48 protein-coding genes and 2 tRNA genes (2 of these 50 cut by a window edge) are annotated in these 57,671 nt (G+C 71.6%); 11 read left to right on the plus strand and 39 right to left on the minus strand.

Translation table 11 applies throughout. The features are described from left to right. Positions 1–332, plus strand: partial view of an MFS transporter gene (locus ACZ601_RS07470; protein WP_440578978.1) — the 3' end only. Its footprint begins 1,018 nt before the window's first position; only the last 332 of its 1,350 coding nucleotides appear in the window; its start codon lies off the left edge, out of view; the stop codon is at positions 330–332. Here ACZ601_RS07470 and ACZ601_RS07475 read toward each other — a convergent pair. From ACZ601_RS07475 to hrcA, 9 genes are all read right to left on the minus strand, one after another. Then, the gene (locus ACZ601_RS07475) at positions 296–1,288 is read right to left on the minus strand and encodes an adenosine deaminase (protein ID WP_469534240.1); all 993 of its coding nucleotides are present in this window, start codon (positions 1,286–1,288) and stop codon (positions 296–298) included. The genes ACZ601_RS07470 and ACZ601_RS07475 overlap by 37 nt on opposite strands. A gap of 33 nt (positions 1,289–1,321) precedes the next feature. Further along, entirely contained in the window at positions 1,322–2,230 is a 909-nt protein-coding gene (locus tag ACZ601_RS07480) for a ribonuclease Z (RefSeq protein ID WP_469534243.1), read from the minus strand. Between the two features lie 18 nt (positions 2,231–2,248). Further along, positions 2,249–2,608, minus strand: a complete 360-nt coding sequence (locus tag ACZ601_RS07485) for a histidine triad nucleotide-binding protein (protein ID WP_440578975.1) — start codon at positions 2,606–2,608, stop codon at positions 2,249–2,251. A 403-nt stretch (positions 2,609–3,011) separates the two neighbouring features. Then, positions 3,012–6,245 (minus strand): S41 family peptidase, encoded by a 3,234-nt coding sequence (locus tag ACZ601_RS07490; RefSeq protein ID WP_469534246.1) that lies wholly within the window; start codon positions 6,243–6,245, stop codon positions 3,012–3,014. Between the two features lie 77 nt (positions 6,246–6,322). Continuing rightward, on the minus strand, positions 6,323–6,829 hold the full coding sequence (locus ACZ601_RS07495; RefSeq protein WP_469534249.1) for a hypothetical protein: 507 nt from the start codon (positions 6,827–6,829) through the stop codon (positions 6,323–6,325). 133 nt (positions 6,830–6,962) lie between these two features. Next, positions 6,963–7,709, minus strand: a complete 747-nt coding sequence (locus ACZ601_RS07500; RefSeq protein WP_469534252.1) for a 16S rRNA (uracil(1498)-N(3))-methyltransferase — start codon at positions 7,707–7,709, stop codon at positions 6,963–6,965. Then, on the minus strand, positions 7,706–8,779 hold the full coding sequence (locus ACZ601_RS07505; RefSeq protein WP_469534254.1) for a nitronate monooxygenase: 1,074 nt from the start codon (positions 8,777–8,779) through the stop codon (positions 7,706–7,708). Before ACZ601_RS07505 ends, ACZ601_RS07500 begins: the two co-directional genes overlap by 4 nt. A 114-nt stretch (positions 8,780–8,893) precedes the next feature. Next, entirely contained in the window at positions 8,894–10,030 is a 1,137-nt protein-coding gene (dnaJ, locus tag ACZ601_RS07510; RefSeq protein WP_440575524.1) for a molecular chaperone DnaJ, read from the minus strand. Next, positions 10,031–11,047 (minus strand): heat-inducible transcriptional repressor HrcA, encoded by a 1,017-nt coding sequence (gene hrcA, locus ACZ601_RS07515; protein ID WP_440575525.1) that lies wholly within the window; start codon positions 11,045–11,047, stop codon positions 10,031–10,033. A gap of 186 nt (positions 11,048–11,233) precedes the next feature. On the opposite strand from hrcA, the gene ACZ601_RS07520 reads away from it, so the two are divergent. The 3 genes from ACZ601_RS07520 to ACZ601_RS07530 all read left to right on the plus strand — a co-directional run bounded on the left by ACZ601_RS07520 (position 11,234) and on the right by ACZ601_RS07530 (position 15,782). Then, a complete protein-coding gene (locus ACZ601_RS07520) occupies positions 11,234–11,956 on the plus strand; it encodes an MBL fold metallo-hydrolase (protein WP_469534257.1) in 723 nt (240 codons plus the stop codon). A 25-nt stretch (positions 11,957–11,981) separates the two neighbouring features. Continuing rightward, on the plus strand, positions 11,982–12,800 hold the full coding sequence (locus ACZ601_RS07525; protein WP_469534260.1) for a DUF3097 domain-containing protein: 819 nt from the start codon (positions 11,982–11,984) through the stop codon (positions 12,798–12,800). Positions 12,801–12,917: 117 nt separating this feature from the next. Beyond that, complete coding sequence (locus ACZ601_RS07530) at positions 12,918–15,782, plus strand: type 1 periplasmic-binding domain-containing protein (RefSeq protein ID WP_469534263.1); 2,865 nt, start codon at positions 12,918–12,920, stop codon at positions 15,780–15,782. Positions 15,783–15,845: 63 nt separating this feature from the next. Here ACZ601_RS07530 and hemW read toward each other — a convergent pair whose 3' ends face one another. From hemW to lepA, 4 genes are all read right to left on the minus strand, one after another. Then, the gene (hemW, locus tag ACZ601_RS07535; protein ID WP_469534266.1) at positions 15,846–17,078 is read right to left on the minus strand and encodes a radical SAM family heme chaperone HemW; all 1,233 of its coding nucleotides are present in this window, start codon (positions 17,076–17,078) and stop codon (positions 15,846–15,848) included. A 93-nt stretch (positions 17,079–17,171) separates the two neighbouring features. Further along, on the minus strand, positions 17,172–19,079 hold the full coding sequence (locus ACZ601_RS07540; protein WP_469535258.1) for a SpoIIE family protein phosphatase: 1,908 nt from the start codon (positions 19,077–19,079) through the stop codon (positions 17,172–17,174). Between the two features lie 272 nt (positions 19,080–19,351). Then, complete coding sequence (locus tag ACZ601_RS07545) at positions 19,352–21,241, minus strand: AMP-dependent synthetase/ligase (protein WP_469534269.1); 1,890 nt, start codon at positions 21,239–21,241, stop codon at positions 19,352–19,354. A 337-nt stretch (positions 21,242–21,578) separates the two neighbouring features. Further along, a complete protein-coding gene (gene lepA, locus ACZ601_RS07550) occupies positions 21,579–23,453 on the minus strand; it encodes a translation elongation factor 4 (protein WP_469534272.1) in 1,875 nt (624 codons plus the stop codon). Positions 23,454–23,678: 225 nt separating this feature from the next. Here lepA and rpsT point away from each other — a divergent pair, with 225 nt between their 5' ends. After that, entirely contained in the window at positions 23,679–23,945 is a 267-nt protein-coding gene (gene rpsT / locus ACZ601_RS07555) for a 30S ribosomal protein S20 (protein WP_024490123.1), read from the plus strand. Positions 23,946–24,267: 322 nt separating this feature from the next. Here the strand turns inward: rpsT and holA are convergent, their stop codons facing one another. Then, complete coding sequence (gene holA / locus ACZ601_RS07560) at positions 24,268–25,254, minus strand: DNA polymerase III subunit delta (RefSeq protein WP_469534276.1); 987 nt, start codon at positions 25,252–25,254, stop codon at positions 24,268–24,270. A 113-nt stretch (positions 25,255–25,367) separates the two neighbouring features. On the opposite strand from holA, the gene ACZ601_RS07565 reads away from it, so the two are divergent. Then, positions 25,368–25,613, plus strand: coding sequence for a hypothetical protein (locus ACZ601_RS07565; protein ID WP_440578103.1), 246 nt, complete (start codon positions 25,368–25,370; stop codon positions 25,611–25,613). 68 nt (positions 25,614–25,681) lie between these two features. On the opposite strand, the gene ACZ601_RS07570 is transcribed toward ACZ601_RS07565, so the two are convergent. Both ACZ601_RS07570 and ACZ601_RS07575 read right to left on the minus strand, forming a co-directional pair. Then, positions 25,682–26,566 (minus strand): YceI family protein, encoded by an 885-nt coding sequence (locus tag ACZ601_RS07570; RefSeq protein ID WP_440578102.1) that lies wholly within the window; start codon positions 26,564–26,566, stop codon positions 25,682–25,684. A 187-nt stretch (positions 26,567–26,753) separates the two neighbouring features. Beyond that, a complete protein-coding gene (locus tag ACZ601_RS07575; protein ID WP_469534280.1) occupies positions 26,754–27,584 on the minus strand; it encodes an arylamine N-acetyltransferase family protein in 831 nt (276 codons plus the stop codon). 101 nt (positions 27,585–27,685) lie between these two features. Here ACZ601_RS07575 and ACZ601_RS07580 point away from each other — a divergent pair, with 101 nt between their 5' ends. Beyond that, positions 27,686–28,141, plus strand: a complete 456-nt coding sequence (locus ACZ601_RS07580) for a pyridoxamine 5'-phosphate oxidase family protein (protein WP_469534283.1) — start codon at positions 27,686–27,688, stop codon at positions 28,139–28,141. A gap of 53 nt (positions 28,142–28,194) precedes the next feature. Here ACZ601_RS07580 and ACZ601_RS07585 read toward each other — a convergent pair whose 3' ends face one another. From ACZ601_RS07585 to ACZ601_RS07620, 8 genes are all read right to left on the minus strand, one after another. Continuing rightward, entirely contained in the window at positions 28,195–30,837 is a 2,643-nt protein-coding gene (locus ACZ601_RS07585; protein ID WP_469534286.1) for a ComEC/Rec2 family competence protein, read from the minus strand. Beyond that, positions 30,834–32,015 (minus strand): ComEA family DNA-binding protein, encoded by a 1,182-nt coding sequence (locus ACZ601_RS07590; protein WP_469534289.1) that lies wholly within the window; start codon positions 32,013–32,015, stop codon positions 30,834–30,836. The genes ACZ601_RS07585 and ACZ601_RS07590 overlap by 4 nt, the downstream gene beginning before the upstream one ends. 102 nt (positions 32,016–32,117) lie before the next feature. Next, positions 32,118–32,963 carry a DegV family protein gene (locus ACZ601_RS07595; RefSeq protein WP_469534292.1) on the minus strand — a complete coding sequence of 282 codons (846 nt, stop codon included), beginning with the start codon at positions 32,961–32,963 and terminating at the stop codon, positions 32,118–32,120. Between the two features lie 171 nt (positions 32,964–33,134). After that, complete coding sequence (locus tag ACZ601_RS07600) at positions 33,135–33,908, minus strand: hypothetical protein (protein WP_469534295.1); 774 nt, start codon at positions 33,906–33,908, stop codon at positions 33,135–33,137. A 182-nt stretch (positions 33,909–34,090) separates the two neighbouring features. Continuing rightward, the gene (gene leuS, locus ACZ601_RS07605; RefSeq protein ID WP_469534298.1) at positions 34,091–36,964 is read right to left on the minus strand and encodes a leucine--tRNA ligase; all 2,874 of its coding nucleotides are present in this window, start codon (positions 36,962–36,964) and stop codon (positions 34,091–34,093) included. 317 nt (positions 36,965–37,281) lie between these two features. After that, positions 37,282–37,354, minus strand: a tRNA-Ala gene (locus tag ACZ601_RS07610). A 111-nt stretch (positions 37,355–37,465) separates the two neighbouring features. After that, positions 37,466–37,699 (minus strand): hypothetical protein, encoded by a 234-nt coding sequence (locus tag ACZ601_RS07615; protein WP_024494568.1) that lies wholly within the window; start codon positions 37,697–37,699, stop codon positions 37,466–37,468. A gap of 166 nt (positions 37,700–37,865) precedes the next feature. Next, entirely contained in the window at positions 37,866–39,254 is a 1,389-nt protein-coding gene (locus ACZ601_RS07620; RefSeq protein WP_469535261.1) for an MFS transporter, read from the minus strand. Positions 39,255–39,453: 199 nt separating this feature from the next. On the opposite strand from ACZ601_RS07620, the gene ACZ601_RS07625 reads away from it, so the two are divergent. Next, positions 39,454–40,347 carry a helix-turn-helix transcriptional regulator gene (locus tag ACZ601_RS07625; protein ID WP_469534301.1) on the plus strand — a complete coding sequence of 298 codons (894 nt, stop codon included), beginning with the start codon at positions 39,454–39,456 and terminating at the stop codon, positions 40,345–40,347. A gap of 33 nt (positions 40,348–40,380) precedes the next feature. Here ACZ601_RS07625 and ACZ601_RS07630 read toward each other — a convergent pair. The 7 genes from ACZ601_RS07630 to ACZ601_RS07660 form a co-directional block, all read right to left on the minus strand. After that, positions 40,381–40,453: transfer RNA gene (locus tag ACZ601_RS07630), tRNA-Ala, on the minus strand. Between the two features lie 128 nt (positions 40,454–40,581). Next, the gene (locus ACZ601_RS07635) at positions 40,582–41,235 is read right to left on the minus strand and encodes a histidine phosphatase family protein (RefSeq protein WP_390092425.1); all 654 of its coding nucleotides are present in this window, start codon (positions 41,233–41,235) and stop codon (positions 40,582–40,584) included. Next, positions 41,232–41,663: a ribosome silencing factor gene (gene rsfS, locus ACZ601_RS07640; RefSeq protein WP_311305738.1), complete on the minus strand. Its 432-nt coding sequence runs from the start codon at positions 41,661–41,663 to the stop codon at positions 41,232–41,234. The genes ACZ601_RS07635 and rsfS overlap by 4 nt, the downstream gene beginning before the upstream one ends. Positions 41,664–41,849: 186 nt before the next feature. Further along, positions 41,850–43,598: an LCP family protein gene (locus ACZ601_RS07645; protein ID WP_469534304.1), complete on the minus strand. Its 1,749-nt coding sequence runs from the start codon at positions 43,596–43,598 to the stop codon at positions 41,850–41,852. 19 nt (positions 43,599–43,617) lie between these two features. Next, positions 43,618–44,235 carry a nicotinate-nucleotide adenylyltransferase gene (nadD, locus tag ACZ601_RS07650; RefSeq protein ID WP_073739060.1) on the minus strand — a complete coding sequence of 206 codons (618 nt, stop codon included), beginning with the start codon at positions 44,233–44,235 and terminating at the stop codon, positions 43,618–43,620. 38 nt (positions 44,236–44,273) lie between these two features. Beyond that, complete coding sequence (locus ACZ601_RS07655) at positions 44,274–44,438, minus strand: hypothetical protein (protein ID WP_024494263.1); 165 nt, start codon at positions 44,436–44,438, stop codon at positions 44,274–44,276. Positions 44,439–44,522: 84 nt separating this feature from the next. Beyond that, positions 44,523–44,684 carry a hypothetical protein gene (locus ACZ601_RS07660; protein WP_311305735.1) on the minus strand — a complete coding sequence of 54 codons (162 nt, stop codon included), beginning with the start codon at positions 44,682–44,684 and terminating at the stop codon, positions 44,523–44,525. A 110-nt stretch (positions 44,685–44,794) separates the two neighbouring features. Between ACZ601_RS07660 and ACZ601_RS07665 the strand changes: the two genes are divergently transcribed. Next, the gene (locus tag ACZ601_RS07665; RefSeq protein ID WP_469534309.1) at positions 44,795–45,937 is read left to right on the plus strand and encodes a M48 family metallopeptidase; all 1,143 of its coding nucleotides are present in this window, start codon (positions 44,795–44,797) and stop codon (positions 45,935–45,937) included. Here ACZ601_RS07665 and ACZ601_RS07670 read toward each other — a convergent pair. The 5 genes from ACZ601_RS07670 to proB all read right to left on the minus strand — a co-directional run bounded on the left by ACZ601_RS07670 (position 45,858) and on the right by proB (position 51,168). Further along, positions 45,858–46,988: an SCO2583 family membrane protein gene (locus tag ACZ601_RS07670; protein ID WP_469534311.1), complete on the minus strand. Its 1,131-nt coding sequence runs from the start codon at positions 46,986–46,988 to the stop codon at positions 45,858–45,860. The genes ACZ601_RS07665 and ACZ601_RS07670 overlap by 80 nt on opposite strands. A gap of 351 nt (positions 46,989–47,339) precedes the next feature. Beyond that, positions 47,340–47,963, minus strand: a complete 624-nt coding sequence (locus ACZ601_RS07675) for an SCO2584 family spore wall biosynthesis protein (RefSeq protein WP_469534314.1) — start codon at positions 47,961–47,963, stop codon at positions 47,340–47,342. A 65-nt stretch (positions 47,964–48,028) separates the two neighbouring features. Beyond that, on the minus strand, positions 48,029–49,312 hold the full coding sequence (locus tag ACZ601_RS07680; protein WP_469534317.1) for a glutamate-5-semialdehyde dehydrogenase: 1,284 nt from the start codon (positions 49,310–49,312) through the stop codon (positions 48,029–48,031). A gap of 83 nt (positions 49,313–49,395) precedes the next feature. Continuing rightward, positions 49,396–49,896: a hypothetical protein gene (locus ACZ601_RS07685; protein WP_440578093.1), complete on the minus strand. Its 501-nt coding sequence runs from the start codon at positions 49,894–49,896 to the stop codon at positions 49,396–49,398. Positions 49,897–50,040: 144 nt separating this feature from the next. Continuing rightward, entirely contained in the window at positions 50,041–51,168 is a 1,128-nt protein-coding gene (gene proB, locus ACZ601_RS07690) for a glutamate 5-kinase (protein ID WP_440578092.1), read from the minus strand. A 256-nt stretch (positions 51,169–51,424) separates the two neighbouring features. Between proB and rfbC the strand changes: the two genes are divergently transcribed. Next, positions 51,425–52,081 carry a dTDP-4-dehydrorhamnose 3,5-epimerase gene (gene rfbC / locus ACZ601_RS07695; RefSeq protein ID WP_469534322.1) on the plus strand — a complete coding sequence of 219 codons (657 nt, stop codon included), beginning with the start codon at positions 51,425–51,427 and terminating at the stop codon, positions 52,079–52,081. A 35-nt stretch (positions 52,082–52,116) separates the two neighbouring features. On the opposite strand, the gene rfbD is transcribed toward rfbC, so the two are convergent. Genes rfbD through ACZ601_RS07710 form a run of 3 tightly spaced genes read right to left on the minus strand, consistent with a single transcriptional unit; the run spans position 52,117 to position 55,075 of the window. Continuing rightward, positions 52,117–53,001, minus strand: a complete 885-nt coding sequence (rfbD, locus tag ACZ601_RS07700) for a dTDP-4-dehydrorhamnose reductase (protein WP_469534324.1) — start codon at positions 52,999–53,001, stop codon at positions 52,117–52,119. Then, a complete protein-coding gene (gene rfbB, locus ACZ601_RS07705; protein ID WP_469534327.1) occupies positions 52,998–54,008 on the minus strand; it encodes a dTDP-glucose 4,6-dehydratase in 1,011 nt (336 codons plus the stop codon). Before rfbB ends, rfbD begins: the two co-directional genes overlap by 4 nt. Next, on the minus strand, positions 54,005–55,075 hold the full coding sequence (locus ACZ601_RS07710) for a glucose-1-phosphate thymidylyltransferase (protein WP_440574004.1): 1,071 nt from the start codon (positions 55,073–55,075) through the stop codon (positions 54,005–54,007). The genes rfbB and ACZ601_RS07710 overlap by 4 nt, the downstream gene beginning before the upstream one ends. 532 nt (positions 55,076–55,607) lie before the next feature. Here ACZ601_RS07710 and ACZ601_RS07715 point away from each other — a divergent pair. Continuing rightward, on the plus strand, positions 55,608–57,671 hold the 5' portion of the coding sequence (locus ACZ601_RS07715) for a hypothetical protein (RefSeq protein WP_469534329.1). It continues 57 nt past the right edge of the window; the window shows 2,064 of its 2,121 coding nt (coding positions 1–2,064); its start codon is at positions 55,608–55,610; its stop codon lies beyond the right edge, outside the window.

Below are 57,671 nucleotides of genomic sequence, written 5' to 3' on the forward strand. Positions count from 1 at the left end.
TGTCCGAGGCATCCGGCTATCCGGTGATGGGGCTGGTCCTGGGGGCCGTGACCCTGCTGGTCGCGGTCCCGGTGACGGCCGTCGCCCTGCACACCGGTGGCCGTCCGCTGGTACCGGGTTCCGTGCGCCGCAGGGGCGGTGCTCCGGCGGCCCTGCTCGCCGTCACCACCGGCGCGGTGCCGGGCGCCGTGCCCAGGCTCGGCGCGCCCGAGCAGGCCATCACGGAACTCAACCTGCCCGAGCTGCGCCGCAGGCGACTGGTCAGGAGTGCGTTCCGGACGGCCGGCCCGGCCGGTCAGTCGAACGCGTACGCCTCGACCTCGGACAGGTAGCGCGCCCGGCGCTCCTCGTCGTGGTCGAGGAAGGCCGCCTCGAAGGAGTTGCGTGCCAGGGTGCGCAGTTGTTCGCGGTCCAGGCCCAGCGCCTCGTGGACGGCGTGGAAGGTGTCCCCGACGTACCCGCCGAAGTAGGCGGGGTCGTCGGAGTTCACCGTGCAGAGCAGCCCGGCGTCCATCATGGCCCGCAGCGGGTGCTCCTCCAGGGTGTCGATGGCCCGCAGCCGTACGTTGGACAGCGGGCAGAGGGTGAGCGGTACCCGGTCCGCGACCAGCCGCTCCACCAGCTCCGGGTCCTCCATGCAGCGCAGCCCGTGGTCGATGCGCTCCACGCCGAGTACGTCGAGCGCCTCCCGGATGTAGGCGGGCGGCCCCTCCTCGCCGGCGTGCGCGACCTTGCGCAGCCCGAGCGCCTCCGCGGCGGCGTACACCTCGCGGAACTTGGCGGGCGGGTGGCCGACCTCCGCGGAGTCCAGGCCGATCGCGCTGATGCGGTGCAGGTGCGGCTTCGCGGCCTCCAGGGTCTCCAGCGCCGACTCGGCGGACCGGTCGCGCAGGAAGCACATGATCAGCTGGGTGGAGATGCCGTGCTTCTCCTCGCCGTGCTCCAGCGCCCGGCCGAGTCCCTCGACGACCGCGCCGATCGGGACGCCGCGGGCGGTGTGCGCCTGCGGGTCGAAGAAGATCTCCGCGTGCCGCACACCCTGCGCCGCGGCGCGGGCGAGGTAGGCGTCGGCGAGCCGGGTGAAGTCGTCCTCGGTCCGCAACACCGCCATCAGCGCGTAGTACAGGTCGAGGAAGCTCTGCAGATCGTCGAAGAGGTAGGCGGTGCGCAGCGCTTCGGTGTCCGCGTACGGGAGGTGCACGCCGTTGCGGGCGGCGAGCTCGAAGGCCAGCTCGGGTTCGAGGGTTCCTTCGATGTGGAGGTGGAGTTCTGCTTTGGGGAGGTGCACGGTTTCTCGCTAACGCAGGTGGTACTGGTGTTGTTACTGGTGACGCGTGGGGACCGGGACCGTGATCAGGTCCCGGGCGACGGTGAGTTCGCCCTCGAATCCGGTGGCGCGGGCCTGGGTCTCGAAGACCCCTGGGTCCGGGTAGCGCTGCGAGAAGTGGGTGAGCACGAGGTGCCGTACGCCCGCTTCCCGCGCCACCCGGGCCGCCTGGGCGGCGGTGAGGTGGCCGTGGTCGGTGGCCAGCCGTTCGTCCTCGTCGAGGAAGGTCGACTCGATGACCAGCATGTCGCATCCCTGGGCGAGCGCGTACACGCCGTCGCAGAGCCTGGTGTCCATGATGAACGCGAACCGCTGTCCGCGCCTGTGCTCGGAGACGTCGTCGAGGGTGACTCCGCCGAGGGCGCCCTCGCGCTGGATCCGGCCGACGTCGGGTCCGGCGATGGAGTGTTCCGCGAGCCGGGCGGGCAGCATGCGGCGCCTGTCGGGCTCGACGAGACGGTAGCCGTACGACTCGACGGGGTGGGACAGCTTGTGGGCGCTGAGCGTGTACGCGTCCGTGGTGGCCAGCGGTCCGTCGGCGGCGACCGGGGCCTGGTCCAGCTCGACGGACTCGCGGTAGGCGGTCGCGTACCGCAGCCGGTCGAAGAAGTGCTGTCCGCTCGCCGGGTAGTGGGCGGCGACGGGGTGCGGGACCTGGTCGAGGTTGATCCGCTGGATCACCCCGGCCAGGCCGAGCGAGTGGTCGCCGTGGAAGTGCGTGACGCAGATCCGGTTGATGTCGTGCGCGGCGACACCGGCCCGCAGCATCTGGCGCTGGGTGCCCTCGCCGGGATCGAAGAGGAGGCCCTCGCCGTCCCAGCGCAGCAGGTAGCCGTTGTGGTTGCGGTGCCGGGTCGGGACCTGGCTGGCGGTACCCAGGACGACGAGTTCACGTGCGGACACGGTGTGCGGTGGTCCGTTCTAGCCGGGGGGCCACTGGAGGCCGCGGCCTCCCAGGACGTGGGCGTGCGCGTGGAAGACGGTCTGCCCGGCGCCCGCTCCGGTGTTGAACACGACCCGGTAGCCGGTGTCCGTGATCTTCTCGTCGGCGGCGACCTGCCCGGCCTCGCGCACCACGTCCGCGAGGACCTGCGGTTCCGCCGCGGCCAGGGAGGCGGCGTCGGGGTGGTGGAGGCGCGGGATGACGAGCACGTGGGTGGGGGCCTGGGGGTTGATGTCGCGGAAGGCGACGGTGGTGTCGGTCTCCCGGATGATGGTGGCCGGGATCTCGCCCGAGACGATCTTGCAGAACAGGCAGTCGGGCTGCGGTTCTCCCGCCATGTGGTGCTCCTTGGGTCTCGGTGATCCGTTGGGAGCAGCCTAGCGGGGCCGCCGGGTGGTTTCGGGGGCGCTGCCCCCGGACCCCCGCTCCTCAATCGCCGGAGAGGCTTGAATTCGGACCTCGCCGCTCGAAAGCGGACGGGGGCCGGACCGGCGCGACCGGCACAACACCCAGCCCCGCCGGCGTTTGAGGCGCGGGGCCCGGGGCGGAGCCCCGACACCCAGCCTCGCCGGCGTTTGAGGCGCGGGGCCCGGGGCGGAGCCCCGACACCCAGCCCCGCCGGCGTTTGAGGCGCGGGGAGCGGGGCGGAGCCCCGGTTACGGGAAGGGGCGGGGTGGGGAACAAGCCCGCCGCAGGCGCCCCGGCGCCCCAGGGACCCGCCCCGCCCCTGCCCCCCACACGTCACGACGGCAGCCGCGGCGCCGTCTTCGCCGGGGTGACGGCCAGCGACTCCAGCGCGATCCGGATCGCCTCGTCCAGCTGCGGGTCCCGCCCCGCCGCCCGGTCCTGCGGCGTCATGACGACCTCGACGTCCGGATCGACGCCGTGGTTCTCGACACCCCAGCCGTACCCCTCCATCCAGAAGGCGTACTTGGGCTGGGTGACCAGCGTGCCGTCCACCAGCCGGTACCGGCTGTCGATGCCGACCACGCCGCCCCAGGTGCGGGTGCCGACCACCGGGCCGATGCCCATCAGTTTGATCGCCGCGTTCACGATGTCCCCGTCGGAACCGGAGAACTCGTCCGCCACCGCGACGACCGGCCCGCGCGGCGCGTCGCCCGGGTAGCTGTGGGCCTGCCTGCCGCGGGGCAGGTCCCAGCCGACGATGCGGCGGCCCAGCTTCTCCACGATCAGCTGCGAGATGTGGCCGCCCCGGTTCTCCCGGACGTCCACCACCAGCCCTTCGCGGGCGACCTCTGTGCGCAGGTCGCGGTGGATCTGGGCCCAGCCGGGGCCGGCCATGTCGGGGACGTGGACGTAGCCGAGGCGCCCGCCGGAGTGCTCGTGGACGTATGCGCGCCGGTCGGCGACCCACGCGTGGTAACGCAGCGGCTCCTCGTCCGCGATCGGTACGACGACGACATGGCGCGGGTCGCCGCCGCCGGCCGGGGAGACGGTCAGCTCGACCGGGTGGCCGGCCGAGCCGGTGAGCAGCGGCCCGGGGCCGGTGACGCGGTCCACGGGGTGGCCGTCGACCGCGAGGATGGCGTCCCCCGCGCGGACGGCGACGCCCGGTGCGGCGAGCGGTGCGCGGGCGGCCGGGTCGGAGGTCTCTGAGGGCAGGATCCGGTCGATGCGCCAGCTCCCGTCCTCGGCGCGGGAGAGGTCGGCGCCGAGCAGTCCCTGGCGCGCCGAGTCGTCGTGCCAGCCGCCGATCGGCCGCACATAGGCGTGGGAGGTGCCGAGTTCGCCCTGTACCTCCCACAGCAGGTCGATGAGGTCGTCGTGGGTGGCGACGCGCTCCAGCACCGGCCGGTAGCGGTCCAGGACGCCGGTCCAGTCGACGCCGCCCATGTCGGGGCGCCAGAAGTTGTCCCGCATGATGCGGCCGGCCTCTTCGTACATCTGCCGCCATTCGGCGGCCGGGTCCAGGGTGCGGCGGATCCGGGAGAGGTCGACGGTGACGCTGCCGTCGCCGTCGTGGTCGTCGTCGGAGCCCGCCGCGACCCGGCTGTCGGACGGTACGACGCGCAGGGTGCCGCGGCTGTGCAGCACCAGCCGCCTGCCGTCGCCGCTGACCGCGAACCGGTTGACGTCGGAGGCGAGTTCCTCGCAGCGCAGCTTCTCCAGGTCGTACCGCTCCAGCACGGTCTCGGGGCGGCGGGCGTCGGGCGTGGCCGCGCTCGTGCCGAGGACCCCGACGACCGGGTGGCGCAGCCAGAGCAGTCCGTCCTTCGCGGCCCGCAGCGAGGAGTAGCTGGCCGCCTCGACGGGCAGGGCGAGGATCCGGTCCGCGAGGCCGTCCAGGTCGATGCGGGTGACCGGGAGCGCGGTGGGGTTGTCGTCGCCCTCGCCGCTCTTCTCCCGCTCGGTCGGGCGGCCGTGCAGCTGCGGCCCGAACGGGGAGGGGGTGGTCGCGGCGAGCGTCAGCAGGTGCGGCCGGCAGCCGCCGATGAAGGCCAGGTCGAAGACGTGTGAGTCGTAGACCGGGTCGAAGGCCCGCTCGGAGAGGAAGGCCAGGTGCTTTCCGTCGGGGGTGAAGGCGGGTGCGAAGTCCCGGAACCGCAGCGGGGTCGCCTCCGCGACCGTCAGGTCTGCCAGGTGGGCGAGCTTGAGCTGGCTCAGCGGCTCTGGACCGGGGTGCGACCAGGCGAGCCAGGAGGAGTCGGGTGAGAAGACGAGTCCGGAGGCGTCGCCGTGCTCGCTGCGGTCGACCTCGTGGACCTCGCCGCTCTCCCGCTCGACGATCAGTACCCGTCCGTCGTGGGCGGCGACGGCGAACCGGCTGCCGTCGGGGGCGGGCGCCAGGTCGAGGACCCGGCCGATCCGGCCTGCGGCGAGGCGGCGCGGTACGGCGTCGGGCGAGGTGCCGGTGGCGGGTGCGCACTCCAGCGCGTCGTCGCCCTCCGCGTCGGTGACCCAGACGACGTGCTGGTCGCCGTCGGCCTGGAAGGTGCGGGGCAGCCTGGCCCGTACGCCGGGTTCGACGGCGAGTGCGCGGGCCGGGCCCTCGCGGTGGGTGACCCAGTGGACGGCTCCGCGGGACCCGACCGCGCTGCCCCGCCCTGTGCGGTCGGGGGACGCGGCGCTCAGGTGGCTGCCGGCGTGCACGGGGTGCGGCTGGAGGTCGGCGCGCTGGCCGCCCAGCCGGATGTCGAGGCGGCGGGGGGCGTCGCCCTCCAGGCTGTCCAGGAGCCAGAGTTCACCGGCGGAGGCGTAGGCGATCCGGGTGCCGTCGGTGGCGGCGTGCCGGGCGTAGAAGCCCTCGATGCCGGTGTGCCGGCGCGGATCGCTGCCGTCGGGCAGGGAGGAGTAGAGGGCGCCGACGCCTTCGTGGTCGGAGAGGAAGGCGATGCGTCCGCCCACCCACATCGGGCACTCGATGTTGCCGTCGAGCTCCTCGTTGACCCGGACGAACTCCTGCGGCTCCCCTTCGCCCGGCGCCTCCTGCGCGGCGATCCACAGCTTGCCGGCCGTGCCGCCCCGGTAGCGCTTCCACTTGGCGGCCTCGCGCCCCATGGTGGCCGAAAGCAGCAGGATCCGTCCGCCGGGTCCGTAGGCGAGGGAGCCGACCGGTCCGTACGGCAGGGTCCGGGCGGGCCCGCCGTCGACCGGTACGGCGCGGGCCCAGGTGCGGCGCAGCGAGACCTGGCCCTGGGTGCTGAGGACCAGCACCTCGCCCTCCGGGGTCCAGCCGTGCACGGCTGTCTGCGCGTCGCCCCAGTAGGTCAGCCGCTTGGAGGGGCCGCCGTCGACGGGGGCCAGGTGCACCTCCGGCGCCCCGTCCCGGGTGGACGTCCAGGCGACGAGAGTGCCGTCGGGAGATATCCGCGGCTGGGCCACGGGGCGGTTGTCCGCGCTGACCCGCCAGGCGCGGCCGCCGTCGAGCGGCGCGAGCCAGACGTCGTCCTCTGCGGTGAAGGCGATCAGCTCGCCCTGGACATGGGGATACCGGAGGTAGGAAGGCTGTGTCACAGCGATCACCCTAGGCCGAGGCCGCGGCCGGGGAAACGGAGTTGGCCGGAGTCCGACGCGGTCGGTGTCCCGCGCACTCACTTGCCCTGCGGCGATTCGGTCACCGTCACCGTGACCGTCACGGTCGGCCGGGCCCCTCCCCCGCTGCCGCCCGCGCTGCCGCCCGCCGGGGGCCGGGGCGGCGCGGACGAGGAGGGCGCGGCGTCGCAGTTGCCGAGCATCGTGGCGCGGAAGACGGTCTTCCCGGCCGCCTTCGCGGTCATGTCACCGCTGACGCACCGGCCTTCGACCTCGCGGTCGACCTTGCCGTCGAGGCTGATGTCCTTGCCCTCCTTGGTGCGGCCGTTGCAGTCCACGTCCGCGATCCGGCTGGTGGCGGGGGCGGACGAACCCGTCCGGGAGCCGGCGCTCGCGCCGCCGCCGGTCCGTGCCGTGCAGCTCAGCCACTGCACGTGCACCCCTTCGTGCTCCAGCGCGCGGGTGGCGGTCTGATCGGTCGTCACCGCGATGGACGCGGAGTCGAGTCCGTTGACCGGGTCGCAGGCCGAGAGTCCGGCGACGACCGTGCCGGTGAGGCAGATCACGGCCGGAAAGCGTCGGATCCGTCGATTGCGCCATGCCCTTGATGTCCCCATACGGGCAGCTTCCCACCGCTCCTGACGGTGCGGTAGACCGCTTGCGGCCAGAACCGGCCAAGGTTCGGGGAAACGGCCCGATTCATGACCAGCGGCCGGTGCGGCCGAGCAGCAGGGCGGTTGCCGCCGTGCCCGCCGTGGACGTACGCAGCACGGTCGGCCCGAGCCGGCAGGTCCGGGCCCCGGCGGCGGTGAACGCGGCCAGTTCCTCGGGCGATACGCCGCCCTCCGGGCCGACGACCAGCACGATCTCGCCCGCTTCCGGCAGCTCCGCGGTGGCCAGCGGTTCGCCGGGGTACCCGCGGTCCTCGTGCAGCACGGCCGCGAAGTCTGCGGTGGCCAGAAACGCGGCGACCTGCTTGGTCGTCATCGCGTCCGCCACCTCGGGGAACCGCACCCGGCGCGACTGCTTGCCGGCCTCGCGGGCGGTGCCACGCCACTTCGCCAGCGCCTTGAGGCCCCGGTCGCCCCTCCACTGGGTGATGCAGCGCCCGGCCTGCCAGGGAACGATCGCGTCGACGCCGGTCTCCGTCATCGTCTCGACGGCGAGCTCGCCCCGGTCGCCCTTGGGCAGGGCCTGGACGACGGTGATACGGAGGCCGGGCCGGGGTTCCTCGTGGACCGGCTCCAGGCCGCCGAGCACCAGCCGGTCCTTACCCTCGGCGGCGGAGACCACGCCTTGCGTCCAGCGGCCCCGGCCGTCCGTCAGGACGACCTCCTCCCCGGCGTGCAGGCGCCGGACCGAGACGGCGTGCCGTCCCTCCGGGCCGTCCAGGACGAACCCGGGCCCGGTGGGCAGCTCCTCGACGACGAAGACGGGTGCCGTCACTGCGTGCTCCTTGTGCTCACTGCCGCCCGTGCGGCGTCCAGTTCCCCGACGAGCAGGGCGACGAGCCGGCCGGCCGTCAGCTCGCGTGCCATCCGGTGCCCCTGGCCGGCCCACAGCGCCATGCCCTGCGCGTCCCCGGCCTTGGCCGCCGCCTTGCGCAGCGGTGCGGTCAGCTGGTGGATCTGCGGGTAGGCGGCCGGGGCGTACGGCCCGTGCTCGCGGACGAAGCGGTTGACCAGACCGCGGGCCGGGCGCCCGGAGAAGGCCCGGGTCAGGGTGGTGCGGACGAACAGCGGGTTGGTCAGGGCCTGCTTGTGCAGCAGGTGGGCGCCGGACTCCGGGCAGATCAGGAAGGCGGTGCCGAGCTGCGCGGCATCGGCCCCGGCCGCGAGCACCGCCGCGATCTGGGAGCCGCGCATCAGCCCGCCGGCCGCGATGACCGGGATCTGCACGGTCTCGCGGACCTGGGCCACCAGGCTGAGCAGCCCGGTGCCGATCCCGTCGGCCTGCGGGTCGTCGCGGTGGGTGGACTGGTGGCCGCCCGCCTCGACGCCCTGGGCGCAGACCGCGTCGACGCCTGCCCACTGCGCGGCCTGGGCCTCCTCGGGCGTGGTGACCGTCACGACGGTGTACGTGCCCACGGCGGCGAACGCGTCGAGGGTGTCGCGGGTCGGGCAGCCGAAGGTGAAGGAGACGACCGGGACCGGGTCGTCGAGCAGGATGGCGAGCTTGGCCTCGTAGCCGTCGTCCCCGTCGGACTCGGTCTCGCCGAGCGGGGTCTCGTACCAGGTGGCCTCGCCCGCGAGCTGGTGCCGGTAGACGTCGACGGCGCTCGGGTCGGCGAGGTTGGGCTGCGGCATGAAGAGGTTGACGCCGAAGGGCTGGCCGGTCAGTCCGCGGACCTGCTTGACGTCGTTGTACATGCCGTCCGCCGTCTTGTACCCGGCGGCCAGGAAGCCGAGCCCGCCGGCCTCGGCCACGGCTCCGACGAGCTGCGGGCAGGAGACTCCGCCCGCCATCGGGGCCTGCACGATCGGATACCGGCAGAGATCGGTCAACGCGGATGGCATGACGGCATCGTGTCATGCCCGTCCTGTCCCGTGATGCGCACCCCGTGGCCGCGATATGTCCGCAATGCCGTACGGGCCCGGAAATCCGGGCCCGTACGGTGGTGACGCGTGGGATCAGCGCCCGTTGAACGCGTCCTTGAGACGGGAGAACAGGCCCTGCTGGCCGGGCTGGAACTGGCCGGTGGGCCGCTCCTCGCCACGCAGTTTCGCCAGCTCCCGCAGGAGGCGTTCCTGCTCGGGGTCCATCTTCGTCGGGGTCATCACCTCGACGTGCACGATCAGGTCGCCGCGACCGCCGCCCCGCAGGTGTGTGATGCCGCGCCCGTGCAGCGGGACCGACTGGCCGGACTGGGTGCCCGGCCTGATGTCGACCTCCTCCAGGCCGTCGAGCGTCTCCAGCGGCACCTTGGTGCCGATGGCGCCCGCCGTCATCGGGATGGTGACCGTGCAGTGCAGATCGTCGCCGCGCCGCTGGAACACCGCGTGCGGCAGCTCGTGGATCTCGACGTAGAGGTCACCGGCCGGGCCGCCGCCGGGGCCGACCTCGCCCTCGCCCGCGAGCTGGATACGGGTGCCGTTGTCGACCCCTGCGGGGATCTTCACGGTGAGGGTGCGCCGCGAGCGGATGCGGCCGTCTCCGGCGCACTCCGGGCAGGGGGTCGGCACGACCGTGCCGAAGCCCTGGCACTGCGGGCAGGGCCGTGAGGTCATGACCTGGCCGAGGAACGACCGGGTGACCTGGGAGACCTCGCCGCGGCCCCGGCACATGTCACAGGTCTGGGCCGAGGTGCCGGGCGCGGCACCCTCTCCGCTACAGGTCGTACAGACGACGGCCGTGTCGACCTGGATGTCCTTGGTCGTGCCGAAGGCCGCCTCCGAGAGGTCGATCTCCAGCCGGATCATGGCGTCCTGGCCGCGCCGGGTGCGCGAACGGGGTCCGCGCTGCGACGCCGTGCCGAAGAACGCGTCCATGATGTCGGAGAAGTTGCCGAAGCCGCCCTGTCCGAATCCGCCCGCGCCACCTCCGCCCTGGGCGGACAGCGGGTCGCCGCCGAGGTCGTACACCTGCTTCTTCTGCGCGTCCGAGAGGACCTCGTAAGCGGCGTTGATCTCCTTGAACCGCTCCTGGGTCTTCGGATCGGGGTTCACATCCGGATGCAGCTCGCGTGCGAGCCGCCGGAATGCCTTCTTGATCTCGTCCTGCGAAGCGTCGCGGCGCACGCCGAGTACGGCGTAGTAGTCCGTGGCCACTTACGACTCCGCCAGGATCTGTCCGACGTAACGTGCCACTGCGCGTACCGCTCCCATCGTTCCGGGGTAGTCCATGCGGGTCGGTCCGACCACGCCGAGTTTGGCGACTGCCTCGTCGCCCGAACCGTAGCCGACCGCGACGACGGACGTGGAGTTGAGTCCCTCGTGGGCGTTCTCGTGCCCGATTCGTACGGTCATGCCCGAGTCCTTGGCCTCGCCGAGCAGCTTCAGCAGCACGACCTGCTCCTCCAATGCCTCCAGCACCGGCCGGATCATCACGGGGAAGTCGTGCCCGAAGCGGGTGAGGTTGGAGGTGCCGCCGATCATCAGCCGCTCCTCCGTCTCCTCGACGAGGGTTTCGAGCAGGATCGAGAGCACGGTGGACACGGTCGCCCGGTCCTCGCTCTCGAAGGATTCCGGCAGGTCCTGCACCAGCTGCGGGACGTCCGCGAAGCGGCGTCCCACCACCCGGCTGTTGAGCCGGGCCCGCAGATCGGCGAGAGAGGTCTCACCGAACGGCGTCTGGCAGTCGACCAGCCGCTGTTCGACCCGGCCGGTGTCCGTGATCAGCACGAGCATCAGCCGGGCGGGGGCCAGGAGCAGCAGTTCCACGTGCCGCACCGTCGAGCGGGTCAGCGAGGGGTACTGCACGACGGCGACCTGCCGGGTCAGCTGCGCGAGCAGCCGTACGGTACGTCCCACGACATCGTCGAGGTCGACCGCGCCGTCGAGGAAATTCTGAATGGCCCTGCGCTCCGGCGACGACAGGGGCTTGACGCCCGCGAGCCGGTCGACGAAGAGCCGGTAGCCCTTGTCCGTCGGGATGCGCCCCGCACTGGTGTGGGGCTGGGCGATGAAGCCCTCGTCCTCCAGCACCGCCATGTCGTTGCGGACGGTGGCCGGGGAGACCCCCAGCGCGTGCCGCTCCGTGAGCGCCTTGGAGCCGACGGGCTCCTCGGTGCCGACATAGTCCTGGACGATGGCGCGCAGCACTTCGAGTCTGCGTTCGCTGAGCATCGCGCACACCTCCAGCTGTCTACCTCGGTCGATCTCGGGTCGTTCCCGGGACACCTCCTGGCACTCTGTCCATTCGAGTGCCAGCAATCTCCCCGGTCAGTGTACGGCGACGGGGTGGGCCCCTAGCAAGGGCGACCGGCCACGCTACCGCGAGACCGCGCAGGTCGTTGCCGATAGCGTCGCCGTATGGACGTCGCTTGGGAAGAGTTCGGCTGGGAGCGGTTGGGTGACGGAATGGGCCGGCGGCGGCTGCCGGGCTGGGACGCGACGGCCGCGCTGGTGGCCGGAGCGGACGGGGTACTGCTCTGCGACACCGGCTCGACGCTCCGGGAGGGCGCCGAACTGCGTGACCAGATCAGCCGGCTGACCGGCCGGAGCGTGACACATGTCGCACTGAGTCATCCGCATTTCGACCATGTACTGGGCACGGCCGCCTTCGCCGGGGCACGGGTGTACGGGGCGGCCGGACTGCCGGAGCTGCTGCGGACGGAGGCGGAGGAACTGCGCCGGTCCGCCGTCGCGCACGGAGTTCCCGAGCGGGAGGCGGCACGGGCCGTGGATGCCCTGGCGGTCCCGCGGCACCAGGTGCGCGGGGAGCGGACGCTCGACCTCGGCGGCGGCCGCCGGGTGCTGCTGGCCGAGGTGGGCCCCGCGCACAGCGGGCACGATCTGGCGGTGCTGGTGCCCGGCTCGCCCCCGGTCGTCCTCTGCGGCGACCTGGTCGAGGAGTCCGGCGAGCCGCAGGCCGGTCCGGACGCGATGGTCTCCCGCTGGCCGGCCGCGCTGGACCGGCTGCTGGCGCTGGGGGGTGAGGACGCGCTGTACGTGCCGGGTCACGGAGCGGTGGTGGACGCCGCGTTCGTCCGGTCACAGCGCGACGCGTTGGCGCACCGCTTCGGCGTGTCGTGAGGCCGTCGCGTCCTATCGTCGTGCGATGCGCAGCTATCAGCCGGACCTGACCCCGCCGTGGAAGAAGTCCGCCCCCGCCCCCGAGGTGCCCGCAGAGCCGGATCTGGTCGTGGAGGAGGCCGTCACCGGATTCTGCGGTGCGGTGATCCGCTGCGAGAAGACGGCCGAGGGGCCGGTGGTGACCCTGGAGGACCGGTTCGGCAAGCACCGGGTCTTCCCCATGGCGCCGCGCGGCTTCCTGCTGGAGGGCCGGGTGGTGACACTCGTACGTCCGTCGGCCGGCGGCCCCGTCCGCCCCGCCCGCACGGCTTCCGGCTCGGTGGCGGTCCCCGGGGCGCGGGCACGGGTGGCGCGGGCCGGGCGGATCTACGTGGAGGGGCGGCACGACGCGGAGCTGGTCGAGCGGGTCTGGGGCGACGACCTCCGCATCGAGGGCGTGGTCGTCGAGTACCTGGAGGGCATCGACGACCTCCCGGCGATCGTGCGCGAGTTCTCCCCGGGGCCGGACGCGCGCCTGGGCGTGCTGGTCGACCATCTGGTGCCGGGTTCCAAGGAGTCCCGCATCGCGGCGCAGGTCACCGACGGGAACGTCCTGGTGGTCGGCCATCCGTACATCGACGTGTGGGAGGCGGTGAAGCCGTCGTCCGTGGGGATCGGCGGCTGGCCGGTGGTGCCGCGCGGCCAGGACTGGAAGACCGGGGTGTGCCGTTCGCTGGGGTGGCCGGAAAACACCGGTGCGGCCTGGCAGCGGATTCTGTCCTCGGTCCGCTCCTACCGGGACCTGGAGCCCGAACTCCTGGGCCGGGTCGAGGAATTGATTGATTTCGTCACGCTTCCCGCCTGATATCCGGCGGGTCTTCCCGCCAATCCCGGGCTGATCCCTACAATTCCCTGCGCCTCGCACGCATCATCGGTTATTGAGTGTTTCCTGGCTCTCTTCGCGAGGGAAGGCACGGGGGCGATGGCGCGCGAGGTATGGCGGGACAGTGCGGACAACGAGGCGGCCTCGGCCGTCTTCCACTTCGTGCAGCAGCTGATCGACCGGTACCGGGACAACCGGCCGGTGATGCCGCTGGTGGTCCTCCAGGCCGCCGACGCCGACGTCCCGTCCGCCGTGGATGCCAGGGTCGAGCAGATCGTGCGCCAGATCCACCACGCCAACCAGCTGCGCCGGGTGCCGCTGAAGCTGCTCGACGGCCGTGGCGGGACGCCGTACGAGGCGGCCCTGGACATGGTCCGCACGCTGACCGAGAAGCCGTGGGAGACCCGGAGCAGCTCGCAGTTCAAGCCCTTCGCCTTTCCCCGCTCGCGGCTGCTCGGCGCCATCGAGCAGGCCACCGCCGCCGTGGTGCGGGAGCCGGACCGGGGCGGCTCGCCCGAGGAGCGCGACGAACGCATTCTGGAGCAGCTGAGCACCCTGCGCTGGCGGGTCGGCCGGCACGGTCCGCGCAACTGGCTGGGCGCGTTCCGGGAGTCGGTGCGGCCGGAGACGTTCCTCGGGGCCGTCGTGATCGCGGTGCTCGGGGTGCTGCTCGGCGAGATCGGCTGGGTGCCCACCGCCCTGGTGGCCGTGGGCGCGGTGCTGGGGCTCGCCGTCGTGCGGCTGGTGACGACGTCGGCGCCGCCGCTGCTGTGGCTGCGGCGGGCCAGCAGGTGGTTCGCCACCACCTCCTCGCTGGCCGCTGCCAGTACCGGGTACCCGTCCGACGGCTGGTCCCGGTTCTCGCCCAGCGGATCGTGGCGGGTCATCCGGGTCCGGGCCGCTGTGGTCGCGGGGCGGGTGGCCGACGCGGCGGCGGGCGACGAGCAGTCCCGCCAGTTCCACCTGGAGCTGCGGGTCCAGGCACTGTTGGAGGACCTGCGGAACAACTACCGCCCCCACGCGCTGGACTGGCGGCGCGGGAAGCGCACCGTACCGCCCGTGGTGTTCCTGCCCACCGCCTGCCAGAGCAACGGCGGCATCCAGCTGATCAACGCCATCAACAACGTCCGCTCCCGGCGCAGCGAGGTGGACCCGCTGCTGCTCCTGGCCTCGTTGCCGGCCGCCGAGATACTGCGGCACACCCCGCCGCTGCCCGCTGATCCGCTGCCCACCCACACCGGTGCCGCGCGGGCCCGTTACGACGACTGGATCAGCCATCTCAGCATCGGGCAGTCTCCGACGGCCGCCGCCACCCTCGCCTGGGTGCTGCGGCTGCCGCTCTCGACCGAGCAGCTGACCCATGAGCACGCGCACGCGCAGCTGGTCACGGAGCGCGTGCGCCGGACGTGGGTCTGGTGGGTGATGTCGCGTACCACCCTGGCGTGCCTCCTGGTCGGCGCCCTGCTGGCCACCTTCCTGGTGAGCGGTGAGCTGGCGGACCGGTACTGCCACGGTCCGCTCACCGACGTGAACACGGACTCGGTGAAGCTCGCGGGGCCCGGCGGCGGGGCGAAGGAGTGCATAGGCGTCTCGACGACGACGCGGGTGCGGTTCGCGGCGGGCAACGATCTGTCACTGGACGGCTCCGGCAAGGGCGTCACGTTCGACCGGATCGAGCGGGCGGTGGAGGAGGAGAACGCCGCCATCGTGCCCGGGGACGACTACGTCACCGTCATCTACGCGGGCCCGTTCACCGCCACGTCCCCGGAGGGCACCCGTAAGGCCCTGGAGGAGCTGACGGGGGTGTATCTGTACCAGCACCACACCAACAAGCTGGACTTCTCCGTCAAGCTCAAGGTGCTGACCGCCAACGGCGGGCAGGACATGCTCCAGCAGATACCGGCGGTGAAGAAGATCATCGAGGTGGCCGAGGAGGACCCCAGCGTCGTCGGTGTGGTCGGGCTCGGGCGCGACACGACCGACAGTCCGCAGGCCACCGGGCTGCTTCAGGAGGCCGGTCTCCCGGTGGTGGACACGACCAACTCCGGCGGCTATCTGGCCAAGGGCTACTCGAACTACTTCGGGATCGCGGCGACCGACGAGGAGCAGGCCGACGCGATGGCCCTGGTGGCCCGGCAGGTGGCCGGGAAGTCCGCGCACCCTCGGGCCCTCGTGCTCTCCCGGCGCCTCGGCAACAACGACAAGGACCGCTACACGGTCGAGCAGCGCAAGGTGGGCGGCGCGATGCTGAAGAAGGCCGGGTTCAAGCTGTCGGCGCTGGCGGAGTACAGCCTCGGCCGCCGCAACAGCGCCGATCTCGACAAGCCGGTCCAGAAGATCTGCGAGGCGGACCCGGCACCGGACGCCCTGTACTTCGCCGGCCGGGTCGAGGACGTCAACAATCTGATGGGCAGGCTCGCCCAGGGCTGCGCGGGAAAGCCGATCACGGTCTTCACCGGCGACGACCTGACCAAGGCCCGGTTCGCGGACAGCACGGATCTCGCGGAGGACGTCACGCTCTACCACACGGCCCTCGCCCCGATGGGCCGAGGCCGGGCCGACGGTTTCTACCCGGAGGCACACCGGACCCTGGAGGGCCTGCTGCCCGAGGGCCGGACCCTGCCCCGGCTGCCCGCCGCCAGGCCGTACGAGGACGGCCTGTTCGCCAGCGGGCAGTCGGTGATCTCGTACAACGCGACGGCCGCCCTGTACGACGCCGCCAGCCACAACGACAAGGTGAACAGCGCCGCCGAGACGTGGGCGAACCTGTACGCGGTGAACCTGCGGTCGATGCCCACCGGCACCGTCACGTTCCGCGGCTTCATCCCGTACGAGGCACAGGCCGGCCACGGTCTCGACGTCGTCGAGATCACCTATCCGGACGGCCGGATCCACAGCAGGGTGATCTGCGGCCGGCCGGCCGGGGCCGACAAGCTCACCCCGGCCGGCTGCCCGGTGGGGTGAGGCGGCCCCGTCCTGGAAGGCCGCCCCGCGCCTGTGCACAGTCCACCAGGCCCGCGCTCCTGCTCAGTCCACCAGGTCCCGCACCACCGCGTCGGCCAGCAGCCGCCCCCGCAGGGTCAGCACGGCCAGGCCGTCCGCGAACGGTCCGGGCTCCAGCAGACCCTCGTCCACGGCGCGCCGGGCCGCCGCGAGCCCGGCCGGGGCGAGCAGGGACAGCGGGCAGCCGTCGGAGAGCCGCAGTTCCAGCAGGATGCGCTCGACGCGGCGGTCCTCCGCGGAGAGGATCTCGCGTCCCGCTCCGGGCGACCGCCCCTCGGCCAGCGCCTGCGCGTACGCCCCCGGGTGCTTCACGTTCCACCAGCGCACGCCGCCGACGTGGCTGTGTGCCCCGGGCCCGGCGCCCCACCAGTCGGCGCCGCGCCAGTACAGCTCGTTGTGCAGACAGCGGCCCTCCGGCGTCCGGGACCAGTTCGACACCTCGTACCAGGAGAAGCCGGCTGCGGCCATCGCCTCGTCCGCGATGAGATAGCGGTCGGCGTGCGCGTCGTCGTCCGTCATCGGGATCTCGCCCCGCTTGATCCGGCGGGCCAGCTGGGTGCCCTCCTCGACGATCAGGGCGTACGCGGAGACGTGGTCGGGCCCCGCGCCGATCGCCGCGTCCAGCGAGGCCCGCCAGTCGTCGTCGGACTCGCCGGGGGTGCCGTAGATCAGGTCGAGGTTGACGTGCTCGAAGCCGGCCGCCCGCGCCTCCGCGACACAGGCCTCGGGGCGGCCCGGGGTGTGCGTGCGGTCGAGGATCTTCAGCACGTGCTGCCGGGCGCTCTGCATCCCGAAGGAGATCCGGTTGAAGCCGCCCTCGCGCAGCTCGGCCAGGTACGCCGGGCCGACCGACTCCGGATTGGCCTCCGTGGTGATCTCGGCGTCCTCCGCGAGCCCGAACTCCTCCCGGATCGCGCCCAGCATCGAGACCAGATCGGCGGCGGCCAGCAGGGTCGGCGTACCGCCGCCGACGAAGACCGTACGGACCGGCCGGGGGTCGTCACCGAGGACCTTGCGTGCCTGGCGGACCTCACCGGTCAGATGGGAGGCGTAGTTGTCCCGGGAGGCCAGGGCGCCTCCGGAGCCGCGCAGCTCGGTGGCGGTGTAGGTGTTGAAGTCGCAGTAGCCGCAGCGGGTCGCGCAGTACGGCACATGCAGGTAGAAGCCGAGCGGCCGGTCTGCGGCGCCTTCCAGGGCATGGCGGGGCAGCGCCCCGTCGTCGGGCACGGGCTCACCATCGGGCAGTACGGAAGGCATACCGTCCATTGTCGCGCGCCGCCCGGCGAACGGACGCCACCCCCGTGACCGGCCCGCCGCGGCCTGATCCGACCCTGATCGGCAAGACACTGCCTAAAGGGCCTGGAGGACCAGCAGCGCCAGGTCGTCGTCCGGCGGGCGCTCCGCGAAGGAGTGCACCGCCTGGTTGATGCGCTCCGCGATCCCCTCGGCACTCAGCCCCGCGCAGTCGGCCAGCGCCTGTGCCAGCCCGTCGCCGTCGTCGAACATCACCGGGCCCGAGCGCCGCTCCGTCACCCCGTCGGTGACGCACAGCAGGCTGTCGCCTGGGGCCAGGTCGAAGCTCTGGCTCTCGTACGTAGCGTCGTCGACGACACCGAGCAGCAGCTGCGGCTCCGCGGCGATCCGCACCGTGCCGTCGGGGCGCAGCAGCAGCGGCAGCGGGTGGCCGGCGCTCGCCAGGGTGCAGCGCGCGCCCCCGTCCGGCAGCGGCACCAGCTCCCCGTACAGCAGGGACAGGAACCGGGGCCCGCTCTCCGCCGACTGCTGGCCGCCCGCGGCGGCGACCATCAGCGCAGCCGCCTCCGCGGCCTCCATGGCGTCGTCGAGGAGCAGCCGGTTGAGCCGGACCAGCACCTCACCGACCTGGAAGCCCTCCCGGGCCAGCAGCCGCAGCCAGGGGCGGGCGAGGCCGGTGACGACGGCGGCCTCGGGACCGCTGCCCTGGACGTCGCCCAGGACGAAGCACCAGCGGTCGCCGGGGCACGGGAAGATGTCGTAGAAATCACCGCCGACCACCCCGTCGTCGCTGGGTTCGTAGACCAGCGAACTGGCCACGCCCGGTATGTCCGCGACCTTGCTGGGCAGCAGTCCGCGCTGCAGGATGCGGCTGATGGTCGCCTGCCGGGTGTAGGCGCGGGCCGCGCCCACGGCGAGGCCGACCCGGCGCACGAAGTCCTCTATCAGGGCGGTCACCTCGTCGGGGACCCGGGCGATGCCCTCGCGGCCGACGAGCACGGCGCCCAGGTTCCGGCCGCCGGAGGTGATCCGGTACGCGAGGGCGACGCCCTCGCTCCCGTCCGTCGGCTCGGTGTCCTCCGCGCTGCCGGGCCACGGGATCGAGACGGGGCCGGTGCCGACCCGCTCGGGGAGCCGGAGCGGGTCGCCCTCCAGCACCTCGCGCAACGGATCGGTGCGGTTCTCGTCGATGTGCCAGACCTTGGCGAGCCGGGGGACGGCCGCCCGGCCGCCGCTCTCCGGCTCCAGCCAGATCGCGCACCAGTCGGCGAGCCTGGGAACCAGTAACTGTCCGGCGAGCGCGGCCACGATGTCCTCGTCGAGCTGCCCGGCGAGCAGGTCGGAGGCCTCCGCGAGGAACGAGAGCGCGCCGCGTCCGGCCCAGTCCGCGTCGTCCCGCAGGGCGCGCCGGGCGGTGGGGGCGAGGAGTTCGGCGGCGCGCAGGCCCTGCTGGAAGCCGGGTTCCGTGCGGGCGTCCGTGAAGGGGTTCCAGTCGTCGACGGGGAGCCGGGCCCAGACGGTCTTGAGGCCGGTGCGGTAGGTGATGCCCCAGCGCTCCGAGAGGGTGGCGACGAGTTCCAGCCCGCGCCCGTACTCGGCGGGCTCCCCCGGTCCGGCCGCGCCGTCGGATCCGGCGCCGTTCTCGCTGCCGTCGCTGCGCACCGCACGGGCCGGGTGGTGGTCGGAGACCTCCAGCACCAGCGCGGACGCCTCTTCCTCCGTCGCCTCCTCCAGCCGGAAGAGCAGTTCGACGTTGGTCCCGGCGTGCACGACGGCGTTGGTGACCAGTTCGCTGACGATCACCGCCGCGTCGTCGGACAGCCGGTCGCTGAACCCCACCGCGGCGGGCAGGCCGAGCCCGCTCCACTCGGCGAGCGCCGCCGCGACGAACCGCCGGGCCGCGGCGGGCGCGAGCAGGTTCCCGGGCAGACTCGTACGGGCGACCGGCTGGCTGCCCGTGGACTCGGCGCTGGTTCCGGGACGTTGCACGATGTCCCGCTGCAAGGGAATGGACCCCACCGGGCGGCTCCTGACCTGTTCTGGCTCTGCCTGTTCTCGCTCTTGCGCCGCTGACGACAGGGACAGAGTGACAGATCGGCCAACCCCGCACGCGCCGAGTTACCGAAGTGAGCGAAGAAGCGAGCGCCGGAGCGCACGCCGGGGCGGGCGTGGGGGGCGCGTCCGGCCCCCACACCAGCCCCGGCGCAGGGGTCGCGTCCGGCCCCCGCGCCGGAGCGCGGGGGCCGGGCAGCCGGAACCGGGGTTGCCGGCCGCCCTCACGCCTCGCGGGAGCCCGCGTACATGTCCTCGATCAGATTCTTGTAGGCGCGCTCGACGACGGGCCGCTTCAGCTTGAGGCTGGGCGTCACCTCACCGTGCTCGATGTCCAGGTCACGCGGGAGCAGCCGGAACTTCTTGATGGTCTGCCAGCGCTGAAGACCCTCGTTGAGGCGCTTCACATAGCCGTCGATCAGCTCGACGGTCCGCGGGGCCGCCACGACGTCCGCGTACGACTTCCCCGCCAGGCCGTTCTCCGCGGCCCAGCCGAGGATGGTCGGCTCGTCGAGGGCGATCAGCGCGGTGCAGAAGTTACGGTCCGCGCCGTGCACCAGGATGTTCGAGACGAACGGGCACACCGCCTTGAACTGGCCCTCGACCTCGGCCGGGGCGATGTACTTGCCGCCCGACGTCTTGATCAGGTCCTTCTTGCGGTCGGTGATCCGGAGGTAGCCGTCCACGGACAGCTCACCGATGTCCCCGGTGTGGAACCAGCCGTCGGCCTCCAGCACCTCTGCGGTCTTGTCCGGCAGCCCCTGGTAGCCCTGCATCAGACCGGGCCCGCGCAGCACGATCTCGCCGTCGTCCGCGATCCGCACCTCGGTGCCGGGGAGCGGCTTGCCGACCGTGCCGGTGCGGTAGGACTCGCCCGGGTTGACGAAGGAGGCGGCGCTGGTCTCGGTGAGGCCGTAGCCCTCCAGGATGTGGATGCCGGCGCCCGCGAAGAAGAAGCCGATGTCGGGTGCGAGGGCCGCGGAACCGGAGACGCAGGCGCGGAGCCGGCCACCGAAGGCCTCGCGGATCTTCGCGAAGACCAGGGTGTCCGCGACCTTGTGCTTGGCGCCGAGCGCGAAGGGCACGGAGGCGGTGCCGGTGCGCCGGAAGTTGTCCTGGGAGACCTTCGCGTACTCACGGGCGACCCCGGCCGCCCACTGGAAGATCTTGTACTTGGCCGCGCCACCGGCACGGGCCTTGGCCGCGACGCCGTTGTAGACCTTCTCGAAGATCCGGGGGACGGCGGCCATGTACGTCGGCTGGACGACCGGCAGATTCTCGATGATCTTGTCGACCCGGCCGTCGACGGCGGTGACGTGTCCCACCTCGATCTGGCCGGAGGTGAGGACCTTGCCGAAGACGTGTGCGAGCGGCAGCCAGAGGTACTGGACGTCGTCCTTGGTGATCAGGCCGGTGGAGACGGTGGCCTTGGCCATGTACGACCAGTTGTCGTGCGGGAGCCGCACGCCCTTGGGGCGGCCGGTGGTGCCGGAGGTGTAGATGAGGGTCGCGAGCTGCTCGGGGGTGATCGCGTCGACCCGCTCGGTGATCGCGGCGGGGTTCTTCGCCAGGTGCTCGGCGCCCCGCGCCTCCAGATCGGCCAGCGTGAGCACCCAGCCCTCCGGGTCGCCCTCGGCCGGTCCGGCGCCCTCGGGGTCGATGACGACGACGTGGGCGAGGTCCGGCAGCTCGGCTCGGCGCTCCCGGGCCTTGGCCAGCTGTACGGCGTCCTCGGCGATCAGTACCCGGCTCTGGGAGTCGGAGAGGATGAACGCCGATTCCTCGGTGTTGGTGGAGGGGTAGATCGTGGTGGTCGCGGCGCCCGCGCACATGACGCCGAGGTCGACGAGGATCCACTCGACCCGGGTGGACGCGGCGAGCGCGACGCGCTCCTCGGGCAGTATCCCCAGCGAGATCAGCCCGGCCCCGATGGCGTACACCCGCTCGGCGGCCTGCGCCCAGCTGAGTGACTTCCACTCGTCGGCGCCCCGGCCGTCGGCCGCGGGGACGGGGTAGCGGTACGCCTCGGCGTCCGGGGTGGCGGCCACCCGGTCGATGAAGAGGGTCGCCACGGACGGCGGACGGTTCTCGATCATGGTCTGTGCGTCGCTCACGACATCCTCCGGGCCTACGGCAGTGCTTCACGACCGGCTGCTGGTTCGCGGTTCGCTCTCCGCGTGTGGGTTTGCTCTCCGCTTGTGTCTGGTGCTTGATCCTGCGTGCTTGATCCTGCGTGCTTGATCCTGCGTGCTTGGCTCGCGCTTGTCTGGCTCGCGCTTGTTTAACTCATGAGTAACTACGAAGTCGTGATCAGGGTAGAGCGCCCGCGTCCGCCGCGTAAGGGGCAATCGAACCCCGCTTCATAACGAACGGGCCCCCGCGCCGCAGCGTTCTGCGATGCGGGGGCCCATGGGTCTACCGATCAGTAGGCTCTGCGGGCGGGCGCAGGGGTCACTTCTTGGCCTTGCCGTCCCCGGCGGACTCGTCGGTCGACAGTACGGAGATGAACGCGTCCTGCGGCACCTCCACGTTGCCGACCATCTTCATCCGCTTCTTGCCTTCCTTCTGCTTCTCCAGAAGCTTCCGCTTACGGGAGATGTCACCGCCGTAGCACTTGGCGAGGACATCCTTGCGGATGGCGCGGACCGTCTCACGGGCGATGACCCGGGAGCCGATGGCCGCCTGGATCGGCACCTCGAAGTTCTGCCGGGGGATGAGCTTCTGCAGCTTGGCGACGAGCCGGACGCCGTAGGCGTACGCCTTGTCCTTGTGCGTGACCGCGGAGAACGCGTCGACCTTGTCGCCGTGCAGCAGGATGTCGACCTTGACCAGCTCTGCGGACTGCTCACCGGTGGGCTCGTAGTCGAGCGAGGCGTAGCCGCGGGTCTTGGACTTCAGCTGGTCGAAGAAGTCGAAGACGATCTCGGCGAGCGGCAGGGTGTAGCGGATCTCGACCCGGTCCTCGGAGAGGTAGTCCATGCCGATGAGGGTGCCGCGGCGCTGCTGGCACAGCTCCATGATCGCGCCGATGAACTCGCTGGGCGCCAGGACCGTGGCCCGGACGACCGGCTCGTGCACCTTGTCGATCTTGCCCTCGGGGAATTCACTCGGGTTGGTGACGGTGTGCTCGGTGCCGTCCTCCATCTCGACCCGGTAGACCACGTTGGGCGCGGTGGCGATGAGGTCGAGGCCGAACTCCCGCTCCAGCCGCTCCCGGACCACGTCGAGGTGGAGCAGGCCGAGGAAGCCGACCCGGAAGCCGAAGCCGAGCGCCGCGGAGGTCTCCGGCTCGTACACCAGGGCGGCGTCGTTGAGCTGGAGCTTGTCGAGGGCCTCGCGCAGGTCCGGGTAGTCCGATCCGTCCAGCGGGTACAGGCCGGAGAACACCATCGGCTTGGGGTCCTTGTAGCCGCCCAGCGCCTCGGTCGCCCCCTTGTTCAGGGAGGTGATCGTGTCACCGACCTTGGACTGCCGGACGTCCTTCACTCCGGTGATGATGTAGCCGACCTCACCGACGCCGATGCCGTCGGACGGCGTCATCTCCGGGGAGGAGACGCCGATCTCCAGCAGCTCGTGGGTGGCGCCGGTCGACATCATCCGGATGCGCTCGCGCTTGTTCAGCGAACCGTCGACGACACGGACGTACGTCACGACACCGCGGTACGAGTCGTAGACCGAGTCGAAGATCATCGCGCGGGCCGGGGCGTCGGCCTTGCCGACCGGCGCCGGGACGTCCCTGACCACCCGGTCCAGCAGCGCGTCGACCCCGACACCGGTCTTGGCGGAGACCTTCAGCACATCCTCCGGCTGGCAGCCGATGAGGTTGGCCAGCTCCTCGGAGAACTTCTCGGGCTGGGCGGCCGGAAGGTCGATCTTGTTGAGCACCGGGACGATGGTGAGGTCGTTCTCCATCGCCAGGTAGAGGTTGGCGAGGGTCTGGGCCTCGATGCCCTGCGCGGCGTCGACCAGCAGGACCGTGCCCTCACAGGCCGCGAGCGAGCGGGAGACCTCGTAGGTGAAGTCGACGTGGCCCGGGGTGTCGATCATGTTGAGGACGTGGGTGCGGCCCTGGTCCTCGCCGACGGTGGGCGCCCAGGGCAGCCGTACCGCCTGGGACTTGATGGTGATGCCACGCTCGCGCTCGATGTCCATCCGGTCGAGGTACTGAGCGCGCATCTGCCGCTGGTCGACCACACCGGTCAGCTGGAGCATCCGGTCGGCAAGGGTCGACTTGCCGTGGTCGATGTGCGCGATGATGCAGAAATTGCGGATCAGCGCCGGGTCGGTACGGCTCGGCTCGGGCACGTGGAGAGGAGTCGCGGGCACGCAGGGTCCTGATTCTTGAGACGCCGAACGCCGTGTCTCGGGTCGATGTCGGGTCGGTCGGATCTGTACTCGGATCTGTACGTAGCTCCCATCGTCCCACGCCCGCGGAGCGGAGAGCGGTTTGGGCCGGTCGGAGCGCGGCTGCTACCGTGGACAGCTGTGCCTCGTGGCATTCCTGCCGCAGGGCGCACATCGAAGATCCAACGAACCTGAAAAGGCTCTTTCGTGGCGAACATCAAGTCCCAGATCAAGCGGAACAAGACCAACGAGAAGGCGCGCCTGCGCAACAAGGCCGTCAAGTCGTCGCTCAAGACCGCAATCCGCAAGGCCCGCGAGGCCGTCGTCGCGGGTGACGCCGAGAAGGCCACTGTGGCCGTTCGCGACGCCTCCCGTGCGCTCGACAAGGCTGTCTCGAAGGGTGTCATCCACAAGAACGCCGCCGCCAACAAGAAGTCGGCGCTGGCCACCAAGGTTGCCACCCTCCAGGGCTGAGCATTCTGATGTGATCGCCGGAACGGGACCCAGCGGGCCCTCTCTCCCGCTCCCGACCGGCACCCCGCGCCGCACACCGAACCTGCGTTCGCCACGCGGGTGCGGCGCACCAAGCACAGACCGAAGGCCCCGCTCGTTCCCCTCCCCAGGGAAACACCGGGGCCTTCGTCATACACACGCACCGGACAAGGCCCCACCCCAATCAAGCACCGGCCCGGCAGAACCCAGCCCGTCCGGCGCTTGAGGACGCCCGAACGGCAAGTTCAAGCCCGTCCGGCGATTGAGGACACCGCGGGCCCACCGAACGGCACCGCCGCCCCCGCTACCGCCCCGCCCGAGCCGCCCGCGCCACCGCCACCACGGCCTTCTCCAGCGCGTACGCCGGATCGTCCCCGCCCCCCTTGACCCCCGCGTCCGCGTCCGCGACCGCCCGCAGCGCCACCGCGACCCCGTCAGGCGTCCACCCGCGCATCTGCTGCCGCACCCGGTCGATCTTCCACGGCGGCATGCCCAGCTCACGGGCGAGATCCGCCGGCCGCCCCCCGCGCGCCGACGACAGCTTGCCGATCGCCCGCACCCCCTGAGCGAGCGCGCTGGTGATCAGGACGGCCGCCACCCCCGTCGACAGCGACCAGCGCAGCGCCTCCAGCGCCTCCGCCGCCCGCCCCTCGACAGCCCGGTCGGCGACCGTGAAGCTCGATGCCTCCGCACGCCCCGTGTAGTAGCGCGCGACGACCGCCTCGTCGATCGTGCCCTCGACGTCCGCGACGAGCTGCGACACCGCACTCGCCAGCTCCCGCAGATCGCTGCCGATGGAATCGACCAGCGACTGGCATGCCTCCGGCGTCGCCGAGCGCCCCAGCGCCCGGAACTCACCTCGTACGAAGGAGAGCCGCTCGGCCGGCTTGGTGGTCTTCGGGCAGGCGACCTCCCGCGCACCCGCCTTGCGGGCCGCCTCCAGAAGGCCCTTGCCCTTGGCGCCGCCCGCGTGCAACAGCACGAGCGTGATCTCCTCGACCGGATCGTCCAGGTACTTCTTGACGTCCTTGACCGTGTCAGCGGCGAGATCCTGCGCGTTGCGCACGATCACCACCTTGCGCTCCGCGAAGAGCGACGGGCTCGTCAGCTCGGCGAGCGTGCCCGGCTGGAGCTGGTCGGAGGTGAGGTCCCGGACGTCCGTATCGGCGTCGGACGCGCGGGCCGCCGCCACCACCTGCTGCACGGCGCGGTCCAGGAGCAGGTCCTCCTGGCCCACGGCGAGCGTGAGCGGGGCGAGCGGGTCGTCGGTGGAATTCCTTCTGGTGGCCATCGCCGTCCAGCATCCCACGCGCCACTGACAGCCCGGCCGGCCACGGTCCGGGCCGCCGTTCTCCGGGCCGCCCACGGTCGGGACCTTCGCCGCCCGTGCCGGAGAATGGGCGGGTGAGCGATGTGAGACATGTACTGGTGCTGCCCGACCGCGATACGGCGCAGGAGGTGGCGGACGAGCTGTCCGACCGGTTCGGGGTCACCGAGGAGCCGCAGCTCGTACGCGACGCCCTGGCCGGCGAGGACGACGCGGAGGACGCCCAGTGGCTGGTGGTCGTGGAGGACCCGGACCGACGGCTGGACGCCTCGGCCCTCGACGGGTTCGCCGCGGAGTACGAGGGATGGCTGGAGACCCCTTAGGGAGGGTCAGGACGGGCTCAGCACCTTCGGGACCCGTCAGGACGAGTCCGGGACCCGTCAGGCCGGGCTCAGCCCTTCGGGACGATCTGGATGTCCATGTCTATGGAGATGCTGGAGCCGACAGCGGCGATCCCACGGGCCAGCATCGTCTGCCAGGTGAGGGTGAAGTCCTCGCGGTGCAGCTCGGTGGTGGCCCGGCAGGCGGCCCGCGTCTCGCCCTCCAGGCCGCTGCCGACGCCGAGGTAGTGGGTGTCCAGCGTGACCGTACGGCTCACGCCGTGCAGGGTGAGCGCGCCGCTCACCCCCCATCGGGTGCCGCCGCGGTGGACGAACCGATCGCTGTAGAACTCCAGCGTCGGATAGTGGCCGACGTCGAGGAAGTCGCCGGAGCGCAGATGGTCGTCGCGCATCTGGACGTTCGTGTCGATCGAGGCGGCGTCGATGATCACGTGCATGGCCGAGTTCTCCATGCGGTCGGCGATCCGGACCGCGCCCGCGAAGGTGTTGAACCGGCCGTGGATGCGGGCCATCCCGATATGCCGGGCCGTGAAGCCGATCTGCGAGTGCATCGGCTCGATCTCCCACTCACCCGGCTCGGGCAGCTGCGGCGGCGCGGACACCTGAAGGGTCACATCGCCCAGACCAGCGTTCTCGCCCTCGGCAACCGAGGCCGAGCCGTGGAACGGGGTGAAGCCCTCGGCCGTGACGGCCAGCCGGTACTCCCCCGCCGGAACGGTGGCGAGGACATTGCCGTACGGGTCCGTCTCACCGGCGACGACCTTGCGCCCAGTGGCGTCCGTGACCACGAAGTCGGCCTGCCGGACAGCTTCGTTGACCGGGTCGAGCACTCGGCAGCTGAGGACTCCCGCCGAGTCCGGTACGGCGAGTCCCGCGAGGGCGCTGCCGCGCACGGCACCCGTCGCTCCCTTGTTTCCGAGCCAACGGCCGAACATCTTCACGTACTCCCCGGGGGCGTCTTCACCTTGGGGCCGGATGGCTGGACTTCGTTGTCGGAGCAGCGGCCCGCCGACGAGTACGCATTCGATCACCCTTGTGGTGTTCGAGGCAAACAGAACATCTCGACGGCGCTTGGGCGGAGGTGTTACCGAAGGTCCGAATTTGTCACTCCGTTTGTGTGTGTCACCCATTCGGGGCGGACGGACCGTCCCTGCGGACGGTGGGCAGCCGGTCGAGGTCGAGTCCGAAGTGCTCGCGATAAGCGGCGAGCACCTCCTCATCACCCCCCAGCGGGGTCTCGTGCCGCTCGCCGCCGACCGTCGTGACGAGCTTGCGGCCACTGAGCGTGATCCGGCCGGCGGCGGTGAAACGGGAGCAGACCGTGGACCGGGTGAAGCCGGAGTCGGGTGACGTGCGGTGGTACCAGGCACCGGCCCGGAAGTCCGCCAGCACCCGGGGCCGCAGGTCCAGCAGGAACTGCGGCGCACCGTCACGCAGCACCTCGACGTCCCCGTAGCGCTCGCCGCCCTCCCCGGCGGCCCGTCTGATCCGGAAGGTGCCGCGCGGGTCCTCCTGGTCGGTGGGGTCGTCGAGCAGGAGCGGCTGCTGGGCGTGGTCACCGAAGCCGACGTCCGCGAGCCACGGGCCGGTGCCGTCGTCCGTCTCCACGCGGAGCGCCAGGTGGTCGTACGGGATGCCGGGCTCCCCGTCCTTGCCGTGGACCCGGGCCTGGAGCAGCGTGACGTCGAAGCCGAGTTCCCGCAGCAGCGCGGCGAAGGCCCCGTTGAGTTCATAGCAGAACCCGCCGCGGCGGCCGGCCACGACCTTGTCGAGGAGCGCCTGCTCCTCCAGCACGATGTCCTCGCCGAGATGGATCGAGAGGTTCTCGAAGGGCACGGCGGTGAGGTGGCGCAGTTGCAGCTCGCGCAGTGCCGCCGCGTCGGCGCGGGCGGGCCGAGTGGCGCCGATGCGTGCCAGGTAGGAGTCGACGGTGTGCGGCGAGTGCGGGTCCATCCCGGCAGTCTGTCCCGGTGCCCGGCGGCCCGCCATGAGGCGGTGGTCCTAGGACCGGCGACGGAAGCGCGGTGCCGGGTGCACTGGCTAGCGTGCGGGACATGACGAAGCACGAGCCGGCCCGCAGCAGGGAACAGCGCAAGCAGGACGCACTCGACCGCCTGGAGCAGGACGAGGACGCGTGGGTGTCCACCGCCTCGCCGGAAGGCGTACCGACCCTGGTGCCACTGTGGTTCGTGTGGGACCGGGGGACGCTGCTGATGGCCACCCGGCGCACCAACCCCACCGCGGTCAACGTGACACCGGCCGGGCAGGCCCGGATCGCGGTGGGTCACACCCGCGATGTGGTCCTCATCGAGGCGACGGCCGAGGTGATCGAAGGGGCGGACCTGGCCCCGGAGTCGGGCGACGTCTTCGCCGCCAAGTTCGACTGGGACCTGCGGAACAGCCCCGCCTGGGTGTACCTGCGCTTCACTCCGACCGCGATCAAGGCGTGGCGCGAGGTGAACGAGCAGGCCGGCCGTGAACTGATGGCCGACGGCCGGTGGCTGGACTGAGCCCAGCACGGTGAACCGGCGCCCGGCAGAAGGTGGCTGTACCGACGGCTGGGTCATGACCGGCCCACCGCCCGCAGCCCCGGCCCGGCGCCCGTCACCGCGATCGCACCGTCCCTGTCGGTGCGGAGCACCACCGCTCCCCCGGCCCTGAGCGTCTCGACCGTGCCGGCGGCCGGATGCCCGTACGGGTTGTCCCGACCCACACTGACCAGGGCGAACCTCGGATGCACGGCCCGGAGCAGGGCGGCGTCCTGGTATGCCGAGCCGTGGTGGGCGACCTTGAGCACATCCACCCTCGGGAGAGCCGGATAGCTGCGCAACAGCCGCTGCTGGGCCGGGGGTTCGAGGTCACCGGGGAGCAGCAGGGTGAGCCCGCCGGTCCGTACGAACAGGGTGACACTGGCATCGTTCGGCCCCTGCGGCAGGGGCCCCGCCGGCTGACCCGCCGGACCCGCGGCCGCACCGCCCACCGGCCACAGCACCTGCCAGTCGAGCGCGCCGATCCGGCGGCGCTCACCGGGGACGGCGCGCACCACGGAGACCCGGGCCGCCGCTGCCGTTCTCGTCACGAACGCGGCCTGCTCCGGAGGTTCGTCCAGGCTCGTCGTCTGGATCTCGCCCACCGCCCTGCCCCGCAGAACACCGGGCAGACCCCGGACGTGGTCTGCGTGAAAATGAGTCAGCAGCAACAACGGGACGCGGGTGATCCCCAGGTCACGCAGGCACCGGTCCGCGAGCCGGGGATCCGGTCCGGTGTCGACGACCACACCCGAGCCGGGCCCCGCCGCGAGCACCAGGGCGTCACCCTGGCCCACGTCGCACATCGCGAACGCCCACCCGGGTGGCGGCCACCCGGTCAGCGCCCGGGTCAGCGGCACCGGGCGCACCACCGCGAGCACCAGGAGCAGCGCCGCGGCACAGCACACCCAGGGATGCCGTCCGACGCGCCGGGCGCACAGCACCACCAGCCCGGTCAGCACGGCCAGCAGCAGCGCGCCCGCCCTCCCGTCGGGCCAGTCGATCTCCGCACCGGGCAGCGCCGCACCGGTCCGGGCCACCGAGGCGATCCACCCGGCCGGCCACCCCGCCACCCGGGCGAGCAGCCCGGCCACCGGCATGGCCACCGGAGCCAGTGCCAGCGCGGCGAACCCGAGCACCGTGGCCGGCGCCACCGCGAACTCGGCCAGCAGGTTGCACGGGATCGCGACCAGACTCACCCGGGAGGCGAGCAGCACCACGACGGGCGAGCACACCGCCTGCGCCGCCGCCGCGGCAGCCAGCGCCTCGGCCAACCGGGGCGGCACCCGGCGCCGTTGCAGCGCGCCGCTCCACCGGGGGGCGATGGTCAGGAGCGCGCCGGTGGCCAGGACCGACAGGACGAATCCGTAACCGCGCGCCAGCCAGGGGTCGTAGAGCACCAGCAGCAGAACGGCGGCGGCCAGCGCGGGGATCAGGGTCCTGCGCCGCCCGGTACCGATGGCGAGCAGTGTGATCAGGCCGCAGGCCGCGGCCCGCAGCACACTGGGTTCGGGCCGGCAGACGAGGACGAACGCGAGCGTCAGTACGCCGCCGAGCAGGGCGGTCATCCGCAACGAGATCCCCAGCAAGGGTGCCAGTCCACGACGTTCGGCCCGCAGGGCGCCGCCGGGCGGTCCGATGAGCAGGACCAGGAGGATCGCCAGGTTGGCACCCGAGACCGCCATCAGATGGGTGAGGTCGGTCGCCCTGAACGCGTCGTGCAGTTCCGGCGTGATCCGGGTGGTGTCACCGACGACCAGTCCGGGCAGGAGCGCCCGCGCATCGGGGTGGAGTCCCTCGGTGGCGGTGCGCAGCCCGGCGCGCAGGCCGCCCGCAGTGCGCTGGAGGAGCGTGGGCGGGCCGGTGACGCGGGGCGGGCCCTTACCTGTGGGGCGGAGAACCGCGACGGTCCGCTCCCCGCCGTGCAGCGGTGGCGCCAGCCGGCCGCTGATCCGTAACCGAGTGGAGGGCAGCAGCCGCTGCCACTGCTCCGCCGCACCGCCGGGTGTGACGATGACCAGCACCGGCGTGCGCAGCCGGGCCACCGTGCCGCCGGGCCCCGTCCGCAGCCGGGTGATCTCGGCGTCCAGGAGCAGGGCGGCGGGAGTGCTGTGGTCACCGCGTACCCGGGGGAAGGTCTGGCGGGCGTCGGAGGTGAGGGTGACCTCCGCCTCGATCCTCGCGAATTGCCGGGCCAGCGCGGGTACCGGCCCCTGCCGCGCGTCTGCGCTGTGCAGCCCGGCCGACGCCGCCCCGGCGGCCGCGCAGAGGAGCACCGCCGCAGCCGTCGTCGCGTGCGGACGCCACCGCCCATCGCCCACCGTGTCCGCACGCCGCCGAACGGAACGGACGGCCGGAATCCCCGACCCGGTCCGGACTCCCGACCCAGCCGGGGGTCCTTGCGCGGGCAGGGCGCCCGCCCCATACGGGACTCCCGCCCCGGCCCCGAATCCAGGCACACGCCGGGATCCAGCCACGGCCAGGAGGACCATGGCCGCTCCGAGGCAGAGCACCACCCCTGCCGCCGCCCACCGGCCCGGAGCCCCCACCGTCAGCGCGGCCGAGGCCCAGGCCGCCAGCGCCGGAGCAACCAGTCGCAGATCGGCCGGACCCTCCTGCCGGGGATCGGCGTCCCCGAGCCGCCGGCCCGACGCCGTGTGGACGTCCACGGCGCTCACGGCCGCACCAGGGGCTGGAGGTCGGCGAACCGACGGTCACCGATCCCCGTGACCTCGTGGAGTTCGTCGACGGACCGGAAACCACCGTGCTGGGTGCGGTAGTCGACGATGTGCTGGGCGAGGACGGGCCCCACTCCGGGCAGGGTTTCGAGCTGATCGGCGGTCGCGCCACTGAGGCTCACCGGTCCGGTGGCGGGCCCCGTGGCCGTCGGACCAGCACCACCGCCACCGCCACCCGCAGGAACCGTGCCGGGCGGTGCGCCCACCAGGATCTGTTCCCCGTCCACGAGCACCCGGGCCCGGTTGAGGCCGTCGAGATCCACGCCTGGCCGGACCCCGCCCGCCGCCTCAAGCGCGTCGGTGACCCGGGCGCCGGACGGCAGCCGGTGAATTCCGGGCCGCCGCACCTTCCCGCTCACATCCACCACGATCCGCCCGCCGGTCCCCCCGACCGCGGGTGGTGGCCCGGGGGACGGCTCGGGCGCACCCGCCCCGCCGGACGCCGGGTCCACGTCGGCGGGCGGCACAGCGGTGTGCCCGGCCTCGCTGACGGAATCCGGGGCACGCACGCCTTCGGGGCGCTCGGACCAGAAGTGCACCCCGGCGAAGACGGCCGCCGTCATCAGGACAACGGCGAGCGCGGCAAGGGCCCTTGGCTCCAGACCGCATCTGAGCTGCACCCACATCGGCAGCCTGTCCCGCAGCGCGGGAACCGACCGCGCCCACCACCCCGCCCGTTCAGCCCGAGGCTCCGGCCCGACCGGCGGCTCCGGAATGGCCGCTTCCACGGCTTCCACTTCCACGGCGGAAGCCGCGTCCACCGCGGAAGCCGTGTCCACCGCGCCCGCTGCCGGGACCGGCCCCGGACCCGGGTCCGTGCCCGCCGCATGCCGGGCCACCCGCCGCTCGTACCCGCCCGCCATGAGCGCGTCCGCACGGGAGCGCGAGGCCACAGCGGCGGCGGCGCGGTCCGGCGTGCGCCGCCGGCCGGGTCCGTAGCCCGCCCCGCTCCGGGCCGCACGCCCGTCCGAGCCGGGGGCGCGGCCGGGCCCGCTGCCGGGTCCGCCGGTCCTGCCGAAGGAGCCGGTCCTGCCGAAGGAGCCCGTCCGGCCGAAGGGGCCGGTACGGCGGATTCCGCCGCCGGGTCCACTGGTTGCACGATGTGATCGGGAAGCCATGCCTCACGACGTTAGGCACTTCGGCCGGAACCCGCTGAGCCCACCCAATTACGGTGGAAAACCTTCCCGTTGTGGATAACTCCACCACTCCGGACGGTGACATCAGCGCGGCGAGATCACGGCTCCCAGCAGCCCCGGGCCGGTGTGCGCGCCGATCACCGCGCCCACCTCGCTGACATGGAGATCGACCAGCCCGGGAACGCGCTCGGCCAGCCGCTCGGCCAGTCGCTCGGCCCGTTCCGGCGCCGCCAGGTGATGCACCGCGATGTCCACCCGCCCGCTGCCCGCCCGCTCGGCGACGATCTCCTCCAGCCGGGCGATGGCCTTCGAGGCCGTTCGCACCTTCTCCAGCAGTTCGATGCGTCCGCCGTCCAACTGGAGCAGCGGCTTCACGGCCAGGGCCGAGCCGAGCAGTGCCTGTGCGGCACCGATCCTGCCGCCGCGGCGCAGGTAGTCCAGGGTGTCGACGTAGAAGTACGTGGACGTGCCCGCCGCACGCTTCTCTGCGGCCGCCACCGCATCGTCCAGGCTGCCGCCCCCGTCCGCGGCCTCCGCCGCCGCCAGGGCACAGAAGCCGAGGGCCATGGCGACCATCCCGGTGTCCACCACCCGCACCGGAACCGGCGCGTCCTTCGCCGCCAGCACGGCGGCGTCGTACGTGCCGGAGAACTCCCCGGACAGGTGCAGCGAGACGACGCCGCTCACACCGGCCTCGGCGGCCGCACGGTAGGTGGCGGCGAACACCTCGGGGCTGGGCCGGGACGTCGTCACGGGGCGGCGCTTCTGGAGCGCCAGCGCGAGGGAGCGGGCCGAGATCTCGGTGCCCTCCTGGAGCGCCTGGTCGCCGAGGACGACGGTCAGCGGCACCGCAGTGATGCCATGCCGTTCCATCGCCTCGGGCGGCAGGTAGGCCGTTGAATCGGTGACGATCGCGACATGGCGGGACATGAGCGGGAGGTTACCTTCCGGCGTGGTGGCTCGGCAGTCCGACCCTGCCCGAATGATCAGTTCCGGTCGCTTCGAGCCGCATCCTGCCATGCCCGGTACCGTTCGGCGCGCCGGTCAGCACGGTGGCCCCGGCACCACGCCTGTGTGCCGCCGCACGGGATGTTCTCTGCTTCAGTTCGTGGTCTCGGGCCGCGCCGACTTCTGCCACGGATACGTGGTCTGCTGCCTCGGGTCCGCAGCCGTGATGGCCTCCGCGATCCCAGCGTCTCCCGGCAGCCCGTTGCCCTGTCCGTGTCCGTGTCCGTGTCCGTGTCCCTGCCCCTGCCCCTGCCCCTGTCGACGGGCGCTCCCGGGGGCTCCGGGCGCTCCCGGCGGCTCCTGCTCTCCCGGAACCGGCTCCTCCGTCGTCCAGTGCCGCAGCGCGCCGGCCTCCACGTCGATCTGCTCGTTCAGCGTGGCCAGGTCGTCGTCGGCGAACTGGCGGGCCCGGTCACGCGCCGCCCAGCGCAGCGAATCCGCGGAGCGCGTGATCTCACCGGTGCGCTTCTTGAGGCCGGGCAGCAACGAGCCCACCGTCTTCTTGTCGGGCTCCCGCTCCAGCCTCTTCAGCTCGTCGTCCAGCTCACGGCCGTGCACGCTCAGCCGCTGGAAGAGACCCAGTGACTCGGACAGCGAGGCGTCCTCGGTCACGCCCGTCTGCAGGGCCTCCTGGGTGGCCCGCATCGAGGTGCGCAGCGAGAGGCGCAGCTGGGCGAGCTCCCCGACGACGCCCACCTGCCCGTAGCTCTTCGCCCGCAGCGTGGTGTCCTCCACGGCGCGGCGTGCCTGCGTGATCGTGCGGTCCACCCCGCGGCTGGCCGCCCGGACGATCTTGACGCTCACATAGATGCCCAGGGCCACGAACGCCACGACGAGCAGCCCCAGGATCAGGATCACGGCTTCCATGAGCGCCCCTCGGATGGTGTGACGGCTGCCGACACGTGTTTACCGGCCCCTCCACCGTAAACGGAACGGGCAGGCGGAGGGTTCCATCGGAACCCCCAACCTGCCCGTAGGGGAAAGCCCTCACACCATGAGTAAGACGCGGAACAGCCAGTGCGGCACCGGCCGTCCGGTCCGGTGCGGCCCTAGGCCGGGACGATGTTCACCAGCTTCGGCGCCCGGACGATCACCTTGCGGATGCCCGCCCCGCCCAGCGCGGCGACGACGGCCGGGTCGGCCAGGGCCAGGGTCTCCAGCTCCGCGTCCGTGATCGACGGGGAGATCTCCAGGCGCGCCTTGACCTTGCCCTTGACCTGCACCACGCAGGTGACGGTCTCGTCGATGACGTACGCCGGGTCGGCCACCGGGAAGTCCTGGTGCACGACCGAGTCGGTGTGGCCCAGCCTGCGCCACAGCTCCTCCGCGATGTGCGGGGCCAGCGGCGCCACCAGCAGCACCAGCGGCTCGGCGACGGAGCGCGGCAGCGGGCCGCCCGCCTTGGTCAGGTGGTTGTTCAGCTCGGTGACCTTGGCGATGGCCGTGTTGAAGCGCATCCCGGCCATGTCCCCGCCGACACCGTCGATCGCCTTGTGCAGGGCGCGCAGCGTGTCCTCGCCGGGCTCGCCATCGACGACGGTGACCTCGCCGCTCTCCTCGTCCACGATGTTGCGCCACAGCCGCTGCAGCAGCCGGTACTGGCCGACGACCGCACGCGTGTCCCAGGGGCGCGAGACGTCCAGGGGGCCCATGGCCATCTCGTACAGGCGCAGGGTGTCCGCGCCGTACTCGCCGCAGATCTCGTCGGGCGTCACGGCGTTCTTCAGGGACTTGCCCATCTTGCCCAGGACGCGGGAGACCTTCTCGCCCTCGTAGTAGTACGCCCCGTCGCGCTCCTCGACCTCGGCTGCCGGGACCGCGATGCCGCGGCTGTCCCGGTAGACGAACGCCTGGATCATGCCCTGGTTGTAGAGCTTGTGGAACGGCTCGGCGGAGGAGATGTGCCCCAGGTCGTGCAGCACCTTGGACCAGAAGCGGGCGTACAGCAGGTGCAGTACGGCGTGCTCCGCGCCGCCCACGTACAGGTCGACACCGCCGGTCGGCTGCCCCTCGCGCGGGCCCATCCAGTACTGCTCGATCGCCGGGTCGACCAGCTTCTCGCTGTTGTTCGGGTCCAGGTAGCGCAGCTCGTACCAGCAGGAACCGGCCCAGTTGGGCATGGTGTTGGTCTCGCGGCGGTACTTCTTCGGGCCGGCGCCGTCGCCCAGGTCCAGCGTGACGTTGACCCAGTCGGCGTTGCGGGACAGCGGGGTCTCGGGCTGGGTGTCGGCGTCGTCCGGGTCGAAGGTGCGCGGCGAGTAGTCGTCGACCTCCGGCAGTTCCAGCGGCAGCATCGACTCGGGCAGCGGGTGGGCGATGCCGTCCTCGTCGTACACGATCGGGAAGGGCTCGCCCCAGTAGCGCTGGCGGCTGAACAGCCAGTCGCGCAGCCGGAAGTTGACGGTGCCCTCACCGACGCCGTGTTCCTGCAGCCAGTCGGTGATGCGGGCCTTCGCGTCGACGACGCCCAGGCCGTCCAGCGAGATCTCGTCGTTCGCGGAGTTGACCAGCTTCGCGTCGTACGAGGCGAAGGCGTCCTCCCACGTCGAGGCGTCGGTGCCTCGGTCGTCCGAGGGCTCGACGACGCAGCGCATCGGCAGCTCGAAGGCGCGCGCGAAAGCGAAGTCGCGCGCGTCGTGCGCCGGTACGGCCATGATCGCGCCGGTGCCGTAGCCCATCAGCACGTAGTCGGCGATGAAGACGGGGACCTGCTCGCCGCTGACCGGGTTCGTCGCGTACGCGCCGGTGAAGACGCCGGTCTTGTCCTTGGCCTCGGCCTGCCGCTCCACGTCCGACTTGGCGGCGGCCTGCTTGCGGTACGCGGTGACGGCCTCGGCCGGGGAGGCGTGGCCACCGGTCCAGACCGGGTGGGTGCCCTCGGGCCAGGCGGCCGGGATGATCCGCTCGACCAGCTCGTGCTCGGGCGCCAGCACCATGTAGGTGGCGCCGAACAGGGTGTCCTGGCGGGTGGTGAAGACGGTGATGCTGCCGGCGCCGTCGACCGGGAAGTCGACGCGCGCGCCCTCGGAGCGGCCGATCCAGTTGCGCTGCTGCAGCTTGATGGCCTCGGGCCAGTCCAGCCCGTCCAGGTCGTTCAGCAGCCGGTCGGCGTAGGCGGTGATGCGCATGTTCCACTGGCGCAGCTTGGCCTTGAAGACGGGGAAGTTGCCGCGCTCGGAGCGGCCGTCGGCGGTGACCTCCTCATTGGCCAGCACGGTACCCAGGCCCGGGGACCAGTTGACGGGCGCGTCGGAGGCGTAGGCCAGGCGGTGGCCGCTCAGCACATCGGCACGCTCGGCCGCGCTCAGCGCGCTCCAGTCGCGGCCGTCCGGGGTCGGGCGCTCACCGCTCTCGAACTGGGCGACCAGCTCGGCGATCGGCCGGGCGCGGTCGGCCTCCGCGTCGTACCAGGAGTTGAAGATCTGCAGGAAGATCCACTGGGTCCACTTGTAGTACTCGGACTCGATGGTGGCGAACGAGCGGCGCTTGTCGTGGCCCAGGCCCAGCCGGCGCAGCTGCGCCGTCATGTTCTCGATATTGGATTCGGTGGACAGCCGCGGGTGCGTGCCGGTCTGCACGGCGTACTGCTCCGCGGGCAGGCCGAAGGCGTCGAAGCCCAGGGTGTGCAGAACGTTGTGGCCGGTCATCCGCTGGTGGCGGGCGAAGACATCGGTGGCGATGTAGCCCAGCGGGTGGCCCACGTGCAGGCCCGCACCCGAGGGGTACGGGAACATGTCCATGATGAATTTCTTCGGCTTGGCGGCCAGCTCCGGATTGTCCGCCAGATCGCCGGACGGGTTGGGTGCCTCGTACGTGCCCTCGGCGTCCCAGAAGTCCTGCCAGCGTGCCTCGATGTCGGCGGCCATCGCTGCCGTGTAGCGGTGCGGCGCAGCAACGTCGGCTGCGGAATTCGTCTCGCTCATGATCCTCAAAGCTCCATCGATCGTCATCTGCCGGCGCCCACGTCTACGGACACGCGTCTACGGAAACGAAAAATCCCCTCGCACAGGAGGGGACGCCGCGCCGATGCCGACCAGGCATTCTCACCGGTCGGGAGTGATCAGCGCGGCTCGCTAAGCAGAAGGCGTACGGCACGCATGGCGTCAGGGTACCGCAACGGCCCGGCCGCGGTGGGCCGGGGCCCGCTCCCCGGCATGACCAGGAACACTCCCCGGCGTGACCCGGGACATACGAGCAGCGGGCCATCCGAATCGGATGGCCCGCTGCTCGATCTTCACTGTGGAGCTAAGGAGAATTGAACTCCTGACCTCCTGCATGCCATGCAGGCGCTCTACCAACTGAGCTATAGCCCCGCGCTGCGCCGCCCGGTCTCCCGTGGCGACATCGAGAACATTACCGGTCACCCCGGCCGTCCACCAAATCGATTCCGGTCCGCCCGGTCTTGGCTCCTCGGCGGGGCCCGGTCAGGCGGTGGCGAAGGAGTAGAAGCGCTTGAGCGTGCAGTGCTCCTCCAGCAGACGGCCGTAGATCGGCTCGCCCTCCAGCTCCCGGTAGGTCTCGATGGGGTCGCCCTTTATGACGAGCGCCCGCGCGCACTCCTCGCACCAGTACTGGTAGTCCGGGTTGACCGGATCCATGTCCCTGACGATGGGCGTACCGCTGCCGCACCAGTCGCACTTCCGCCTGTGGGCACCCATGGGTCAGCTCCGGACCGTGGGGGGCGAACCGCCGGCGCGTACGCGAGCCTCGGGAACAGGGGGCAGGTCCGGGACCTCGTGGCGACTCGCAGACATCGCGCACTCCCTCCCGTTCGGTCCGTCGCCCCCTCCGGCGGTCCGATTCTGCCATGACCCCGCAAGGGGGTCAGCCCTGCCGAGAACCCGTCGCCCGCCGACGCCGTACGAGACCCGCGAGCACACCCGCGACGGCAGCCGCCGACAGTGCGAGAGCACATACCCACAGCGCCTCTCCCGAACCCCGCGCCCCCGGCGTATCAAGGCGGTTGAGGTAGAGCGTGCCGAACCCCGCGACTCCGATCAGCTGGCCGAGCTGGGTGACGGTGACGAGCACACCGCTCGCGTCGGCGGCGTCCTCCGGCCGTACGTTCGCCAGGGCACCCGTAAGCGTGGGACTGAAGCCCAGCGCCAAGCCCGCACCGATGACGACGAAGGTCACGTACAGGCCCGCACCACCGTCGCCGCCGTCGCGCAGCAGGGAGCCGAGCAGTACCGAACCGAAGGCCACGAGCACGAATCCGGCCGGGGCCAGGCCTTTCTGGAGCCGGGCCGGCCAGCGTCTCCAGGTCAGTCCGACCACCCCGAAGGTCACCGCGGCCGGCACGAACATCAGCCCGCTGTGCAGCGCCGAATACCCCAGACCGCCCTGGACGTGCAGTGTCATCACAAAGAAGAAGCCGGCGTTGACGCCCATCACCAGCAGTACGCGCAGCGCCGCCCGCGCGATGCCGGGGATACGGAGCACCCCGGGTGCGATGAGCGGGGCGCCGCCGCGCGCCGCCAGCCGTGTCTCGTACGCCGCGAAGCCGGCGAAGAACACCGCGGAGGCGAGCAGGCAGCTCCAGGTCCAGGCGGGCCAGCCCAGCTCCTGCCCGAGCACCAGCGGGACGGTCAGCAGCACGACGGCAGAGGCGAGCATCAGCAACCCCACCAGGTCGAGTCCACGGGCCCGTGCCGCACGCCGGGCCTGCCCGGCACGCGGCTCACCCGGCAGCACCCGGACGCCGAGCACCAGCAGAACCAGCCCGATCGGCACGTTGACCAGGAAGACCGGCCGCCAGCCCGTCCCGAACAGATCGGCGCTGACCAGCACCCCGCCCACCACCTGTCCGGCGGCGGCTCCGGTGGCCAGCACCGCCGCGTAGGCGCCCAGGGCGCGAACCCGGGCCTCGCCGCGGAAGTGCCGCTGGATCAGGCTGAGCACCTGCGGGATCATCACCGCCGCGCCGACCCCCTGGATCACTCTGAAGGCGATCAACTGACCCGTCCCGGCGGCGAGTCCGCAGGCGAGCGAGGCGGCGGTGAACACAGCGAGCCCCGCCAGATGGGCGCGGCCGTGTCCGAAGACGCTGCCGAGCCGGGCACCGGTGATGAGCAGGACGGCGTAGGAGATGGTGTATCCGGCCACCACTAGCTGCAACTCAGCCCCGGATGAGCCGAGTTCGGTGCGGATCGTAGGGGCGGCGACGTTGACGACGAAGATGTCGAGCAGCGCCATGAACTGGGCCGCCAGCATCAGGGCGAGCAGCCGTCCGGGGTGTCTGTCAGTGGCGGGGTCTTTACTGGGCAGGGAACGTGGAGTTGCCTCGGACGTCGTGCCCGTGGTCGCGGTCGTGGTCATGACCTCAAGGCTGGCCGCAGTCGCATACGGGTAACGAGAGCCCGCTGATGCTGGTACTGACAGCACCTGGCAACACCCGGCAGGAGCAACGACGATGGGGGGTGTGACGAGGGTGACGGCACAATATCGGGCAGCACGGGAACGGCAGGGGCGGCGGCCCGAGCTCGCCGAATTCCTGCGCAGCCGCCGGGCCAGGGTGACCCCGGCCGACGTGGGCATGGCGCCGGGGTTCCGGCGCCGCACCCCCGGCCTGCGCCGCGAGGAGGTCGCCCAGCTCTCCGGCGTCGGCGTCACCTGGTACACCTGGCTGGAGCAGGGCCGCCCGATCAACGCCTCCGCGCAGGTCCTGGACGCGGTGGCGCGCACCCTCCGGCTGGACGCGCCGGAGCGCGAGCACCTCTACCAGCTGGCCGAGGTCGCGTGCATACCGGGCAGACAGGGCGACACGATCGAGGTCGGCCAAGAGATCCAGGGCATCATCGATGCGCTCGACCCGCACCCGGCGGTCGTCTACAACACGCGGTACGACGTGCTGGCCACCAACCCCGCCTACCGGGATCTCTTCGGCGTACTCGAAATGATGGACACCGGGATCCGCAACGTGCTGTGGGCGCTGTTCACCGTGCCCACGAAGGACTGCCCGATCGTCCACCGCGACCAAGAGCTGCCGCTCATGGTGGCGACCCTGCGGAACGGCTACGGACGCCATGCGGGCGAGCCCGCCTGGGAGTCGCTCGTTGCGGCCCTCTCGGCGGCGAGCCCGTACTTCGCCGAGCTGTGGCGCAGCGGGGACGTCGCCCCGCCGGGCCCCCGGGTGAAGACCTTCCGGCACCACGCGGCGTCCGCCGAGATACGGATGACGTCGGTGTCGCTCTCCGTCAACGGGCTGCCGGAGTGCCGGATCGTCGCCTACACCCCCGCCGACCGGGAGAGCGAGCGGCAGATGACGATGCTGCGTGGCCGCCGACAAGAAAATCCCGCCCCCTGACGGGGACGGGATCTTCATCGTGGATCTTGATTGTGGAGCTAAGGAGAATTGAACTCCTGACCTCCTGCATGCCATGCAGGCGCTCTACCAACTGAGCTATAGCCCCGCTGTTCGCTGTGTTTCCCTGCGTTTCCGCGCTGCGAACAAGAAGAACTTTAGCCTGTGACCAGCCGGAAAGTGAAATCCGGCCGATGCCGCCCGAAGGAGGCGTCCGGGCACCGCGTGGGCGCCCGGTCAGTCGTCGTCGCCGAGCACCGGCTCGGGCAGCGTGCCCGCGTTGTGCTCCAGCAGACGCCAGCCGCGCGCGCCCTCACCCAGCACCGACCAACAGCAGTTGGTCAGCCCGCCGAGCCCTTCCCAGTGGTGCGACTCCAGGCCCAGCAGCCGGCCGATGGTGGTCCGGATGGTGCCACCGTGGCTGACGACGACGAGCGTGCCGTCGTCCGGCAGCTTGTCGGCGTGCGCGAGCACCACGGGAGCTGCCCGGTCGGCGACCTCGGTCTCCAGCTCACCGCCGCCCCGCCGCACCGGCTCACCGCGCTTCCAGGCCGCGTACTGCTCGCCGAACCGCCCCACGATCTCCTCGTGGGTGAGGCCCTGCCACTCGCCCGCGTAGGTCTCACGCAGACCGGGGTCGTGCGCGATACCGAGGCCGGTGATCGCGGCGAGCTCGGCGGCCGTGGCCGCCGCCCTGCGCAGATCGGAGGCGACGATCGCGTCCGGCTTCAGCGAGGCGAGCAGCCGGGCGGCCCGACGGGCCTGCCCGACGCCCGTCTCGGTCAGCTCGATGTCCGTGGAGCCCTGGAACCTGCGCTCCAGGTTCCACGCCGTCTGGCCGTGTCGCCAGAGGACGATCCGGCGGCCCCTGCCGCTTCCGCTGCCGTTCAGCTCTGGTCACCTTCCGTGCCGCCGGTGAGCTGTGCGTGCTCCTCGGCCTTGCCGCGGGTCTTCACGGCGTCCTCGGGCAGAGCGATCTCGGGGCAGTCCTTCCAGAGGCGCTCCAGCGCGTAGAAAACGCGCTCCTCGCTGTGCTGGACGTGGATGACGATGTCGACGTAGTCGAGGAGGATCCAGCGGGCGTCGCGGTCACCCTCGCGGCGGACCGGCTTGGCGCCCAGCTTCTTCTGGAGCTGCTCCTCGATCTCGTCGACGATCGACTTGACCTGGCGGTCGTTGGGGGCCGAGGCCAGCAGGAAGGCGTCCGTGATCGACAGCACATCGCTGACGTCGTACGCAATGATGTCGTGCGCGAGCCGGTCGGCGGCCGCCTGAGCGGCAGCGTTGATGAGCTCGATGGAGCGGTCCGTGGCGGTCACAAGCAGGCTTTCGTCGGCGGGCAGATCAACCTCTAGGGTCTCACGGACCGCCGACAGCCCACGCAGCCATTTTTCCGGAGATCATCCCGGCGCGGTGACGCCGGTCCCGGAACCACCGCGTGGCGGTTCCGGGACCGGTGCCGAAGGCGCCCGGCCGGGCTGGGACCAGGCCGGCCAGGACAGGCCCTAGTCGACCTTGTAGTCCTGACCGAGGACCACGGACACGTCCGCGTTCCCGGTCGGCTTGCCCTGCTTCACCGCGCCGGCCGGCAGATCGAGGGTCTTGGCGACCTGGGCCGCCTTCTCCTTGGCCGCGGCGTCCTTGTACACGACCTCGGAGGAAGCCTCGGCGCCGGACTTGCCACCGTTGACGAAGACGTAGCCGCCGTTGACCAGCTTGATCCGGGCGGACTCCGTGCCGCGGTCGCTGCCGGTGGCGTTCTTGATCGCGACCCGGACCGCCGCGTCCGCCGACGGGGCCTTGACCGTGCCGCCCAGGATGTCCTTGACGACGCTGTCCGTGGCCGAGTCGGTGAGGCCGCCGTCCTCCTGGACCGGCAGCAGCGCCGTCTTGTAGTCCCCGACCTTGGCGTGCTCCGCGAGCTTGGCCAGCGAGGCTCCGAGGTCCTTCTCGGGAAGTGAGGGGTCGAGGATCTGGGCCAGCGTCTGCACGGTGACGGTGGCGGCCTTCGGATCGTCCGAGATCTTCCGCAGCACTCCGCGCATGACCTGCCCGAACCGCATCAGCTGCTTGGCCTCGGCCTCGTCGGGGCCCCGGTAGGTGGCGTACGCGACGGCCATCGGGCCGCTGAGCGTCTGCGCCTTGCCCTTCTTCACCAGGGGCGAGGCCCCCTTCTTGGCGTCGGGCACGTCGGTGTCGGTGTCGACGTCGATGTTCCCGACCAGGTCGACGAGGTTCTCCAGATACGGGGTGTCGAGCCGCCAGGTGCCGCTGATCTCGGTGCCGAGCAGCGTGTCGATGGACTCACGGGTGCCGGTGGTGCCGTCGTCCTCGACCGACTTGCCGAGCGTGCTCGTGTTGCCGTCCTCGTCGGAGAGGGCGAGGGAGTTGGGGAGCAGGACCGTGGCTCCCTGCTTGGTGGTGACGTTGTCGACGAGCAGCGCCGTGGACGTGCCGCCGCCCTTGGTGTTGTGGAGATGGACCACGATGACGTCGCGCCGCTGCGGGCCGGTCGTCGCCGTGTCCTCCTTCTCGGAGCCGGAGAAACCGGGCAGCTTGCCCTCGGCCCACAGGTAGCCGACGCCGCCGACCACGACCAGGGCCACCACGACGATCAGCGCGACCATCCGGTTGTGGCCGCGCCGCCGCGCTTCCTCCCGGCGCTCGCTGCGGCTCTCGGTGAACTTGAGCCAGTCGATGACGTCTTCGGAGTCCTCGTCGGGCTCCTCGATGAAGGAGAACTGCTCGGTGCGGTAGTCCCGGTCGCCGCGGCGCTGCCCCGGAACGGCCGCCTCCGGCTCGGGGTCCGGCACCGGGGCGGGTTCCCGGGGCGGTGGGACAGGAGTGGCGGCGGGGGCGGGCGGCGCGCTCTGCTGCGGGACGCTCCACTGGGTGGTGTCGACCGCGGCCGGCTGCTGCCCGGTGTCGTAGCCGTAGCTGTCGTACCCGTACCCCTGCTGGGGTTGGGACTGAGGCTGCTGGGCGGCGTACGGGTCGTACTGCTGTTGCTGCGGGCCCGGCTGTTGAGCCTGTTGCTGTTGCTGTTGTTGCTGCTGGGCATACGGGTCGTAGCCGTAGCCCTGGTCCGTCTGGGGCGCCTGCGGGGGCTGTTGAGACTGCTGTTGCTGCTGCTGGCCGTACGGGTCGTACTGCTGCTGTACGGGCTGCTGATACACCGGCTGCCCGTACTCGTCGTAGCCGACGATCTGCGGCTGCTGGTAGTACGGGTCGTACGGGTTCTGTCGGTCGTTCACCGGTGCCCCTCTCCGTGGCTCACTCGCCGCGGTAAAGCTGGCGCTTGTCGATGTAGCGGACCACGCCGTCCGGCACCAGGTACCAGACCGGATCGCCCGCGGCGACCCTCCCACGGCAGTCTGTGGAGGAGATGGCCAACGCGGGAACCTCCACGAGGGAGACGCCGCCCTCCGGCAGACCGTCGTCCGTGAGCACATGCCCCGGCCGCGTCACACCGATGAAGTGGGACAGCGAGAACAGCTCGTCGGCGTCCCGCCAGGTGAGGATCTGGGACAGCGCGTCGGCGCCGGTGATGAAGAAGAGGTCCGCGTCCCCGTGGACCGCCCGCAGGTCCCGCAGGGTGTCGATCGTGTACGTGGGGCCCTTGCGGTCGATATCGCTGCGGCTGACCGAGAACTGCGGGTTCGATGCCGTCGCGATGACCGTCATCAGATACCGGTCCTCGGCCGCGGACACATGCTTGTGGCTCTTCTGCCAAGGCTGCCCGGTCGGGACGAAGACCACCTCGTCGAGGTGGAACTGGGCGGCCACTTCACTGGCCGCCACCAGGTGTCCATGATGAATCGGGTCAAACGTCCCGCCCATCACGCCGATTCGGCGCTTTCCGGGGCCGGTAGGCACTTCCTGCTCTCCCATGCGTGCAGAGCCTACTGGCACAGCTGTACGCCTCGGCCTCAGCGGTCGCGGTTGAAGCGCGTGGTGATCCACAGAAGGAGGAGAAGCGCGACAAACGCGCCGCCACCGGTGAGGTACGGGCTGAGGCTTTCGTGATTGCCGCCGTGCTCGGCGCCCTCGGCGGCGACGGTGACCAGCTGGTGTGCGGTGCTCGTGAGGCTCATCTTCGGCAGGACCTATCGATCGGGAGTCGGAGGGAAGACGTCGCGGACATCGTATGCGGCAGGCCTGGGCACGCTCACGCCGACTCAGTCGTTGTTGTCTTTGTTGTCGTCGTTGCGGTATCCGCGCAGCAGGAACCAGGCCAGCAGTGCGGCTCCGACCAGCGAGACGAGCAGCACGATGCGGAGTGTGTTGCCCGGTCCCTGCTCTTCGGACGCGGCGGCGAGCAGAGCAACGGTATGCGGCATGTCGGGCGTCTCCTCAGTTATCCACAGCCCCCCGCACACCGTAGCGCCAGCACCTAGGCTGGGATTTGTCAGGGGGCGAGCAACGTCTCGTACGAACAGGGGGCCTATTCATGACCGAAAGCAGTCACGAGAGTCACGAGAACGTGCCGAGCAGGCAGCGCAGGCGTTTCCCGGGAATCTCGTCCCGGGCGTACGAGCACCCGGCGGACCGTTCGGCCCTGGTCGCCCTGCGCAAGCTGACCGGTTTCGACACCGTCTTCAAGGCTCTGAGCGGGCTGCTGCCCGAGCGCAGTCTCCGACTGCTCTTCCTGTCGGACTCCGTCCGGGTGAGCGACGCCCAGTTCACCCATCTCAACAGCATGCTTCGGGACGCGTGTTACATCCTGGACCTGGAGAAGGTCCCGCCGATGTACGTGAACCAGGACCCCCAGCCCAACGCCATGTGCATCGGCCTCGACGAGCCGATCATCGTGGTGACGACGGGTCTGGTGGAGCTCCTCGACGAGGAGGAGATGCGGGCGGTCGTCGGCCACGAGGTGGGGCACGCCCTCTCCGGTCACGCCGTGTACCGCACGATCCTGCTCTTCCTCACCAACCTCGCCCTGAAGGTCGCCTGGATCCCGCTCGGCAACGTCGCGATCATGGCGATCGTGACGGCGCTGCGCGAGTGGTTCCGCAAGTCGGAGCTGTCCGCCGACCGGGCCGGGCTGCTGGTCGGCCAGGATCTGCGGGCCTCGATGCGCGGGCTCATGAAGATCGCCGGAGGCAACCACCTCCACGAGATGAACGTCGACGCGTTCCTCGCCCAGGCCGACGAGTACGAGAAGGGCGGCGACCTGCGCGATTCCGTGCTCAAGATCCTCAATGTGCTGCCCCGTTCGCACCCGTTCACCACGGTCCGGGCGGCCGAGCTGAAGAAGTGGTCGGAGACCCGCGACTACCAGCGGATCATGGACGGGCACTACCCGCGCCGGGACGAGGACAAGGACACCTCGGTCACGGACGCCTTCAAGGAGTCCGCCTCGCACTACGCCGATTCGGTGCGCGGCAGCAAGGATCCGCTGATGAAGCTGGTCGGCGACATAGCGGGCGGCGCCGGCGATCTGGGCGGCAAGCTGCGTGACAAGTTCACCGGCCAAGGAGGCGGTGGGGGCGGCACCGGCAAGGGCGGAGCTACGGACGGCTCGCAGGAGTCGACGAGCCCCGAGGACCCTGAGCAGGGGCCCCAGGAGCCCGGCTCTGCGGGGAGCTGACCTCCAGCGTCCCGCACAGCCCCACGGTGGGCCGGCCCGTGTCGTACGGGTCGGTGCCCGCCGGGCCCCGGGAGACCGCGCGCCGGCCAGCCAGCAGCGGCCGCAGGGCACCGCTGGTGTCGGCCGCGCAGGACTGCGGTCCGGCCTGGACGTAGCTGGTCCGCACCTCCAGCCGGCCCAGCCGCAGGTCCTCCCGGTCGAGCCGGAAGCGCAGCTCCCGCCGCACGGTGAACAGCGACGCGCCGGAGGTCTGCTGGGGCCCCGACACGGTCGGGCGGAGTGCGTAGGTGAAGGTGTGGTCGGACGCCACCTCCAGTGCGTCCGTCCCCACCTCGGCGTACCGCAGTGTGCCCCGGACGCGGACCTCGGGGGCGGGGGTGACCTGGGCCGGGTCGAACCGCACGAGCCAGCCCGTCGCGGCGTGCTGCCCGTCGTCGTACGGCTCGGTCATGCTCCGCTCGAACTGGGCCGTCTGGTCCGGGTCGAGCAGTGATTCCACCGGCCGGACCGTGTTCCCGCCGAGGACGTCGGGGTCGAGCGAGGAGGCGACCAGGTAGTTCTTGACGGTGGCCAGGGCGGCGACCACCTGGCTCTCCGAGAAGTTGTCCGTCCGCCGGGCCACCGGCGGACTGATGCCCTGGGCGCCCTTCGGGTAGTCGGCGGCGGGGCTGCTCTCGAACAGGGCGGCCGGTGTGCCCGGGGGCACGGCGCCGCGCGGCGCCAGCGGAACGAAGATCATCCGCAGCGGCTCCGCCCGTCGGCCGAGGGGGGCCTGGTAGGGGTGGCGGAAGCCCATGAAGACGGCGGTGCCGAAGGCCAGCGCTATCAGGATGACCAGGGCGAGCGCCGCCCGGGAGCCGGTGCGCACGGCCCGGCCGGGCAGGCTCCGTACGGCACGGGCGTGCTCCCCCATCCGCTCCTGCGCGGAGAACTCCTGGAGCCGGGCGGCCCTGACGAAGGACTCGTCGAAGACGAGCGACCGGTACTCGTCCTCGCCGCCGCTCGCGCTGTTCTCCGCCGGGCCTTCGGGGGGATCTCCGTGGTCTGCCATGCCGTCTCCCGACTCCCACGTCACCGACCGGAGGCCGGTGCGGTGCGCCCCCGCCCCGGCCGGACGGCCTGGGCGGGTCCTGTCCGTGATGCGGGAGCATGCGCGGGCAGGTGAGGAGCCCCCTCTTCGAGCAGGTGAGGGGTCATACCTTGAGAGTAGGTCGATTACGGCGAACGTAAACGCGGAGGCGGGCGGAGAACCGCCGCGGGGGTGCCGGGCCGGGCGGACGGTCCGGGGTCGCGGAGCCGGCGGGAGGGCGCTTCACACGCCGGCCCTTCACCCGACGGCGCTGCACCAGGCAGCGCCCCCCAGGGGGCTTCGCAGGGGTGTGTCAGGGGCGTCAGGGGTGCGTCAGGGCGTGCGCGGGGCCAGGGAGACCACCGGGCGGAGGTAGCTGCCCGGGGCCGACGGGATCATGGACGGAACCATCGAGGGGACCGCTGAGGGCACCGGGGCGCTGTCCACCCCGGTGGTGGCAGGTGGCGGGACCTGGTCCTGCCGGTCGCCCGAGGTGTTGCGGTAGACGGCGCTGAAGGCCAGCGCCACCATGCCGATGCCCATCACCAGCGCGAGCAGCCAGGCCACCGGCCGGTGCCAGCGGGCCGCTCCCCGGTAGGGACGCAGAGCGCCGCCGTGACGCCCGTAGGGGCCGCTGTCGTAGTAGTCGTCGCCGTCCACGCCGGGACGGTCGTCGTAGCCGCTGCCCCGGCCGTAACCGGCGCCCGGCCCGTAGCCGTCGTCGTACAGCTCGTCGTCCAGCGGTCCGCCGCCGGAGCGGGCCCGGAAGGCCTCCGCGTCGGCGCGCGCCTCTGCCGCGGCGGAGAGCCGCTCGACAGCGGTCGGTTCGTGGAACGCGGCGGCCTGTACGAAGTCCTCGTCGAACACCACGGAGGCGAAGTCCTCGTCCGCGCCCCCGCGGTCGTCGTCGGGCTCCCAGCCGTTCGGGAACGGCCTGCCCCCCACGTCGTCCGGCACGGCTTCAGCCTAGCCCCGGCACACCGCTTTCGGCAGGGAGACGGCGCATCCCGCGCATCCCGAGCTCACCTCACATGGCCGTCGCCGGTCACGATGTACTTGGTGGAGGTCAGCTCCGGCAGGCCCATCGGGCCCCTGGCGTGCAGCTTCTGGGTGGAGATCCCGATCTCGGCGCCGAAGCCGAACTGGCCGCCGTCGGTGAAACGCGTCGAGGCGTTCACGGTCACCGTCGTCGAATCGACCAACTGGGTGAAACGGCGGGCCGCGGCCTGCGAGGTGGTCACGATCGCCTCGGTGTGGCCGGACGACCAGAGCCGGATGTGCGCCACGGCCGCGTCCAGCGACTCCACGACACCGGCCGCGATGTCGTACGAGAGGTACTCGGTCTCCCAGTCCTCCGGCGTCGCCGCCACCATGGTGGCCTTGGACCCCTCGGCGTACTCCATGACCCGCTCGTCACCGTGCACGGTGACACCGGCCTCGGCCAGGGCGTCCAGGGCCCTCGGCAGGAAGGCCTCCGCGACGTCCTTGTGGACCAGGAGCGTCTCGGCGGCGTTGCAGACGCTCGGTCGCTGCGCCTTGGAGTTGACCAGGATGGAGACGGCCATGTCGAGGTCGGTCAGCGCGTCCACGTACACATGGCAGTTGCCGGTACCGGTCTCGATCACCGGGACGGTGGACTCCTCGACGACGGTGCGGATCAGGGAGGCGCCGCCGCGCGGGATGAGCACGTCGACCAGTCCGCGCGCCCGCATCAGCTCGCGTACCGAGTCGCGGTTCTCGCCCGGCACCAGCTGGACGGCGTCGGCCGGCAGTCCGGAGCCGCCGACCGCGTCGCGCAGGACCCGGACCAGCGCCTTGTTGGACGCGTGGGCGGAGGACGAGCCGCGCAGCAGGACCGCGTTGCCCGACTTCAGGCAGAGCGCCGCCGCGTCCACCGTCACATTGGGCCGGGCCTCGTAGATGATCCCGACGACGCCGAGCGGCACCCGGACCTGGCGCAGGTCGATGCCGTTGGGCAGCGTCGAGCCGCGCACCACCTCACCGACCGGATCGGGCAGCGCCGCCACGTCCCGCACATCGGCGGCGATGGCACGGATCCGCTCGGGGGTGAGGGTGAGCCGGTCGACGACCGACTCACTGGTGCCGGCCTCACGGGCGCGCGCCACGTCCTCGGCGTTGGCCGCGATGATGTCGCTCGTCCGTACCTCAAGCGCGTCCGCGATCGCCAGCAGCGCGTCGTCCTTCGCCGCGCGCGGAAGCGGCGCGATATCGGCGGCCGCGGCGCGTGCGCGGTAGGCGGCCTGGGCGACCGGGGACATGTTGTCGTACGGCGAAAGCGTGGTCATGCCCGCAGAGTAGTGCGCACACTGCGGGCATCTGTCACGTATCCCGTGATGCGAGACGGCCGCCGCCCGCCTCGGCTGCCGGGTCAGTAAGGGTGCACACCGACCGGGGCCGCCGGGGGCGGTCCGTATCCCTCGGCGATGCGCTGGTGGTACGTCTCGCGGTCGATGACCTCCAGGCCGACGATCTCCCACGGAGGCAGTCCGGCGCTGGAACGGTGCTCACCCCACAGCCTCAGGGCGACCGCCGCCGCGTCGTGCAGATCGCGCGCCTCTTCCCAGTACCGGATCTCCGCGTGGTCGTTGGCGTATCTGCTCGTCAGCAGGAAGGGGTGGTCGTGCGCGAGCTGTTCGAGGCCGCGTCTGACCTCCTTCAGCGGAATCTCAGTACCTGAGACGCAGAGCGTGATGTGCCACAGCTTCGACTGGGTGAGCTCCGGGCCCACCGCCGTCTGTTCGGCCCCGGCAGGGCGCTCCTCCCTCCGCTCCGCAGACCTTCTCCCCTCGAAGTCGGCACCTGCTCCGACGCTGGTCAGGGCGCGGCCACCCGTTCCTCGGGGCGGCGCCCCCGGGCGCGCTCGTCTCACCGGCGGCCTCCTGTGAATGTGTTGCTGAGCGGTGTACCCCGCAGTGTCCCTGCTACAAAGTGGACCAGTCCTCGGCCCGGCGTGGGGCGGTTTTCGTGAAGGTCTCTGCCCGAAGGCTGGACTTTCAGCCGTTTCGGGTGCCCGTCAGCCGTGCAGGACTACAAGATCGTCCCTGTGTACGACCTCGCGCTCGTAGGCGGGCCCCAGTTCGCGTGCCAGATCGCGGGTGGAGCGGCCGAGGAGCTGCGGGATCTCCTTCGCGTCGAAGTTGACGAGTCCCCGGGCCACCGGCCGGCCGCGCAGATCGCGCAGCTCCACCGGGTCGCCCGCGGCGAACTCGCCCTCGACCGAGGCGATCCCGGCGGGCAGCAGCGAGCTGTGGCGCTCGACGACCGCCTGCACGGCACCGTCGTCCAGGGTCAGCGCGCCCTGCGGGGTGGAGGCGTGCGCCAGCCACAGCAGCCGGTCCGCGCTGCGGCGTCCGGTGCGGTGGAAGTACGTACCGGTGTCGCGGCCGGCCAGTGCGTCCGCGGCGTGGCTGGCCGAGGTGAGCACGACCGGGATGCCCGCGGCGGTGGCGATCCTGGCGGCCTCGACCTTGGTGACCATGCCGCCGGTCCCGACGCCCGCCCGGCCCGCGCTGCCGATGCTGACCCCGGCCAGATCGGCGGGGCCGGTGATCTCAGCGATGCGGGTGGTGCCGGGGATGCTCGGGTCGCCGTCGTAGAGGCCGTCCACGTCCGAGAGGAGGATCAGCAGATCGGCGCGGACGAGGTGGGCGACGAGCGCGGCGAGCCGGTCGTTGTCGCCGAACCGGATCTCGTCGGTGGCGACGGTGTCGTTCTCGTTGACGATCGGCAGCGCGCCCATGTCCAGGAGTTGGTCCAGGGTGTTGTAGGCGTTGCGGTAGTTGGCGCGGCGGCTGGTGTCGTTGCTGGTGAGCAGGACCTGGCCGACGCGTACGCCGTAGCGGGCGAAGGAGGCGGTGTAGCGGGCGACGAGCAGCCCCTGGCCGACGCTGGCGGCGGCCTGCTGCCTGGCCAGGTCCTTGGGCCTGCGGTGCAGGCCGAGCGGGGCGAGTCCGGCCGCGATGGCGCCGCTGGAGACCAGCACGACCTCCCGCTCACCGCCGTCGCGCACCTTGGCGAGCACATCGACGAGCGCGTCGACGCGGTCCGCGTCGAGGCCGCCGGCGGCGGTGGTGAGGGAGGAGGAACCGACCTTGACGACGATCCTGCGGGCCTCCGTGACGCCCTGCCTTGCCCCTGACACGCGTATCCCCCGTGGCTCGCCCTCGATCGGAATCCGCAATCTACGCGAGCGTCGGAACCGGTGCCTGGGCGTTCCGCCCCGTGGACCCCGGTTCATCCTGATCCGCGCCACTCCGTGTCCGGAATGCCCGGTTTCTCGTTGCAGCGGTTGTCGGCAGTACTTCCGGCGGATTCGGGAAGCCCCAGAAGCTCCCGGAACTTCCAGAACTCCGGAAACGCCAGAACTCCAGGAACTCCAGGAACAAGGACGTGATCGCATGCGCCAGCTCTCCATTCCAGGGGCCTGGGTGCACGAGCCCGAGGTCTTCACGGACGGCCGAGGCAGTTTCCACGAGTGGTTCAGGGCCTCGGATCTCGATGCGGCGCAGGGGCACCCGCTGGGGCTCGCGCAGGCCAACTTCTCCAGTTCCGCCCGGGGCACGCTGCGCGGGATCCACTTCGCCGATGTGCCGCCGGGTCAGGCGAAGTACGTGAAGTGCGTGCGCGGGGCGGTGCTCGACGTGATCGTGGACATCCGGGCCGGCTCGCCCACGTACAAGCGGTGGGAGGGGGTGCGTCTCGACGACAGCGGTCACCGGGCGGTCTACCTCGCGGAGGGGCTCGGCCACGCCTTCATGGCGCTGACGGACGACGCGTGCGTTCTGTACCTCTGCTCGGAGGGATACGCGCCGGCGCGTGAGCACGGCATCGATCCGCTCGATCCGGAGCTGGCCATCGACTGGCCGCTGGACGTTGCCCCGTTGCTGTCCGGGAAGGACGCGGCGGCCCCTTCACTGGCGGAGGCAGAGGAGCAGGGGCTGCTGCCCTCGTACGCGGAGTGCGAGGCGTACTACGCGCGGCTGCGGACGGCCGGTCCGCCGCCCGCCGGACTGCGGGCGGGCGGCGGACCGGTGCTCAGCAGGGCCGGGAGCTGATCACGGGCGGGGACCGATCAGAGCCCGGCCGCTGTTCACGGGCGTTCCGCGGCGAGCAGCGCCGGGAACGCCTCGCCCAGGGCGGTGCGCCAGTCCCGGATCGGCTCGATGCCGGCCGCCTCGAAGCGGCTCTGCGCGAGGACGCTGAACGCGGGGCGGGGGGCGGGGCGGACGAAGGCCTCGCTGGTGGCCGGGCGGACCCGGGCCGGGTCCGCGCCGAGCAGCCGGAAGATCTCCTGGGTGAAGCCGAACCAGGTCGTCTCGCCGCCGCTGGTGCCGTGGTAGACGCCCGCCGGGGCGGTGCCCGCCAGCGCGGCCCCGCCGAGCCGGACCAGCCGGGCCGCCAGGTCGACGGTCCAGGTGGGCTGGCCGCGCTGGTCGTCCACCACGTCGAGGGTCTCCCTGGCGCCCTCCAGCCTGATCATCGTCCGGACGAAGTTGCCGCCGCCTGCCCCGTAGAGCCAGGCGGTGCGGACCACGTAGCCGGTCTCGGGGAGGGTCTCCAGGACGGCGCGTTCGCCCGCGAGTTTGGTGCGTCCGTAGGCGCTTCGCGGGCCGGTGGGGGCGTCCTCCGAGTACGGCCGGGCGCCGTCCCCGGCGAACACGTAGTCGGTGGAAACGTGGAGCAGGACGGCGCCGTGCTCGCGGCAGGCCCGCGCGAGGACCGCCGGTCCGGTGCCGTTGACCCGCAGCGCGGCCTCCTCCTGGCTCTCGGCGTCGTCGACGGCGGTCCAGGCGGCGCAGTTCACCACGACCGAGGGACGGTGGGCGGCGAACGCCTCGCGGACGCGGTCGGGGTCCGCGATGTCCAGGGCCTCGCGGTCCTTCGCGACGGCGGTGACGTCTTCGCGCGCGAGGGCCGCCAGCAGGTCCCGCGCCAGCATTCCGGCCGCTCCGGTGACCAGCCAGACCGGGCTCACAGCGCCGCCCTCTCCTTGAGCGGCTCCCACCAGGCACTGTTCTCGCGGTACCAGCGCACGGTCTCCGCGAGGCCCCTGCGGAAGTCCTTGCGCGGTTCGTACCCCAGCTCCTCGCGGATCTTGGTGCAGTCCACCGAGTAGCGCCGGTCGTGGCCCTTGCGGTCCTCGACGTAGGTGACGTCCGTGTCCCAGTCGGCGCCGCAGGCCTCCAGCAGCAGTCCGGTGAGTTCCTTGTTGGACAGCTCGGTGCCGCCGCCGATGTTGTAGACCTCGCCCGCCCGGCCCCGGGTGCGGACGAGTTCGATGCCCTGGACGTGGTCGTCGATGTGCAGCCAGTCGCGGACGTGGGCGCCGTCGCCGTACAGCGGTACCGGGCGGCCCTCCAGGAGGTTGGTGACGAAGAGCGGGATGACCTTCTCGGGGAAGTGGTGGTGCCCGTAGTTGTTGGAGCAGCGGGTCACCCGCACGTCGAGCCCGTGGGTGCGGTGGTACGAGAGCGCGATCAGGTCGCTCGACGCCTTGGAGGCGGAGTACGGGGAGTTGGGGGCGAGGGGTTCGCTCTCGGTCCAGGAGCCCTCGTCGATCGACCCGTAGACCTCGTCGGTGGAGATGTGCACGAAGGTCGAGACGCCCGCCAGGTGCGCGGCGTGGACGAGGGTGTGGGTTCCCACGACGTTGGTACGGACGAAGGCGGCGCCGCCGTCGATGGAGCGGTCCACATGTGATTCGGCGGCGAAGTGCACCACCTGCTCGTGACCGGCCATCAGGCCGCCGACCAGCTCCGCGTCGCAGATGTCGCCCCGCACGAACGAGAAGCCGGGATGGTCGCGGACGTCGTCGAGGTTGGCCGGGTTGCCCGCGTAGGTGAGCTTGTCGAGCACCGTGACGGCCACGTCACCGGGCCCGTCCGGGCCCAGCAGTGTGCGGACGTAGTGCGAGCCGATGAAACCGGCGCCGCCGGTCACCAGGATGCGCGTCGTCGTGCGGGGCGTCGTGGGGTTCGTCATGAGGAGATCTGCACCTTGCTGTGGTCGCCGAGGACGAGACGGTGGGCTGAGGGGCTCCGGGGGGCGGGGGTCACCTCGACCTCGTGGCCGATGAGGGAGGCCTCCACGCGGCGGACGCCGTCGATCGAGGCGCCCCGCAGGACGATGGAGTACTCGATCTCGCTGTCCTCGATCCGGCACTCCTGGGCGACCGAGGTGAACGGTCCGACGTAGGCGTCGCTGATCACCGAGCGGGCGCCGATGATGGCGGGCCCGACGATCCGGCTGCGGGTGACCCGGGCGCCGGGCTCGATCCGCACCCGGCCGATGATCTCGCTCTCGTCGTCCACGTGGGCGCCCTCTGTGGACGGTTCGACGCTCTCCAGTACGGTCCGGTTGACCTCCAGCATGTCGGTGACGTTGCCGGTGTCCTTCCAGTACCCGCGGATCATGGTGGAGCGGACGTCGCGCTCCTGGTCGATCAGCCACTGGATGGCGTGGGTGATCTCCAGTTCGCCGCGCCAGGACGGGCGGATGGAGCGGACCGCCTCGTGGATGGCCCGGGTGAAGAGGTAGACGCCGACGAGCGCCAGATCGCTCTTGGGCTCCCTGGGCTTCTCCTCCAGGGCCACCACCCTGCCGTCCCCGTCCAGCTCCGCGACGCCGAACGAGGTCGGGTCGGGCACCTGGGTCAGCAGGATCTGGGCCTCGGGCCGGTCCGCCCGGAAACCCTCGACCAGGCCGGTGATCCCGCCGATGATGAAGTTGTCCCCGAGGTACATGACGAAGTCCTCTTCACCGAGGAAGCGCTGCGCGATCAGGACGGCGTGGGCGAGGCCGAGCGGTTCCGACTGCGGGATGTAGGTGACGTCGATACCGAACCGGGAGCCGTCCCCGACCGCCGCGCGGATCTCCTCCTCGGTGTCTCCCACGATGATGCCGACCTCGGTGATGCCCGCTTCCGCGATGGCCTCCAGGCCGTAGAACAGCACAGGCTTGTTCGCCACCGGGACCAGCTGTTTGGCCGAGGTGTGGGTGATGGGACGGAGCCGGGTGCCTGCCCCACCGGAAAGTACGAGAGCCTTCACTGTTTCTGCCCCCACGATGAGATGGCGGTCCTGTCGCGGCTGCGACCTGTCGGGCGACCATACTTAGATTCGCTGTCCCATCTATGGCAAAACAGCCCTCGCAGCCCATTACCGACACATCCGGACGAAAAGTAGTGGAAACCCGTAACCGCGGGTCACTTTTCCACGTCCGCCCGGCTCCCGGGCGCGGAAACGCATTTCACTACGTCGAACTGAATGACGAATGCATCGGTTCCCCGGATCGGCTGCGGTGTCCCGGCGACCGGTGAGGCGTGATCCACACTTCCGAGGACACATCGCACGAATTCACGACCCCGGGAACAGGTTGTATCCGTCCGCTCGACTCTCACGAATCCCTCACGCTCGTCTCATGAACGGACGAGCCGCCCTCCATATCGTGGGCCCCTAACCCCCATGCCATCCATGCCCACCGGGCGCACCGGTCCAGGACCGGGCCGCCCGGTGGGCCGCACCGATACGTCGGAGCGGCCCCACCCCGCACGCGAGCGCTCGCGCTCCTTGGAGTCCCCCAGTGCAACCACTCCCCCCGCTCCTGCGGTACGCCGCGCACGCCCTCCCCCTCGCCGTACTGGCCGCGTCCTTCGCCGCCCAGGCGGCCGCGGCCGCTGTCCCGCACCTCGCACTGCTGGTCACCGCGACGGCCGCCAACCTGCTGGCCGAGGCAGCCCTGCACCGGTGGCGGCCCGGCCAGGTCTCGCTGCTCGCCAAGGTCAGGGCCGATGTCATGGTGCGTCGGCTGACCTGCGATTTCCTGCTGATCGTGGGCCTGCTCCGGCTGGGCGGCGACCACCGCGAGACGGTCTACCTCCCGCTCGTCCTCGGGCTGCTCCTCTTCTACGCGCTCCACTTCGCCGGCCACGCGGCGGCGATCCGGGTGCGCGGTGCGCGGACCCTGCCGCTGCTCACCCGCAATATCGACGCCTCCGCCCTGCGCATCACCCCGGCGCCCCCGGCCCTGCTGATGCGCCGGCACGGGCCGCGGCTGCTGCTGTTCGGGCTGCCCGCGACCGCGGGCCTGCTGGTGACGGCGGCGGGCGACGAGCCGGCGTTCGCCGCGGCGGGCATCGCGCTGTCGACCGCCCTCGCCGCCCTCTCACTGGCCGAGCTGGTGCGGTGCCTGGTCCGGCGCCGGCCCGCTTCGCCCCAGGAGGTGCTCGACTGGTTCGACGGCTGGCTCGCGGAGTACCGGCCGACGGTCGGCATGTACTTCTCCGGCGGCGTCTCCTCCGCGTACCAGGCCAACATGTGGCTCGACGCACTGTCGGGACTCGACGGCCGCCCGGTGATCGTGCTGCGCGAGCGCTTCATGATGCAGCGCATCGGCGCCACGGACATCCCCATCGTGTGCATCCCCAAGGTCGCCCAGCTGCTCCGCCTGGAACACTCGTCCCTGAAACTGCTGATCCACCCCGCGAACTCCGGCAAGACCTCGCAGGTCCTGCGGATCCCGTCGATCAAACACGCCTTCGTCAACCACGGGGAGAGCGACAAGCTCTCCAGCTGCAACCCGTACGCGAAGGCGTACGACGAGGTGTGGGTCGCCGGACCGGCGGCGCGCGAACGCTACGCGCTGGCCGACGTCGGCGTCGAGGACCGCGACGTGGTGGAGATCGGCCGCCCCCAGCTCGCCCCGATCACCCCGTACGCGGGCCCGCCCGCCGGTCCGTACACGACCGTGCTCTACGCCCCCACCTGGGAAGGCTGGGACGGCAACCCCGGGAACACCTCGGTCGTGCTGGCCGGCGAGAACATCGTCCGGGCACTGCTGCGCGACCCGGCCGTCCGGCTCCTCTACAAGCCGCACCCGATGACCGGCTCTGTCGATCCCCGGGCCGCCGCCGCCGACGCCCGCGTCCAGGCCCTGATCCACGAGGCCAACCGCGCCCGCGCCGGTCAGCGGGCCACCGGCCGCAGGGAGCAGGACGGAACGTTCCTAGGTGATCGCCCCGGACCGGAGGCCGCCGCCGAGCCGGCCCGCCGGACCGCGGAGCTGGACGCGCTGACCACCACCGCCTCGTTCCGGGACGACGCGGATGACATGGAACGCATGCTGGCGCAGAGCACACCGGAGCCCGGCCGGGCCGAGGCGGTCGCCGCGGCGACGGCGGCCTGGGAAGCGGCCCACTGGGCGTCGCTCCCGCCTGCGGAGCACCAGGTCATCACGGCCCCGCGGCCCGCCCTGTACTCCTGCTTCAACCAGGCGGACCTGCTGATCAGCGATGTGTCGAGCGTGGTCACGGACTACCTGGCGGCCGAGAAGCCGTACGCCGTCGCGAACACCGGCGAGCTGTCTCAGGAGCAGTTCCGCGAGGCGTTCCCCACGGTCCGGGCGGCGACGATCCTGACACCGGACGCGGCCGGTGTCGCCGCCCTCCTCGACTCGGTGCGCCACCCCGCCGGCGACGGCCTGGCCGCTGCCCGCGCCGGTCTGAAGCTCCATCTCCTCGGCCCCTCTGACCCGCCCTCCCGGGCACGCTTCAACGAGGCCTCCCTCGGGCTGTGCGAGGTCGCGGACGAGCACCGCGTACGGATGGCGCGCCGGCTGCTCCCGGGGATGCCGGCACAGCGGGGCGCG

Source organism: Streptomyces sp. NPDC104307, assembly GCF_055584045.1.

Bases quoted from the DNA above. Each gene is read 5' to 3' on its own strand.
- ACZ601_RS07485 (WP_440578975.1), bottom strand. From the start codon at position 2,608: ATGGCGGGAGAACCGCAGCCCGACTGCCTGTTCTGCAAGATCGTCTCG.
- ACZ601_RS07505 (WP_469534254.1), bottom strand. From the start codon at position 8,779: ATGCCATCCGCGTTGACCGATCTCTGCCGGTATCCGATCGTGCAGGCC.
- hrcA (WP_440575525.1), bottom strand. From the start codon at position 11,047: ATGCTCAGCGAACGCAGACTCGAAGTGCTGCGCGCCATCGTCCAGGAC.
- ACZ601_RS07520 (WP_469534257.1), top strand. From the start codon at position 11,234: ATGGACGTCGCTTGGGAAGAGTTCGGCTGGGAGCGGTTGGGTGACGGA.
- ACZ601_RS07525 (WP_469534260.1), top strand. From the start codon at position 11,982: ATGCGCAGCTATCAGCCGGACCTGACCCCGCCGTGGAAGAAGTCCGCC.
- ACZ601_RS07530 (WP_469534263.1), top strand. From the start codon at position 12,918: ATGGCGCGCGAGGTATGGCGGGACAGTGCGGACAACGAGGCGGCCTCG.
- hemW (WP_469534266.1), bottom strand. From the start codon at position 17,078: ATGCCTTCCGTACTGCCCGATGGTGAGCCCGTGCCCGACGACGGGGCG.
- holA (WP_469534276.1), bottom strand. From the start codon at position 25,254: ATGGCCACCAGAAGGAATTCCACCGACGACCCGCTCGCCCCGCTCACG.
- ACZ601_RS07570 (WP_440578102.1), bottom strand. From the start codon at position 26,566: ATGTTCGGCCGTTGGCTCGGAAACAAGGGAGCGACGGGTGCCGTGCGC.
- ACZ601_RS07575 (WP_469534280.1), bottom strand. From the start codon at position 27,584: ATGGACCCGCACTCGCCGCACACCGTCGACTCCTACCTGGCACGCATC.
- ACZ601_RS07580 (WP_469534283.1), top strand. From the start codon at position 27,686: ATGACGAAGCACGAGCCGGCCCGCAGCAGGGAACAGCGCAAGCAGGAC.
- ACZ601_RS07590 (WP_469534289.1), bottom strand. From the start codon at position 32,015: ATGGCTTCCCGATCACATCGTGCAACCAGTGGACCCGGCGGCGGAATC.
- ACZ601_RS07595 (WP_469534292.1), bottom strand. From the start codon at position 32,963: ATGTCCCGCCATGTCGCGATCGTCACCGATTCAACGGCCTACCTGCCG.
- ACZ601_RS07600 (WP_469534295.1), bottom strand. From the start codon at position 33,908: ATGGAAGCCGTGATCCTGATCCTGGGGCTGCTCGTCGTGGCGTTCGTG.
- leuS (WP_469534298.1), bottom strand. From the start codon at position 36,964: ATGAGCGAGACGAATTCCGCAGCCGACGTTGCTGCGCCGCACCGCTAC.
- ACZ601_RS07615 (WP_024494568.1), bottom strand. From the start codon at position 37,699: ATGGGTGCCCACAGGCGGAAGTGCGACTGGTGCGGCAGCGGTACGCCC.
- ACZ601_RS07620 (WP_469535261.1), bottom strand. From the start codon at position 39,254: ATGCTGGCGGCCCAGTTCATGGCGCTGCTCGACATCTTCGTCGTCAAC.
- ACZ601_RS07625 (WP_469534301.1), top strand. From the start codon at position 39,454: ATGGGGGGTGTGACGAGGGTGACGGCACAATATCGGGCAGCACGGGAA.
- nadD (WP_073739060.1), bottom strand. From the start codon at position 44,235: ATGGGAGAGCAGGAAGTGCCTACCGGCCCCGGAAAGCGCCGAATCGGC.
- ACZ601_RS07655 (WP_024494263.1), bottom strand. From the start codon at position 44,438: ATGAGCCTCACGAGCACCGCACACCAGCTGGTCACCGTCGCCGCCGAG.
- ACZ601_RS07660 (WP_311305735.1), bottom strand. From the start codon at position 44,684: ATGCCGCATACCGTTGCTCTGCTCGCCGCCGCGTCCGAAGAGCAGGGA.
- ACZ601_RS07665 (WP_469534309.1), top strand. From the start codon at position 44,795: ATGACCGAAAGCAGTCACGAGAGTCACGAGAACGTGCCGAGCAGGCAG.
- ACZ601_RS07670 (WP_469534311.1), bottom strand. From the start codon at position 46,988: ATGGCAGACCACGGAGATCCCCCCGAAGGCCCGGCGGAGAACAGCGCG.
- ACZ601_RS07680 (WP_469534317.1), bottom strand. From the start codon at position 49,312: ATGACCACGCTTTCGCCGTACGACAACATGTCCCCGGTCGCCCAGGCC.
- rfbC (WP_469534322.1), top strand. From the start codon at position 51,425: ATGCGCCAGCTCTCCATTCCAGGGGCCTGGGTGCACGAGCCCGAGGTC.
- rfbB (WP_469534327.1), bottom strand. From the start codon at position 54,008: ATGACGAACCCCACGACGCCCCGCACGACGACGCGCATCCTGGTGACC.